51 protein-coding genes (1 of these 51 running past the window's edge) are annotated in these 57671 nt (G+C 44.0%); 24 read left to right on the forward strand and 27 right to left on the reverse strand.

What is annotated here, in order from left to right; genetic code table 11:
• Window positions 1–227: 227 nt before the first annotated feature.
• Window positions 228–1088, forward strand: a complete 861-nt coding sequence (locus PseudUWO310_RS08800) for an acyl-CoA desaturase (protein WP_190315957.1) — start codon at window positions 228–230, stop codon at window positions 1086–1088.
• 39 nt (window positions 1089–1127) lie between these two features.
• Here the strand turns inward: PseudUWO310_RS08800 and PseudUWO310_RS08805 are convergent, their stop codons facing one another.
• Window positions 1128–2291, reverse strand: a complete 1164-nt coding sequence (locus tag PseudUWO310_RS08805) for a 1-deoxy-D-xylulose-5-phosphate reductoisomerase (RefSeq protein ID WP_142600304.1) — start codon at window positions 2289–2291, stop codon at window positions 1128–1130.
• A gap of 434 nt (window positions 2292–2725) precedes the next feature.
• Here PseudUWO310_RS08805 and psaC point away from each other — a divergent pair, with 434 nt between their 5' ends.
• Complete coding sequence (gene psaC / locus PseudUWO310_RS08810) at window positions 2726–2971, forward strand: photosystem I iron-sulfur center protein PsaC (protein ID WP_009628656.1); 246 nt, start codon at window positions 2726–2728, stop codon at window positions 2969–2971.
• 434 nt (window positions 2972–3405) lie between these two features.
• The gene (locus tag PseudUWO310_RS08815) at window positions 3406–4419 is read left to right on the forward strand and encodes a M14 family metallopeptidase (RefSeq protein ID WP_142600305.1); all 1014 of its coding nucleotides are present in this window, start codon (window positions 3406–3408) and stop codon (window positions 4417–4419) included.
• An 89-nt stretch (window positions 4420–4508) separates the two neighbouring features.
• On the opposite strand, the gene PseudUWO310_RS08820 is transcribed toward PseudUWO310_RS08815, so the two are convergent.
• Window positions 4509–5357, reverse strand: a complete 849-nt coding sequence (locus PseudUWO310_RS08820; protein WP_142600306.1) for an inositol monophosphatase family protein — start codon at window positions 5355–5357, stop codon at window positions 4509–4511.
• Window positions 5358–5762: 405 nt separating this feature from the next.
• On the opposite strand from PseudUWO310_RS08820, the gene PseudUWO310_RS08825 reads away from it, so the two are divergent.
• The 6 genes from PseudUWO310_RS08825 (at window position 5763) to PseudUWO310_RS22825 (ending at window position 9964) form a co-directional block, all read left to right on the forward strand.
• Window positions 5763–6734, forward strand: a complete 972-nt coding sequence (locus PseudUWO310_RS08825; RefSeq protein ID WP_142600307.1) for a M23 family metallopeptidase — start codon at window positions 5763–5765, stop codon at window positions 6732–6734.
• Window positions 6735–7290: 556 nt separating this feature from the next.
• Complete coding sequence (locus PseudUWO310_RS08830; protein ID WP_009628661.1) at window positions 7291–7605, forward strand: TMEM14 family protein; 315 nt, start codon at window positions 7291–7293, stop codon at window positions 7603–7605.
• Window positions 7606–7855: 250 nt separating this feature from the next.
• Window positions 7856–8341, forward strand: a complete 486-nt coding sequence (gene apcA, locus PseudUWO310_RS08835; RefSeq protein ID WP_009628662.1) for an allophycocyanin subunit alpha — start codon at window positions 7856–7858, stop codon at window positions 8339–8341.
• A 111-nt stretch (window positions 8342–8452) separates the two neighbouring features.
• Window positions 8453–8941 carry an allophycocyanin subunit beta gene (gene apcB / locus PseudUWO310_RS08840; RefSeq protein ID WP_009628663.1) on the forward strand — a complete coding sequence of 163 codons (489 nt, stop codon included), beginning with the start codon at window positions 8453–8455 and terminating at the stop codon, window positions 8939–8941.
• A gap of 193 nt (window positions 8942–9134) precedes the next feature.
• Window positions 9135–9338, forward strand: coding sequence for a phycobilisome linker polypeptide (locus PseudUWO310_RS08845; RefSeq protein WP_009628664.1), 204 nt, complete (start codon window positions 9135–9137; stop codon window positions 9336–9338).
• Window positions 9339–9790: 452 nt separating this feature from the next.
• Entirely contained in the window at window positions 9791–9964 is a 174-nt protein-coding gene (locus PseudUWO310_RS22825; RefSeq protein ID WP_009628665.1) for a hypothetical protein, read from the forward strand.
• 51 nt (window positions 9965–10015) lie between these two features.
• Here the strand turns inward: PseudUWO310_RS22825 and PseudUWO310_RS08850 are convergent, their stop codons facing one another.
• The 7 genes from PseudUWO310_RS08850 to PseudUWO310_RS23585 all read right to left on the reverse strand — a co-directional run bounded on the left by PseudUWO310_RS08850 (window position 10016) and on the right by PseudUWO310_RS23585 (window position 15411).
• Window positions 10016–10702 (reverse strand): HAD family hydrolase, encoded by a 687-nt coding sequence (locus PseudUWO310_RS08850; RefSeq protein WP_142600308.1) that lies wholly within the window; start codon window positions 10700–10702, stop codon window positions 10016–10018.
• Between the two features lie 338 nt (window positions 10703–11040).
• Window positions 11041–11325, reverse strand: a complete 285-nt coding sequence (locus PseudUWO310_RS08855; protein WP_142600309.1) for a hypothetical protein — start codon at window positions 11323–11325, stop codon at window positions 11041–11043.
• A complete protein-coding gene (locus PseudUWO310_RS08860; RefSeq protein WP_009628668.1) occupies window positions 11318–11650 on the reverse strand; it encodes a helix-turn-helix domain-containing protein in 333 nt (110 codons plus the stop codon). The genes PseudUWO310_RS08855 and PseudUWO310_RS08860 overlap by 8 nt, the downstream gene beginning before the upstream one ends.
• A 455-nt stretch (window positions 11651–12105) precedes the next feature.
• Window positions 12106–12732 (reverse strand): DUF2232 domain-containing protein, encoded by a 627-nt coding sequence (locus PseudUWO310_RS08865; protein ID WP_142600310.1) that lies wholly within the window; start codon window positions 12730–12732, stop codon window positions 12106–12108.
• 359 nt (window positions 12733–13091) lie between these two features.
• On the reverse strand, window positions 13092–13943 hold the full coding sequence (lgt, locus tag PseudUWO310_RS08870; protein WP_142600311.1) for a prolipoprotein diacylglyceryl transferase: 852 nt from the start codon (window positions 13941–13943) through the stop codon (window positions 13092–13094).
• 12 nt (window positions 13944–13955) lie between these two features.
• Window positions 13956–15137: an aspartate aminotransferase gene (locus PseudUWO310_RS08875; protein ID WP_142600312.1), complete on the reverse strand. Its 1182-nt coding sequence runs from the start codon at window positions 15135–15137 to the stop codon at window positions 13956–13958.
• Between the two features lie 139 nt (window positions 15138–15276).
• The gene (locus PseudUWO310_RS23585) at window positions 15277–15411 is read right to left on the reverse strand and encodes a hypothetical protein (protein ID WP_263363407.1); all 135 of its coding nucleotides are present in this window, start codon (window positions 15409–15411) and stop codon (window positions 15277–15279) included.
• A gap of 521 nt (window positions 15412–15932) precedes the next feature.
• Here PseudUWO310_RS23585 and PseudUWO310_RS08880 point away from each other — a divergent pair.
• Window positions 15933–17549 (forward strand): NAD(P)H-quinone oxidoreductase subunit 4, encoded by a 1617-nt coding sequence (locus PseudUWO310_RS08880; RefSeq protein WP_142600313.1) that lies wholly within the window; start codon window positions 15933–15935, stop codon window positions 17547–17549.
• Window positions 17550–17608: 59 nt separating this feature from the next.
• Here PseudUWO310_RS08880 and PseudUWO310_RS08885 read toward each other — a convergent pair whose 3' ends face one another.
• The 5 genes from PseudUWO310_RS08885 to PseudUWO310_RS08910 form a co-directional block, all read right to left on the reverse strand.
• Window positions 17609–18592 carry an FkbM family methyltransferase gene (locus PseudUWO310_RS08885; protein ID WP_142600314.1) on the reverse strand — a complete coding sequence of 328 codons (984 nt, stop codon included), beginning with the start codon at window positions 18590–18592 and terminating at the stop codon, window positions 17609–17611.
• Window positions 18593–18676: 84 nt separating this feature from the next.
• Window positions 18677–19363, reverse strand: coding sequence for a DevA family ABC transporter ATP-binding protein (locus PseudUWO310_RS08890; protein WP_142600315.1), 687 nt, complete (start codon window positions 19361–19363; stop codon window positions 18677–18679).
• A 108-nt stretch (window positions 19364–19471) separates the two neighbouring features.
• Window positions 19472–20674 (reverse strand): ABC transporter permease DevC, encoded by a 1203-nt coding sequence (devC, locus tag PseudUWO310_RS08900; protein ID WP_142600316.1) that lies wholly within the window; start codon window positions 20672–20674, stop codon window positions 19472–19474.
• A 118-nt stretch (window positions 20675–20792) separates the two neighbouring features.
• Complete coding sequence (locus tag PseudUWO310_RS08905; RefSeq protein ID WP_142600317.1) at window positions 20793–21962, reverse strand: ABC exporter membrane fusion protein; 1170 nt, start codon at window positions 21960–21962, stop codon at window positions 20793–20795.
• 6 nt (window positions 21963–21968) lie between these two features.
• Window positions 21969–22793, reverse strand: a complete 825-nt coding sequence (locus PseudUWO310_RS08910) for an SDR family NAD(P)-dependent oxidoreductase (protein WP_142600318.1) — start codon at window positions 22791–22793, stop codon at window positions 21969–21971.
• Between the two features lie 96 nt (window positions 22794–22889).
• Here PseudUWO310_RS08910 and PseudUWO310_RS08915 point away from each other — a divergent pair, with 96 nt between their 5' ends.
• The 5 genes from PseudUWO310_RS08915 to PseudUWO310_RS08935 all read left to right on the forward strand — a co-directional run bounded on the left by PseudUWO310_RS08915 (window position 22890) and on the right by PseudUWO310_RS08935 (window position 28321).
• On the forward strand, window positions 22890–23435 hold the full coding sequence (locus PseudUWO310_RS08915) for a PadR family transcriptional regulator (RefSeq protein ID WP_142600319.1): 546 nt from the start codon (window positions 22890–22892) through the stop codon (window positions 23433–23435).
• A gap of 179 nt (window positions 23436–23614) precedes the next feature.
• On the forward strand, window positions 23615–25345 hold the full coding sequence (locus PseudUWO310_RS08920; protein WP_142600320.1) for an ABC transporter ATP-binding protein: 1731 nt from the start codon (window positions 23615–23617) through the stop codon (window positions 25343–25345).
• A gap of 26 nt (window positions 25346–25371) precedes the next feature.
• A complete protein-coding gene (locus PseudUWO310_RS08925) occupies window positions 25372–26034 on the forward strand; it encodes a restriction endonuclease (protein ID WP_142600321.1) in 663 nt (220 codons plus the stop codon).
• Window positions 26031–27476: an SAM-dependent methyltransferase gene (locus tag PseudUWO310_RS08930; RefSeq protein WP_190315958.1), complete on the forward strand. Its 1446-nt coding sequence runs from the start codon at window positions 26031–26033 to the stop codon at window positions 27474–27476. The genes PseudUWO310_RS08925 and PseudUWO310_RS08930 overlap by 4 nt, the downstream gene beginning before the upstream one ends.
• The gene (locus PseudUWO310_RS08935; protein WP_142600322.1) at window positions 27473–28321 is read left to right on the forward strand and encodes an energy-coupling factor transporter transmembrane component T family protein; all 849 of its coding nucleotides are present in this window, start codon (window positions 27473–27475) and stop codon (window positions 28319–28321) included. Before PseudUWO310_RS08930 ends, PseudUWO310_RS08935 begins: the two co-directional genes overlap by 4 nt.
• 75 nt (window positions 28322–28396) lie before the next feature.
• Here PseudUWO310_RS08935 and PseudUWO310_RS08940 read toward each other — a convergent pair whose 3' ends face one another.
• From PseudUWO310_RS08940 to PseudUWO310_RS08955, 4 genes are all read right to left on the reverse strand, one after another.
• Window positions 28397–28804, reverse strand: coding sequence for a hypothetical protein (locus tag PseudUWO310_RS08940; protein ID WP_142600323.1), 408 nt, complete (start codon window positions 28802–28804; stop codon window positions 28397–28399).
• A 49-nt stretch (window positions 28805–28853) separates the two neighbouring features.
• Entirely contained in the window at window positions 28854–29216 is a 363-nt protein-coding gene (locus tag PseudUWO310_RS08945) for a cupin domain-containing protein (protein ID WP_142600324.1), read from the reverse strand.
• A gap of 466 nt (window positions 29217–29682) precedes the next feature.
• Complete coding sequence (gene hisF, locus PseudUWO310_RS08950) at window positions 29683–30453, reverse strand: imidazole glycerol phosphate synthase subunit HisF (RefSeq protein WP_142600325.1); 771 nt, start codon at window positions 30451–30453, stop codon at window positions 29683–29685.
• A gap of 385 nt (window positions 30454–30838) precedes the next feature.
• Window positions 30839–36565: a hypothetical protein gene (locus tag PseudUWO310_RS08955; RefSeq protein WP_142600326.1), complete on the reverse strand. Its 5727-nt coding sequence runs from the start codon at window positions 36563–36565 to the stop codon at window positions 30839–30841.
• A 214-nt stretch (window positions 36566–36779) separates the two neighbouring features.
• Between PseudUWO310_RS08955 and PseudUWO310_RS08960 the strand changes: the two genes are divergently transcribed.
• Window positions 36780–37196, forward strand: a complete 417-nt coding sequence (locus tag PseudUWO310_RS08960; protein WP_223805586.1) for a hypothetical protein — start codon at window positions 36780–36782, stop codon at window positions 37194–37196.
• Window positions 37197–37524: 328 nt separating this feature from the next.
• Here PseudUWO310_RS08960 and PseudUWO310_RS08965 read toward each other — a convergent pair whose 3' ends face one another.
• Window positions 37525–39138 (reverse strand): iron uptake porin, encoded by a 1614-nt coding sequence (locus PseudUWO310_RS08965; protein WP_142600354.1) that lies wholly within the window; start codon window positions 39136–39138, stop codon window positions 37525–37527.
• Between the two features lie 359 nt (window positions 39139–39497).
• On the opposite strand from PseudUWO310_RS08965, the gene PseudUWO310_RS08970 reads away from it, so the two are divergent.
• The gene (locus tag PseudUWO310_RS08970) at window positions 39498–40178 is read left to right on the forward strand and encodes a HEAT repeat domain-containing protein (RefSeq protein WP_190315959.1); all 681 of its coding nucleotides are present in this window, start codon (window positions 39498–39500) and stop codon (window positions 40176–40178) included.
• Window positions 40179–40258: 80 nt separating this feature from the next.
• Window positions 40259–41305 carry a glucokinase gene (locus tag PseudUWO310_RS08975; protein WP_142600327.1) on the forward strand — a complete coding sequence of 349 codons (1047 nt, stop codon included), beginning with the start codon at window positions 40259–40261 and terminating at the stop codon, window positions 41303–41305.
• Here the strand turns inward: PseudUWO310_RS08975 and pdxH are convergent.
• From pdxH to PseudUWO310_RS23260, 6 genes are all read right to left on the reverse strand, one after another.
• Entirely contained in the window at window positions 41287–41925 is a 639-nt protein-coding gene (gene pdxH / locus PseudUWO310_RS08980; protein WP_142600328.1) for a pyridoxamine 5'-phosphate oxidase, read from the reverse strand. The genes PseudUWO310_RS08975 and pdxH overlap by 19 nt on opposite strands.
• 21 nt (window positions 41926–41946) lie before the next feature.
• Window positions 41947–42372, reverse strand: coding sequence for a cupin domain-containing protein (locus PseudUWO310_RS08985; RefSeq protein ID WP_142600329.1), 426 nt, complete (start codon window positions 42370–42372; stop codon window positions 41947–41949).
• A gap of 275 nt (window positions 42373–42647) precedes the next feature.
• Entirely contained in the window at window positions 42648–42926 is a 279-nt protein-coding gene (locus PseudUWO310_RS08990) for a type II toxin-antitoxin system RelE family toxin (RefSeq protein WP_142600330.1), read from the reverse strand.
• Window positions 42923–43138, reverse strand: coding sequence for a hypothetical protein (locus PseudUWO310_RS08995; protein WP_223805587.1), 216 nt, complete (start codon window positions 43136–43138; stop codon window positions 42923–42925). The genes PseudUWO310_RS08990 and PseudUWO310_RS08995 overlap by 4 nt, the downstream gene beginning before the upstream one ends.
• Before the next feature lie 157 nt (window positions 43139–43295).
• Entirely contained in the window at window positions 43296–43673 is a 378-nt protein-coding gene (locus tag PseudUWO310_RS09000; protein WP_142600331.1) for an endonuclease domain-containing protein, read from the reverse strand.
• Between the two features lie 180 nt (window positions 43674–43853).
• The gene (locus PseudUWO310_RS23260; RefSeq protein ID WP_223805588.1) at window positions 43854–44162 is read right to left on the reverse strand and encodes a hypothetical protein; all 309 of its coding nucleotides are present in this window, start codon (window positions 44160–44162) and stop codon (window positions 43854–43856) included.
• A 213-nt stretch (window positions 44163–44375) separates the two neighbouring features.
• Here PseudUWO310_RS23260 and thrS point away from each other — a divergent pair, with 213 nt between their 5' ends.
• Together thrS and PseudUWO310_RS09015 are read left to right on the forward strand one after the other, a co-directional pair.
• Window positions 44376–46196 carry a threonine--tRNA ligase gene (gene thrS, locus PseudUWO310_RS09010; RefSeq protein WP_142600332.1) on the forward strand — a complete coding sequence of 607 codons (1821 nt, stop codon included), beginning with the start codon at window positions 44376–44378 and terminating at the stop codon, window positions 46194–46196.
• Between the two features lie 343 nt (window positions 46197–46539).
• Window positions 46540–48330 (forward strand): proline--tRNA ligase, encoded by a 1791-nt coding sequence (locus PseudUWO310_RS09015; RefSeq protein WP_142600333.1) that lies wholly within the window; start codon window positions 46540–46542, stop codon window positions 48328–48330.
• Between the two features lie 278 nt (window positions 48331–48608).
• Here PseudUWO310_RS09015 and PseudUWO310_RS09020 read toward each other — a convergent pair whose 3' ends face one another.
• Window positions 48609–49826 (reverse strand): response regulator, encoded by a 1218-nt coding sequence (locus tag PseudUWO310_RS09020; protein WP_142600334.1) that lies wholly within the window; start codon window positions 49824–49826, stop codon window positions 48609–48611.
• A gap of 1429 nt (window positions 49827–51255) precedes the next feature.
• Between PseudUWO310_RS09020 and PseudUWO310_RS09030 the strand changes: the two genes are divergently transcribed.
• From PseudUWO310_RS09030 to PseudUWO310_RS09045, 4 genes are all read left to right on the forward strand, one after another.
• Window positions 51256–52971, forward strand: a complete 1716-nt coding sequence (locus PseudUWO310_RS09030) for a DUF3352 domain-containing protein (RefSeq protein WP_223805589.1) — start codon at window positions 51256–51258, stop codon at window positions 52969–52971.
• A gap of 296 nt (window positions 52972–53267) precedes the next feature.
• A complete protein-coding gene (locus PseudUWO310_RS09035; RefSeq protein ID WP_009628902.1) occupies window positions 53268–53981 on the forward strand; it encodes a DUF3386 domain-containing protein in 714 nt (237 codons plus the stop codon).
• 449 nt (window positions 53982–54430) lie between these two features.
• Window positions 54431–55261, forward strand: a complete 831-nt coding sequence (locus PseudUWO310_RS09040; protein ID WP_190315960.1) for a hypothetical protein — start codon at window positions 54431–54433, stop codon at window positions 55259–55261.
• Between the two features lie 221 nt (window positions 55262–55482).
• The gene (locus PseudUWO310_RS09045) at window positions 55483–55773 is read left to right on the forward strand and encodes a hypothetical protein (RefSeq protein WP_142600337.1); all 291 of its coding nucleotides are present in this window, start codon (window positions 55483–55485) and stop codon (window positions 55771–55773) included.
• 299 nt (window positions 55774–56072) lie between these two features.
• Here PseudUWO310_RS09045 and PseudUWO310_RS09050 read toward each other — a convergent pair whose 3' ends face one another.
• On the reverse strand, window positions 56073–57671 hold the 3' portion of the coding sequence (locus PseudUWO310_RS09050; protein WP_223805590.1) for an AAA family ATPase. Its footprint extends 288 nt past the window's final position; the window shows 1599 of its 1887 coding nt (coding positions 289–1887); the start codon falls outside the window, past its right edge; the stop codon is at window positions 56073–56075.

The following is a 57671-nucleotide window of genomic DNA, read 5'->3' on the forward strand; positions in this document are numbered from 1 at the left end:
CCTAAAGCCTGCGGCGCACGCTGCGCGTGCGCCGCAGGCTTTAGGTCTGGATTTTAATTACGCTGAGGTACTTAGTTCATTACCAATTTGTTAAAGGAATACTTGAGAAGTCATAGCTTCTGAATTAGTTCTACCGCGATCGCCATATCTCTTTAACAGTGTGCGATTCAAATTAAAACTAACCTTAGCAAGAATCTTAGAACTATTTAAAATTATTCTTTACAAATATGACCAGATTATTTTCAGACGTTATACCCACACCTTCTAATCCCAATTCCGAACCCTTAAAACTTAGCTGGACATCAATAGCTTTCTTTGCCACCTTCCATATTTTAGCGCTATTGGCTCCTTGGTATTTCTCATGGTCTGCCTTAGGAGTTACGATTCTGTTGCATTGGTTTTTGGGAAGTATTGGGATCTGCTTGGGCTATCACCGTTTATTAAGCCATCGCAGTTTTCATGTCCCCAAATGGTTAGAATATGCGATCGCCTTAGTCGGTGCAGCCGCCCTACAGGGGGGACCAATATTTTGGATTGCGGGGCATCGCCTTCACCACGCCCATACAGAGGATATGGAGCTTGATCCTTACTCTGCTCGCCGAGGATTCTGGTGGAGCCATATGCTATGGATACTTTATCCAAAACCCGACTTTTTTAGCTTAGATAAATATGGCAGATATGCCCCCGATCTCGTGCGCGATCCCTTCTATGTCTGGTTAGATAAATACTTTCTATTACTGCAAATCCCTTTAGGGCTTGGCTTATATCTCCTCGGTGGTTGGTCTTACATTATCTGGGGCATGTGTCTGCGATCGGTTTTACTATGGCACAGCACTTGGTTTATTAACTCCGTTACCCACATGTGGGGCTACCGCACCTTTGAGACTAATGATAATTCGCGCAATCTCTGGTGGGCCGCGATCGTTACCTATGGCGAAGGATGGCACAACAATCACCATGCCTATCCCCATGTAGCAAAGGCGGGCTGGCGTTGGTGGGAAGTTGATGTGACTTGGTGGGCGATTCAAATGCTGAAGAGCCTAGGCTTGGCAACTAAAGTAGTTATGCCACCCGCATTGAAACATTAAAATAAAAAAATGGTGAGATGCAAAGCATCTCACCATTTTTTATGCGATCGCCAACACCTGTTCGATCACGGTTTTTCTTGCCCATTTATCGGCTTCGAGAATATCTTCCAGTTCGGGTTTAGATATGCAATTATGGCGATCGCATACATATTTGATCAAATCTGCAATCTGCACATAGCGAATTCGCTCTTGTAAAAACAGTTCCACTACTTGCTCGTTGGCAGCATTCAACACCGCAGGCATGGTTCCCCCAGCCCGACCTGCGGCGTAGGCTAGTTCCATACAGGGATACTTCTGATGATCGGGGGCGCGGAAGGTCAAAGTGCCACATTTAACCAGATCGAGGCGTTCCCATTGGGTAGGAAGGCGATCGGGATAGGAGAGGGAATAGAGCAGAGGTAAACGCATATCAGGAATCCCCAGTTGCGCTAACACTGAGGTATCTTCTAATTCAATGAGGGAGTGAATAATGCTTTGGGGATGGATCACAATCTCAATCCGATCATAATCCACGCCAAAGAGATAATGAGCTTCAATTACTTCCAAACCTTTATTCATTAAGGTGGCTGAGTCGATCGTAATTTTTTTACCCATTGCCCAGTTAGGATGCTTTAAGGCATCAGCGACAGTAACGGAGGCTAGCTCCTCGGTGGGGCGATCGCGAAAGGCTCCACCTGAAGCCGTGAGAATAATCCGTCGCAATCCCCCTTCTGGCACTCCCTGCAAGCATTGAAAAATTGCCGAATGTTCGGAATCCGCAGGCAATAATTTCACCCCATGTTTTTGCACCAAAGGCACGACCACTTCGCCGCCTGCGATCAAAGTTTCTTTATTGGCTAATGCAATATTTTTACCTGCTTTAATGGCGGCAATTGTTGGCAATAGCCCTGCACAGCCGACAATCCCCGTTACCACTGCCTCCGAATCACCATAGGCGGCAACTGTTTCTACGCCCTCGGCTCCTGCTAGCAAGATTGGTTTTGTGGAAAGATCAGCGATCGCCTCTTTTAATTCGGCAAGTTTCGTTTCGTTAGCGATCGCCACAATTTCGGGCTGAAACTGGCGAATTTGCCTTGCGAAAAGATCAATATTTCCCCCTGCTGTCATTCCCACCACCTGAAATTTTTCAGGATACTCGGCAACAATATCTAACGTTTGCGTACCAATCGAGCCAGTGGAGCCAAGCAGGGTAATGCGTTTCATAGGAAATTTTTTATTAATATTTATTATCTAATCATTAAAGTCTTGCATAGTTTTTTGAGCGATCGCGATCGAAGTCAAAATTTGATATAGCCATAACCAAGGATATGCATGGCGGCGCTTCGTGCCACTATGCTCTGTTTGCTTTTTGAGACAAAAATAAACCCCAGAAGAGTATTGCGCCGCAACACTCTTCTGGGGTTTCTGTCTTAACTTATTTGGCTATAGCCATAATTTATGAATTTATGCCCCACAGGTATGATCTCAAGTATGAGCTTTCCTCAAAAACTGGATTGCAGCCGCAAATATTAATTTGTTTTAAGTTATCTCACAATCTAAGCAACGAATGTAAACCTCTACGATAAACTTGGTTTTAAACATCCCGTGCCTATTTTTCTTTTAGATAGGTACATATAATTGATTGGAGCAATAGCAATATGTCGCATGCAGTCAAAATTTATGACACCTGTATCGGCTGCACACAATGCGTGCGAGCCTGTCCTTGTGATGTTTTGGAAATGGTTCCTTGGGATGGATGCAAAGCGGCTCAAATCGCTTCTTCTCCCCGTACCGAGGACTGCATTGGTTGCAAACGTTGCGAAACTGCTTGCCCCACTGACTTCCTAAGCGTCCGTGTCTATCTTGGTGCTGAAACCAGCCGCAGCATGGGTCTTACCTACTAATTTTGATAATTTTTATGATTATTTTTTAGTAAGTTAGATTCTTGTTTATTTTTCATTAAGTGCAATTATTCTTTATCCTGCATTTAGATTTAGGCGTGCCGATTGGTACGCCTAAATTGTTTTTTATCCCAAAAAGCCCGCTAAGTACTTGTGCAAAATAAATTACCAAACCCGTAAAGTTGCGCTATAAATTACCAACCAACGGGGCACAACTTTACGGGTTTTGGTTTGTAATTAATTATGCCTAGCTACTTATACCAATTCACGAAAGTGTGACAACACTTTCATGAATTAACAACCAAACCCAGTAGGGTTTTGAGATTCCCAAAATGGCGTTGCCATTTTGGGAATTGGTATTATGCGTGTCTTTTGATTCAGTAAAGGCACGCATAGCGTGCCTTTACTATGAGTAATCGCTTTTTTTGATTTTTTCTATGCTTGATATTTTCGATCGCCTACCAGATGGCTTATTAGATCTTGAATCCAACCAACTTTGGCAATTACTCAATCGTCCCACCCTGATCCACATCGAAGGCGATCGCCAACCCGCGTTATTTGTTTCGATTTTGTTACATGGCAATGAAACAACCAGTTGGTTAGCGATGCGCGATTTGCTTCGTAAATATCAACACCAAAAACTACCGCGATCGCTTTCCTTATTTATCGGCAATATTGAGGGGGCAAGGTATCGCCTGAGGCATTTAGACAACCAACCTGACTACAATCGCATTTGGCAAATTGAGGAAGGCTCGGAGGCATTACCAGAGCAAATCATGGCGCAAAAAGTAATTAGGGAAATGCGATCGCGGGGAGTATTTGCAAGTATCGACATTCATAACAATACAGGCAGAAATCCCCACTATGGATGTATTCCTAGCCTAGACAAGCATTCCCTACATCTAGCGCGACTGTTCGATAAAACTGTGGTGCATTACACCAGCCCCAAAACATTGCAGTCCTGTGCTTTTAGTGAATTTTGTCCCGCGATCGTTTTGGAATGCGGACAGCCCGATCTCCCAGAGGGAACTAGCCATGCGCTAGCCTATGTGGAAACCTGCCTCCATCTTGGTAGTTTCGATCGCTTGCCCGATGATGCGATCGCCGATATCGGTCTGTTTCACACCGTAGCGATCGTCAAAATTCCCCATGAGATTAATTTTAGTTTTACAGGCGAGCCTGACGATGACATCACTTTTCCCAATGAGATGGATTGTTTGAATTTCTGTGAATTACCCATTGGGAAAAGCTTCGGCAAAGCGAAAACCGCAAGAGCCTATCTCTCGGCTGTAAGCGAAAATGGAGAAGAAAAAAGCGATCGCTATTTCCAAATTCAAAATGGAGAGATCTTGCTGCAAACGCCTGTAATGCCATCAATGATCACCCTTAACCGCAATATTATTCGCCAAGATTGCCTCTGCTACTTAATGGAACGGTTACCACTTCCCTAAGGGTTACGGCGCATAATTAAACCCCAAAATATGAGTGGTGGCGCTTCGCGCCACCACTCATATTTTGGGGTTTAATTATGCCTAACTACTTAGCGCCCAAAGGGAAACTTAAATGGTAAAGGCTTGATGAGGGCTAGTTCTGCAATCATCTGTTCATGCAAATGACCATTAGTTGCCAGCAATCTCCCTGATTTGGGAAGGTGCTCGCTGCCATCATAGGCGGTGACCATCCCACCCGCCTCGCGCACGATAACTACCCCCGCCGCTAAATCCCATAGCGATAAGCCTCGCTCCCAATAACCATCCAATCGTCCACAGGCGACATAGGCTAAATCCATCGCTGCTGAACCTCCTCGTCGCACGCCTTGAGTGATATGCGTGAAATGGCAAAACTCAGCGTAGTTATTATCCTCAACAAGGGTGCGATCGTAAGCAAATCCCGTTACGAGTAAACTACGGCTGAGTTCTACGGTTTTAGAAACATGAATTGGCAGCCGATTACGGGTCGCTCCTAAACCCGTCGCCGCTCGAAAAATTTCATCGCGAAAGGGATCATAAATTGCACCTACGGAAGGAATTCCATCCACAAGTAAGGCGATCGATACCGATGAGAAGGGATATTGATGAGCATAATTGGTCGTACCATCCAAAGGATCGATCGCCCATAAATAACGGCTCTCAGTATTGCCCAATACACCCGATTCTTCAGCCAAAATTCCATGATCGGGAAAATGGCGCTGCAAAATTGAGAGAACCATTGCTTCCGATTCTTTATCAGCGATCGTTACCAAATCTCCTGGACGTTTTTCCTCAATATTTTCTTGAAGATTTCCCCAGTAGGATTTGAGAATTGCACCTCCTGCACAAGCCGCTTCGGTAGCGATATCTAAGAAAGTTTGCAGTTGCTCTTTACTAACTGAAGCTAGCGAATTTGTCATGATCTTAGGGTAAGAATTTGGATAGAAATTGAGTTAGCAAGTAACTAGAAACCTAGAAGAGCATACCGCCCGCTACGTGGGCGGTATGCTCTCTGGTTTTGGGTTTTAATTCTGCCTAGCTACTTAATACCAGAAATCACTCGATCAGGGTCGGGTGGCAAGTTTTTTGAGGAGAAACTCGTGATTCACAAACCTCCAGTCTCATCCGATTTCACCAGAGATCTCACTCTGGATCTCACCAGATTGGTGGTGTTCATCAAGTGACGATCGCTGCGAGAATAGCAAGGCATTTTATTTATGAAGATTCATGTTGTAATTCTTCATCTTTTGTTACCTTTTGATCAAATCACACATTTAGCCTACTACTGTCCACCCTAACCTCTTCACATTCTCAAGTAATACTCCATGAAGCCCTCTTGGAAATTTTCCCTGTTCTCAGCAACGCTCGCCAGTATGATCGCTAGTACGATCGCCACTTTACTCCCCCCTTCAGCGATCGCCACTTCCACTTCCCCCAACACCCCAGTCGATCAGACCAATGCCAAAGAAGCGGAAGAGCTTTGCGGTAAGCCAACCCTAGATGACCTCACCCAACACAAAGTCAAGCAGGGTGAAACCCTAGAGGCGATCGCCAAGAAATATGAACTCAAAGTCGCAACTTTAATGGGGCTAAATCCTGAAGTCCGCAGTGGCGAAGTCAGCGCAGGTCAAATCCTATCAATTCCCCCTCTAGATGGTTTGACCTATCGCTTTAAGAACGATGAAAACTACACAACTGTCGCCAAAAAATATAATATTCGCGCCGACGTGCTCTTCGAGCGCAATGGCTGCCAACGCAAACCCCAAGTAGTATTCGTGCCTGGAGCATTATGGAAACCCGATCCCGTGCCCTTCAATGCGGCGATCGCTTCTAGAGGATCTGGCAACCCCGATGTCATCTTTCAAACAGGTGGTTATCCCCTGCCCTACGGCGTACCTGTCACATCTCCCTATGGCTGGCGCATGAACCCCGTCACGGCTCTTTGGTCATTTCACAGCGGCATTGACCTCGGCGCACCCTATGGCACTCCTGTACTCGCCGCCAAGGCAGGACGGGTAGACTATGCAGGCTGGGGGGATGGTTATGGCAATCTAGTCGAACTCGATCATGGCTCCACAGGTACACGTTATGCCCACCTCGCCGCTATTTACGTTAGCCAAGGTCAAAATGTTGCTCAAGGTCAGCAACTTGGTATTGTCGGCTCCACAGGGCGATCGACAGGTCCCCACTTGCACTTTGAGATTATGGTTCCCTCAGGCGATGGTTGGGTAGCTCTCGACCCAGCACCATATCTCAATCGCATCGCCTCAGCTATAACCAACTTACCCTTACTATAGCTACAGTCACTTGAATGAGGACAAATCAAGCCCCAAGAATTGAGTGGCGGCGCGAAGCGCCGCCACTCAATTCTTGGGGATTATGTCCTAATACACTTAGTGACAGCTATATAAGCCAAGCAAAGCAGTTTAGGGACTTGCGATTTAATGAAGTACCAAATATAAAACCAGAATCGGTGGCGCGGCTCCGCCGCGCCACCGATTCTGGTAAATCTGGATTGGTATCTTATTTTCTCGCAAGTCCCTTAGTAATTTTTTATCCGTGTCACAAAAGAGGTGACCTCTTTTGTCGAATCAAAACCCCAAAGATGAGTGGCGGCGCAAAGCGCCGCCACTCATCTTTGGGGTTTTATGTCCTAAGAAAACCTTACGTTGCCATATAAGCGCATATTCACAGGCGCATATTCACAGGCGCATTTGTAAATATGTGTAACTAAACCTTTGCCTTAGCGATCGCCCAGAAATACAGTTCGCTAGCATAGGCTGTGACGGGCGATACTCCATGTCGCCATTAAAAATTTCTTACCCAATCTTCAAAAACCTCATACACACGACTATGACCTTTTCCCCCAGTGCCATTGCTTTGCTCGTATACGGAATTATCGCCATCGTGGGTGGCATCATCGGCTTTGCCAAGAGCAAAAGCCAAGCATCGATCATCTCAGGCAGCATTAGTGGTGTGGGACTGTTAATTGCAGGAACAGCCGTCGCCAAAAACTTAGAGTGGGGCAAAATTGCTGGTATGGCGATCGCCGCTCTTTTGGTGATCGTATTTATCGTGCGTCTGATCAAAACAAAAAAATTTATGCCCGCAGGCTTAATGATCCTCGGAGGAGCCGCAACCCTTTGCGCAGCAATACTTCCAAGCTAATCGATCTAGGTTTTCAACTCTAGTGATAACATAAGAAATGTTAAGAAGTGTGATGAAGAAAAGCTTGTAGACAACGCAATGCTTCAAAATGTTTTGGTAATCATTGCTTTGACAAAGAAACCTTCCATGTCAGACAAGCCCCAAACTTTTGTAAGCGTCCTTAGGGCATTACTAAAGCAAAGGAATTTCTGCATGGTACGGCATCACATCAATCGTTTTTATTCACATTTTTGATTGGAGAAAAAATTAAATGAGCGTAGTCACGAAGTCCATCGTGAATGCAGATGCTGAAGCACGTTACCTCAGCCCTGGTGAACTAGATCGCATTAAGGGCTTTGTAAGCTCTGGCGAACGTCGTCTTCGCATTGCCCAAACCTTGACCGAATCCCGCGAGCGCATCGTTAAGCAAGCTGGCGATCAACTATTCCAAAAGCGTCCTGATGTTGTTTCTCCTGGTGGAAATGCATACGGCGAACAAATGACCGCTACTTGCTTGCGCGACTTGGACTACTACCTCCGCTTGGTAACCTACGGAGTTGTATCTGGTGATGTCACCCCTATCGAAGAAATCGGTCTAGTTGGCGTTAAGGAAATGTACAATTCCTTGGGCACTCCTATTCCTGGTGTTGCTGAAGGCGTACGTGGTTTGAAGAACGCAGCATCCGCTTTGTTGTCTGGTGAAGATGCAGCCGAAGCTGGCTACTACTTTGACTATGTCATCGGTGCAATGCAGTAGATCGGTTCTAGATTTGTTTTAATATTTTTAAAGCACTTCTTTTTAAAGAACTTCGGATTTCTAAATTTCTAAATTCAAAAAACTAATTGCAAACCTAAAAAATATATTAAAATGGCACAAGACGCAATTACCTCAGTTATTAATTCCGCCGACGTTCAAGGTAAGTACCTTGATGCAGCTTCTCTAGAAAAGCTAAAGGGCTATTTTGCAACTGGCGAACTTCGCGTTCGTGCATCCGCAGCGATCGCCGCTAACTCTGCAACCATCGTTAAAGAAGCAGTTGCTAAGTCTCTCTTGTACTCTGATGTCACCCGTCCCGGTGGCAACATGTACACCACCCGTCGTTATGCCGCATGTATCCGCGACCTCGACTACTACCTCCGCTATGCAACCTACGCAATGCTTGCTGGTGATGCTTCGATTCTTGACGAGCGCGTACTCAATGGCTTGAAAGAAACCTACAACTCCCTCGGAGTACCTGTAGTTTCTACAATCCAAGCTATTCAAGCGATCAAAGAAGTTGCTGCTAGCATCGTTGGTTCTGAAGCTGGTAAGGAATTGGGTGTATATCTCGATTACATCAGCTCTGGCTTGAGCTAATTGCCGATATAGTTTTAGACTTTGTTTTTTGCCGAACGTAAAAAATAAAGTACTGTATTTTACAGAGCTGTATTTACAAGGCGGCGGCGGTAGGTAGCTAAAGCTCCTATCTCGCCGCCAATGTTTATATCTGTCTAAAAAAATTTCTTTGTAATTCATCTTTAAATAACTGGCTCTGAAGGAGATTGCCGCTATGCGGAGTTTTAAAATCACTGCTTGTGTACCTAGTCAAACTCGCATTCGTACACAACGAGAGTTGCAAAATACCTATTTCACCAAGCTAGTGTCCTATGACAACTGGTTTGCTGAGCAGCAACGCATTATGAAAATGGGTGGCAAGATTATCAAAGTTGAACTAGCTACTGGCAAGCAAGGCACCAATACTGGCTTGCTTTAATTTTCTTTTTTGTCCCAAACCTAAAAAGCCACTGAATTATAAACATTCAGTGGCTTTTTAGGTTTTCAAACCCTTATACCAATTAAAACCAATTCCCAAAATGGCGTTGCCATTTTGGGAATTGGTATAAAACCCAAAATAGTGTTGCCGCGCTCCGCGCGGCAACACTATTTTGGGTTTTATGTCCTGATACAGTTGACGACCACTATAAAATCGAGATCGCTACAGACTGGCTTATCGCCGTCATAAGGAATACTTTTAAATTTTTTGGTAAAAATATTTCTTTGGGTATATCTAAGAAAAATGTTTGTCATGATACAGTTTTCTCAATAACTTTAAAGTATTGTTACGTTATGTTGACACAGTGACCAATATCTACTTGTCAAGCAACTTCAATGCATCGGTTAAGGTCATAGTTTAGTGTCATTGATTGATTCGTAAAAGAGGTACATATGAGTGACTTACCTATCGAAAAGCAATTTACCCATATGATGTTTTGCCAACAAATCCAAAACATCGATCTAGATGCAGCGAAGCAACTCCTTACAGAGTTACATATGCTTTATTTGGGTCAGCAAGCCGTTATGGTAAAAATTGCGAAGCAAGAATTTTTAGGGGGAATATAACCTACAAATCACAAATGAGATAAGAGTTAGCGCAATGTGCTAATTCTTATCTCACCTTTCGAGGATATTGGTTATCGCGGCGGACAAATTAGAAACAATCTGATTTGGTTTGTACTTTATGATTTGCGTATGATTGCGAATACCACTTAAAACGGCGATCGCAGGTATATTATGGGTTTGAGCAGCTATAATATCTGCCTCTGTATCACCGATCATCCATTGCTCTTGTACTGGTGGCAATTGGGTCTGAGCAAGTTTCATTAACTTGGGTTTATCTTGAGTATCAACCGTTTTTACATAGTCGTCATCAAGGCAAAAAATACGATCGCTATGGAAAAAACGCCTTAAATTATATCGATCTAGTACGGGTTCCAATTCGCGACGACGACGCATAGTCATAACCGCCAGCTCAATTCCTGCTGCTTGAGCTTTTTCCAAGGCAGGAACTGCATTTTCAAGGAGTTGATCGTAGGCGAAATACGGATCTGTATGGACAGTAGCTCGCCGCAGATGGGCAAAAGCGATCGCTTGTTTTTCCTCAACAAAGCCCGTGAGACTGGCGATCTCCTTTTCTGGCACTTGAGATCGCTTTAATTCCCAGAACTCCAACTTGGAAAGGATTTTAAGCTCTTGGGTGGGACGAGATATTTTCTCTGAGCAATATAGATAAACTTGGTAATAGCGATCGGACACATCCATAATCGGTCCATCAAAATCTGTAAATATGCGTCTTTTCATATTTTTAAAAGCTATTGCACCTAACGATAAAAAACAGTAATACCAAATCACAAAGTGGCTACGCCATTTTGTGATTTTAAAACCCTTACTGGGTTTGGTTTTCAATTTCCAAAAGTGTAGCCACACTTTTGCGAATTATAGCTATAGTCAGTAATATTAGGACAACAATCAAACCCGATAGAGAGTTGCGGCGCTTTGCGCCGCAACTCTCTATCGGGTTTGATGTCCTGACTTAAGTGGATATAGCTAAGCGCCGCATATGTCTTTCGGTTTGGCTAATGTCATATCAGCTTAGCGCGTTGAAATATGGTCATAAGGAGCGGAGATTGCGATCGTCTTCAGACTAATGAAATATTGGGTTCGGAAATCCAAGCCCCATAGACATTTAAGATCCTATTTATTAAAAGCTGAGACTGAGCAGAAATTGCTTGAGGATAAGTAAGCCACATGCCACCTATTTGACTTCCTAAATAGCTGAATTCCTTGCTATCTTGCCAAAATAGTTCGGCTTTCACATCCTCAATCTGCTCGATATGGGATGCTAGCTCTCGATACATCGCCAGAGCAATATCAGGGTTATAAATAATCTTGCAACGTATAATCGCTAATTCCCCGCTAGGCACTTTCTAATTCCTGTCCCAAATCCTTTGCATCTAAAACATTAATGACTGGCGGCGTGCCAATTATGCAGCAGTTAACTTCATCAATACAGACTTTTCCCCATTGTAGAGCCCATCTTACCAGTGAGACCCTATTGTCAGTCTTGGTTTTGGTCAATATATTACTAATGTGATTATCTACAGTACGTTTGCTAATCGCTAGCTTTAGGGCGATATCTTGATTAGTTAAACCTGCGGCAACTAATTCAATCACTTGTAGCTCTCGCTCTGACAAGACAATTGATGAATTGGTGATTACAGTTTGATTTGATTCGGCGGGGTTGGTCATGATAACGAGGTTAATTTGCGCCAATATTTCTGAATTATACTCATTCTGGCGGTTAACTAATGAGTATAATTTCTTATTCGGGATTGTGTCAATTAATTAAGTTTACTCAGAAACTTAAAACGAGGATTATATGGTAGGGATTAATGTCGCGCCACACCACCCATCCCTACCTATTTAGCACTATAGCTACAGTCACTTGAATGAGGACAAATCAAAACCCAAGAATTAATTGGCGGCGCTTCGCGCCGCCAATTAATTCTTGGGTTTTATGTCCTAGTACACTTGGCGACAGCTATAATACCAATTTCCAAAAGTGTTGTCACACTTTCACGAATTGGTATAAAACCTGCGGCGCACGCTACGCGTGCGCCGCAGGTTTTAGGGTTTTATATTTAATTAAGCCCACTTACTTACCAAAACGAGATTCAAGAAGAACGACATTTTTAAGCTAATTTTTAGGCTAATAAAGATTCTAGCCACTTGGGGGGATGGGGAATGGGATTACCAATCCGATCTAGTACGATCCAAGCGACTAAATGGACGAGTAATTGGTAGGCTAAATTGCTAATAAGTATTGAGGCGATCGCAAAGGCTTGGATCATCGCGAAGTCTGGCTGTTCGAGGGATCCAAACAGTTGCATCAACCAATTGAGAAATCCAGAGATCTGCACGATCGAATAGGTCCAAACATTTTCGCCCAATAAAACCGATAGAAATACAAATTGAAAAGCCGTACCAACGGAGCCAATTATGGTGGCGATGCTAAGGGAACCAGACCAAGGAAAATCGCGTTTCCAAAGATAGCCGAGGGTAACTCCAACTAAACCATGGGGCACGATGTATTGAATACTACGGGTTGGTCCCATCAGGATCGCTAGTAGTAGGGATGTGACCACCATCGCCATCCAAGCAGCACGACTATTCCAGCGCAAATAAGCTAAAGCCGTGGGCAATGGGAAAAGCATTCGCAACAGAGGTCCAAGGGGAAAGTAATAGTTGACTAAAAACAACATGGCAGTGGTACTGGCAAGAAATGCAGTTTCCACCATTTCACGAGGATCTGTATGCGGCAGTTTTTTCATTTATAAAGCAATTTGCGAAAAATTATTTTTAGAAAAGCTTACAAATCCTCTTACTCCCTTCCCAGCTATACCAATTCACGAAAATGTGACAACAAGTGAATTAAAAACCAAACCTAGTAAGGGTTTGAAAAGCTAAAAATGGCTACGCCATTTTCGGTATTAAGGATTAGCCGTTGCGCCGCAACATCTAATCCTTATTTTTTGATGAGGCTGGAAAGGGGGTAAGAGGATAGATTCGAGAGGAATAGGGTTAGCTATGCGGGGGATACTCGCCTTTGGTTTTAGATTGCATTGCGCCTAGCTACTTAAAAATTTTCATAGGAGCTTGTTTCTAGCGATCGCGATAGTAAATCTAAAACCTAGAGGCTTTCCGTGGGAATTTCTTTGGGTGTCGTATCGGGAAATCGGCGACGCAATCCATAGAGCCAAACTAAGCCTAAAGTCCCCAGCGCGATCGATACGAGACTGACAATCTGGGCGGTACGAAGCTGACCTACCATTAAACTGTCGGTGCGCAAGCCTTCAATCCAAAACCGACCGACACTATAGGCGATCGCATACATCATCGTAATTGTGCCAGTTCTCAGTTTAGGGAACCGCAAGAAGGCAAATATTAAGATCGCAAATACACCGATATTCCAAAGGGATTCGTATAAAAAAGTGGGATGGAAGTAAGCTTCATTCATCAATTCGGGGGGGCGGCGATTCACTGGAATAAATAATTTCCAAGGTAAATCTGTGGGGCTGCCAAAAGCTTCAGAATTAAAAAAGTTCCCCCATCGACCGATCGCTTGTCCTAAAATCACCGCAGGCATGATGATATCTGCCATCAGCCATGTGGAAATTTGTTGGCGTTTGCAAAATATAGTTGCCGCGATCGCCCCGCCAATAATTGCCCCATGAATCGCAATCCCACCTTCCCAGATAGCAAATACTTTGTACCAAGGTTGCACTTGGAAACGCTGCCATTCAAACAGGACGTAGTAAAAGCGGGCGCAGGGAATTGCGCCGACGACAAGCCAGATCGCTAAATCGCCGACTATTTCTGGATCGACATTGCGCTTTTTGGCAAGGGTTTGGGCTAGTAAAGTGCCCAAGATAATTGCGGAGGCAATTAGCAACCCGTACCAACGGATAGAAAGCGAGCCAATTTCAAAGGCGATCGGTCCTGGAGAGGTAAATTCAAAAGCAAACGGCAACAAATTAAACATCCCTTTTCCTTTTTACTTGTAACGTATTCCTGCTTGCTTAAGTCGATTTAGCGCTTCGCCTAAGCGATCGCAGTCGGCAATCAAACTAATTCTGACATAGCCTTCACCACCTTGCCCAAAGGCACTGCCAGGAGTAAAGACGACACCCGTACTTTCTAATACCTTTAAGGCAAAGTCCGCAGAGGTCATCCCCACTGGCACTGGAATCCACAGATACATCGTGGCATAGGTTTTAGGGATCTCCCAACCCAGTTCGCCCAATCCTGCGATTAAGAAATCGCGACGTTCCTTGTAGCGATCGCAGACTTCTTCGAGGTACTTGTCAGGCAGTTGTAAGGCAGTCTCCGCCGCGACTTGAATCGCCGAAAAAATCCCATAATCGAGGTTAGTTTTCAGAGTCCGCAACCCCTGAATAATATGGCGATTGCCCACCACAAAGCCGACGCGCCAGCCCGCCATATTGTAGGTTTTGGAGAGGGTATGAAACTCTACACCCACTTCTTTACCGCCTTCGATTTCCAGCAAACTCGTTGGTTGATACCCATCAAAAGCAAGTTCGGCATAGCAGAGATCATGCACCAAAAGAATTTCGTATTTCTTGGCAAAGGCGACGACTTCTTCAAAAAATTCGCGGGGCGCGATCGCCCCTGTAGGGTTGGCAGGATAGTTAAAGTACATCACTTTAGCCCGTTGAGCGATTTCTTCGGGAATTGCCGATAGATCGATCAACCAGTCTTGTTCGGGCTTGAGGATCATTTCATAGATCTCCCCACCCGCTAATAAAGGACCGCGAAAATGAGCAGGATAGGCGGGACTGGGGACGAGAACGAGATCTCCTGGATCGATATAGGCGATCGCCAAATGTCCTAAACCCTCTTTAGAACCAATGAGGGGCAGGGCTTCTCCTTCTGAATCCAACTGCACGTTGTAGCGACGCTTATACCAATCGGTAATCGCTCGACGAAAACTAGCCGTCCCTTCAAAGGGAGGATAGCCATGATTTTTAGGGTTTTGGAGCGCCGAAATAGCGGCTTCAACCACTGGCGCTGGGGTTGGTCCGTCGGGATTGCCCATCCCCAAATCGATCAAATCTAAACCTTGCTCTTTCGCTCGTAGCTTCAACTCATCTAAGCGGGCAAAAACATATGGAGGGAGTTTTTCAAGTCGCTGAGCGGGTTTGAGCCAAGTCTTCATTTGTGTTTTGAGAGCGTATAAGGTGAGTGGAGATAAACTATGGTGGCAAAGCCACTACAGCTTAATTAGAATTTTTATAGAAACTCGATCTTAATAGAAATTGCCAGCGCGATCGCACTTGCTACGAGAAAGTAAACAGTTAAATAACGTCAGTTTGAGTTAAGTTGGCAAATTTTAAAAGCCCAAAAGTAAAAGCCTTGCTACGCAAGGCTTTTACTTTTGGGTTTTGAGCAAGGGTTTGGATGGCAAACCCTTGCTCAAAAACCGTTTCCAATTATCCCGAACTCCCGTTATACCAATTCCCAAAAGTGTAACTACACTTTTGGGAATTAAAACCCAAGCCCAGTAAGGGTTTTATAATCACAAAATGGCGTAGCCATTTTGTGATTTGGTATTGTATAGCTGCCGCCAACTGGATCAGGACATAAAACCCTAAAGAGAGTTGCCGCGCTCCGCGCGGCAACTCTCTTTAGGGTTTTGATTTTGTCCTAACAAAACTGGCGGCAGCTATAGCAATTCATGAAAGCTGCAAGCTCAGGCTACCTAAATGAATAAGACTCGAGCCTGCACCTCTTAAGAAATATCCCTAAACGATAGTCATAAGTTAATGGTATTCGCAAATACAATGACAATTTATAGATGAATCACCATGCAAAACCTAGAAAATAAGCTGGGATATAGCTTTGAGTCTATTATGATGATTTGAAGATTTATTAACTTTTATATCAAAAGACTTAATACAAGTTAACAATTTCTTCATACAATGGACTTAACGAGTAAGTAATTATCCTCATCATGTCTGTTGCAGAATTTCCTTGGCTTACAACAATCCTGCTGTTTCCCCTCATGGCCGCCTTCGCAATCCCTTTCATTCCTGACAAGTACGAGGATGCGAAGAATGTGCGATCGTATGCCATGGCAGTAGGATTTATCGAACTTTCGCTCATGATTTACGCATTCTGGAGTCAATACAATCTGCATGATGCAGCTTTCCAGATGTCTGAAACCTACACATGGATTCCCCAGATAGGTTTGAATTGGGCTTTAGCCGTTGATGGGCTATCAATGCCCTTAATAGTCTTAACAGGATTAGTAACGACCTTAGCAATTTTCGCTAGTTGGTCTGTAACCAAAAAATCTCGCCTATTTTATTTCTTGATGCTCTGTTTATACAGCGCTCAGATTGGGGTATTTGCCGCTCAGGATCTATTGCTATTCTTCTTTATGTGGGAATTGGAACTGATTCCCGTATATCTACTGATTTCAATTTGGGGTGGGTCAAAACGTCTTTATGCTGCCACTAAGTTCATTCTCTACACTGCCCTAGGTTCGATTTTTATTCTTGTCGCTGGGTTAGCCATGGCATTTTATGGCGATAACATCACCTTTAACATGGCCGAGTTGGGGATGAAACAATATCCGATCGCCTTTGAGCTGCTTGCCTATGCAGGTTTTTTGATTGCCTTCGGGGTGAAACTACCAATTTTCCCATTGCATACATGGTTACCCGATGCCCATGGGGAAGCTTCGGCTCCAGTATCGATGGTGTTAGCGGGAGTCCTCTTAAAAATGGGAGGATATGCCTTAATTCGTTTCAATATTGAAATGTTGCCCAATGCCCATGTTTATTTTGCGCCTTTGCTTGCAATCTTAGGGGCTGTGGGTATTGTATATGGCGCAATGGCTGCCTTTGCCCAACAAAATCTCAAACGCCGCTTAGCCTATTCTTCGATTTCGCATATGGGCTTTATTCTTTTGGGATTAGCTTCATTTAACGATCTCGGCGTAAGTGGTGCATTGCTACAAATGATCTCCCACGGTTTAATTGCTGCGGCTCTATTCTTCCTTGCGGGTGTAACCTACGATCGCACCCATACCTTGATGATGGATGAAATGGGGGGGATTGCGAAGATCATGCCCAAAGCCTTTGCCCTGATGACAGCTTCCGCCTTAGCATCTTTAGCCCTGCCAGGAATGAGCGGCTTTGTTAGCGAGCTCAATATTTTTCTCGGCATTAGTACCAGTGATGTCTATTCCTCTAGCTTTAAAATCGTGACGATCGGTTTAGCGGCAGTTGGCGTAATCATCACACCAATCTATCTGCTTTCAACTTTGCGTCAGGTTTTCTATGGAGAAACCAATCCTACTTTATCCCTTGAGAAATATGTTAGCGATGCCAAGCCCCGTGAAGTATTCATTGCCGCTTGTTTGATTGTGCCCATTGTGGCGATCGGGATGTATCCGAAGCTAGCAACCCAAACCTACGATGTGAAAACGGTTGCTGTGACCGAACAAGTCCGCGAAGCCTTCAGCCTCGTGGCTCAGTCCAATCCTAATCTATATTCATCTGCGGCGATCGCACCTCAATTAAGCAATCCCAGCCATCGCCCCATTTTAGGGATTATGGAATAGCCTTGCACCAAATTCTGCACAGATAAAAAAAGAGCGCTATGCGCTCTTTTTTTTACGGGCTATGCCATCATCATGACAACATTTCGTTGAATATTGGTGTTTAAGTCTTCTAGGGGGAACAGGCGATCGCTATCGTTTATTTCGGCATAGCGGTTATAGCCTAAATCTTGCAATAATTGCTTGAGCTTGTCACCCGAAGCACCTGCCGCTTTCAAGCTGGTGGGGTGAACTTCAATAATTAAAGTAGGCTTTAAGGTGGTGATCATTTGGCTAGCTCCAGCCAGAAAAGCACATTCGCTCCCTTCCACATCTAGTTTTAGCAAAACTTTGCCTGTAAAACCTTGCCAATTCACAAAATCATCAAAGCGTTTTAGAGGAACTTTAATCACATTATGCTGATGGGTTGCCGAATGTTCTGGGAAAATACCTGCCGAGCCCGATGTACCAATTGGTACTAGTAGTTCTATCTCTCCGTCCGTATTGCCCACGGCGATCTGGTGAACCTGAAATTTGCCCAGAGCATTTGCGGTCAATGATTTCCCTAATGCTTTAGCTAGTCGGGGCTGTGGTTCTATAGCTAATACAAAACCCGTCGTGCCAACTAACTTACTAGCCACGATCGCAAAACTGCCATGATTTGCCCCAACATCGAGGAAGGTATCGCCTTCAGTAATTAGCTTCGGTAAAATTCGCGTATCCGTTTCTTGACTGGCTAACTCGTTGACGACCTGAAAGAGTCGCATATCAGTAGGATTGAGAAAAACTTGATAGCCCGATAGGGTTAATTCTAGATAGCGATCGGGAGATGTTTGCGAAAAAATATTTGATAAAAATCTAAATAACGATCTCCCACCCTTGAGATAGTTTTTGCCCGTGAGATGGAAATACAAATTACAATACAGAGCAAAAATTTGGTAGAGAAACGGTAGCTGCTTGCTTAGGGTCGGATTGAGTAGCCATCCTAAAACCGAGCGATCGTAGAGCCAATCATCGGGCAGGGCTGTCTTGCTTTCTGGTTTCACGATGGGAGAATTGGCGCTCATAAAAAATATGTGGATGACTCAGATAAATTTCCTATGAGTTTACGCCAAATTGGGGTAAAGATATTGCGATCGCCCGACAGCAAATTACGCCGCCCGATGCATTAAGACTCCATCCTCCATATAAATAATGCGATCGGCGAGATCGAGAATACGATTGTCGTGGGTCACAAGGAGAATCGTACAGCCTTGCTGTTTGGCTAGTTTCTCCATAATCTCCACCACATCGCGCCCCGATTTTTTATCTAGCGCCGCCGTTGGCTCATCGGCAAGAATTATTTTCGGCTGTCCCACCAAGGCACGAGCGATCGCCACTCGCTGCTTTTGTCCTCCCGACAGGTCGCTAGGATAGTAATCCAATCGGTGAGACAAACCCACCGAATCTAAAACATCTCGAATCCGTCGATCTGCTTCTGCCGCCGTCACATCATGCAGTTCTAGCGCCATTTCCACATTTTGATAAACCGTGAGGAAGTTCAAGAGATTATGGGCTTGGAAAATATAGCCAATATTGCGCCGAATCAGCGTCATTTGGTCGGGCATAGAATCAAGCAATTCTTGACCTAAAATCTTCAGACTACCCTCTTGCGGCGATCGCAAACCACCCATGAGCGTTAGCAAAGTCGTTTTCCCCGAACCCGATGGTCCCGTCATAATCACAATCTCCCCTCGATCGATTTGCAGATTGATATCAAATAAAACCTGCTTACGGAGAGCATCCAGCCCATAGTAGTGATTTAGTTGCGTTACGGAAATAGCAAATTGCGAAGACATTGTTTTTGAATTACGAATTATCAATTACGAATTACGAAATATCAGCCACCAATTACCAATTACCAATCACCAATCACCAATCACCAATCACCAATCACCAATCACCAATCAAAAAATATCCGCAGGATCCGCAGTTTGAATCTTTCTCACAGCAATGGCGGCGGAAACGGAACACATGATAGCGGTCAGCACGAATACAAACGTAATCCGTCCTGCATCCATTGCCATTGGTAAGAGAGTGGCGATATGGGTGATTTCGTAAATGCCCCATGCCATGGCTGTGGCGGGAATGAAACCGAGGACAGCGAGAATGAGCGATTCTTGGAAGACGACAATTAATAAATAGCGATCGCGAAATCCCATCGCCTTGAGGGTGGCATATTCGGGTAAATGGTCGGTGACATCGCTATAGAGAATTTGATAGACGATCACGGCTCCGACGATAAAGGCGATTACGACACCGAGATCGAAGGTATAGCCCACAGGTGTACTGGCATTCCAAAAGGCTACTTCGGCTTTAGCGAAATCCTGTCTCGTCATGACTTTGACATCGTTGGGAAGAAGCGATCGCAATTCGGCTAAGACTTTATTAACATCAGCATCGGGCTTGAGCTTGACTACACCAATATCGATTAGTCCGCCTTGGCGCGATCGCACCATGCGCAAAAAGTTAATATCGCTGGTGATGAGATGGGCATTAATGCCAAAGGTGGGGCTGAGTTGAAATAGTCCCCGCACTTGAAATTGGCGTTCGTCAATTTCCGTAACGATGGATTCGCCTGCCTTAAAGTTTTTAGCGATCGCCCCAAATTCGTTTCGCGATCCAGAATTAAAGAGAACGGTGTCGGGTTCGCGCAGTTTTTGGCGATTCTCGGCAACTCCTTTAATATTTAAAACCTGATGTTCGGGATTAATGCCAATGGCGTAAATATCCCATATCTCTTTGTTGTAAGGATTGCGCCATTGAATGAAGTTGAGATAAATCGGACTGACAGACTGTACGCCCGATAAGCCTGCGGCTTGGTAAAGGCGGCGATCGGTAAAGCGATCGAGGGAAATTAGCGATCGGTAGCGACTGCTCAAAATGACGATTTCGCCATTGATGCTGTGATGGAGTTCTACGGCACTGCTAAATAATGCACCGCGAAATCCCATTTGCAAAAACATCAGCACATCCGCAAAACTAATTCCCGCGATCGCGACCAGCAAACGTACTCGCTCTTTCCGCAATTGCAACCAAGAAAGAAAAAGCGGTTTCTTCTTTTTGGATTTTGCCGTGACATTTATAGGCTTATCTATGATTTTGGTCATAACTCTCTAGGTTAGGAAATCCTTCTCAATAAAGATGCTAATGATCCCCCTCAATCCCCCTTAAAAAGGGGGAAGAAGAAAATTCTCCCCCCTTTTTAAAGAGGGATGGGGGGGATCTTCATTCCCGAACATCGATCGCTGCTTGAATACTGAGATTGGTTAATCCTGCAACCAAACGGCTAGAAGATTCATCCAGCAATATTTTTACCTCTACAACTCGCGCATCAAACTGCGCCGCAGGGTCGGTATTTAAGACATCTTTTTTACTAATCTGCAATCCGACTTCCTTCACTTTGCCGCGCAATGTTTCGGAGAAGGCATTATTTTTGCTGATTACATTGGCGGATTGACCGATCTTGACTCGGTTGATATCTAGTTCGTAAACCTCGGCAACCGCAACCATCCGTTGAGTTTGTCCCAAACTAATAATTCCGTTATTTCCCACTAATTCCCCAGCACGGGTATGGATTTTGAGAACCTGTCCATCTTGGGGCGATCGCACTACTGCTAAATCCAAATCTGCTTTTGCCCTTGCTACACCTGCCTCCGATTGAGCAACCTGTGATCGCGCTAATTCCACATCCACGGGACGAACTTCGGCGATCTGGTCGAGGGTGGCGCGGGACTCGGCGATTTGGGACTGACGCGATCGCACGATCCGCGATAACTGCGCCTTTGCTTCATTCAGTTGTTGGCGTACTGTATCGCTAGTTAATTGTTTGCTATCGCGCAGGGAAGCAGAAATCGCGCCTTCCGTTTGCAGATATTGATATCGTCGATCCTCTAGTTCGGCGTTACGAAGTTCGGCTTCTAACCTTGCGATCGCTGCTTCTTGAGCAGCAGTTTCCGTTTGTAACTCTACTTGGATGCGATCGACGACTCTTTGCTGAGCTACTATCTGCCCTGATTTGGCTCCCGCTTCCACTTGCCGCAATTGCGCTTCGGCGACCGTAACCCGTTCCTGTGCTTCCCGCAAAGCCGCCGCACGCGGAGCATAGTTATCGAGATAGGCAATCACATCGCCTTTGCGAATCTGCTGCCCGTGCTGCACGTTGAGCCGTTCAATTCGCGCACTTTCGCCAGATGTCGGTGCAAATACTTTAATCACTTCACCATCGGGTTCCAATCTGCCCAATGCTGAAACTGTTTCTAATTTGGGAGTGGTTTCGGAAATAATAGGTTGAATGGACTTTGGGGCGAGATTAATATAGGCGATGCTGCCAATGCCCAAAGAAGCGATCGCGATCGCCGTAAGAGGCAAATATTGAACAGGAAATCTAATGCTCATGGGGTTTTAACCTTTTTGGTGTTTGGTCATATCGCGCATTACGCCCCCCATAATTTGCACCCTCGCCCAACGAGGCAAAAAGGCGAGGGAATAGGTCAGCAGTTTAGAGATAAACCCTGGAAGGATGGTGGGCTTTTTACCTAAAGCGTTTAGGGTTGCCTGAGCCACATCTTCAGGATTTAACGCCATGCCCAATTTCATGCCTGCACGGGATGCAAAACCGCTATTAGTAGGGCCAGGGGCAGAGGCAATTACATCAATTCCCATCGGGGCAAGTTCCACATATAGGGCTTCAGCTAAGGTCTGGACATATGCCTTGGTCGCGGCATAGTGCGCCGCAAAGGGTGCTCCTTGAAAGCCGACAATCGAACTCATCAGCACGATGCCACCATTGCCGCGTTTAGCGAACCTTCTCCCAAAATGCCAAGTTAGTTCTAATAGCGATCGGCAATTAACATTCAGCATTTCCATTTCTGTTTCTATTGGTAACTCAATAAATGCTCCCGCAGTCCCGAATCCTGCCGCCGCCACGAGTAGCCCAATATCGAGATCTTGAGTTACTTCCACAATGATTTTGGTTCCCGAAGCGATCGCTAAGTCAACGGCAAGAACCTTGACCTCGATCGCATAGCGATCGCGCCAATCAACCGCCATTTGCTCCAATACCTGTTTACTCCGCGCAACTAGAACCAGATTTAGCCCTGATTCCGCGAGTCGCAGCGCCATCTCGCGCCCGATTCCCGAAGAAGCACCCGTCACCACCGCCCAAGATCCGTACCGCCTATACAAGTAGCTAGCCTTAAGCTGCTGACGAGAATTAATATTCTGCATTTTTAACTCCGTTTTTTGTATTCAAGTTTTTGAATACAAAAAACAATGTATACTTAACCAATAAAATTCGTCAAGTAGTTTGCGGTTTAATTTGTAATGGCGCTCAAACATACCATCCTTGCTTTTCTCTCGCGGCAGTCCCTCAGTGGCTATGAAGTCGCTAAAGAATTTGCCGAAGGTTTTGGCAGTTGTTTCTGGAAAGCAAGCCAGCAGCAAATTTATGCCGAACTAGCCAAGCTAGAAAAGCAGGGCAGTGTCACCTATGAGGCGATTCCACAGGCAGGCAGGCTGGATAAAAAAATCTATTCCATTACCGATCAAGGGCTAAAAGAACTCACGGATTGGCTAGTTCAACCCACCGAGCCAACTGCCATGCGCGAAGATTTAGGCGTAATGGGATTAGCCGCCCATTTAGTTCCCCATCAAGTGACCCTGCGGGAAATCGAAAGGCGGCGACAACTCCATGCAAACATGGCCCTTCATGTCAAAAAAATGGATGAGCATTTTGCCAAAAATCTGGAATCCTTGGAGCTAAAGGATTTATACATGCATCTAATTATTCGGCGAGCCATTCGCTATCAAGAAGACTGGGTTGGCTGGTGCGATGAAGTACTCGAGGCGATCGCCAAATCGGTTAAGTAGTTCGGCATAATTAAAAACCAAAACCAGAAAGCATACCGCCCGCTATGCGGGCAGTATGCTCTTCTGGGTTTTAAGTTTACTTATACCTAGCTACTTAACAAACTAAGTAACAAAGTAGAATAATAGCCGAGCATCATGAGGCTAGCCATCAACTAGCAAGCACAAATATATGGAATATTATGGAAGCGATCGCCATTCTCGATAAAGTTTCGTATATCTATCCCAATACCAAGGAGAGGGTCTTAAAGGATATTTCTTTAACGATTAGAAAGGGGGAATTTTTAGGGATCGTGGGCGCAACTGGGGCGGGGAAAACGACTCTATGTCTTGCTCTTACGGGGATCGTTCCCCAATTTTATGGAGGTCGCTTTTTTGGGAAGATCGCGATCGCAGGTTTAGATAGCCTCGAACATCCTGTCAGCGAGTTAGCGCGGCATGTGGGGATCGTCTTTGAAGATCCTGAAGTGCAAATCACCGCCACCTCGGTCGAAAACGAAATCGCCTTTGCCCTCGAAAATCTCTGTGTTCCCCGTGCCGAGATCCTACAGCGGATTCCCCATGTTCTCGCATCGGTTCGCCTCGCAGGATTTGAAAAAAAGAATCCTCAAGAACTCTCAGGTGGTCAAAAACAACGTCTAGCGATCGCGGCGGCGCTAGCATTAAAACCCGCTCTACTCATCCTTGACGAACCCACTTCCCAACTCGATCCCATTGGTGCGCAGGAAGTTTTTGCTACCGTTAAGGCATTAAAAGACGAACTGGGTATGGCGATCGTCATGGTCTCCCATGCTGCCGAAGAAATGGCAGAATTTTGCGATCGCCTTGCTTTGCTCTCAGAGGGGCAATTAGTAGCCATCGGGACTCCCGCCGAAATCTATGCGCAGGTCGATCTACTCGAACAAAATCAACTACGTCCACCTGAAGTAGCACAGGCCTTTAGCCAAATTCAGCAAAAGGGAATTGCGATCCCCAATATTCCTGTTACCTTGTCATCGGGAATTAATGCGATCGCAGGATTGCGATCGCACCTTCAGCCCATTGTGCCCCCGATATTTACGCCCCCATTTCTCAAAAGTAACAGCCCCATTCTCTCAGTCCGAAATCTATACCATACCTATGCTGACGGAACGGAAGCCATCAAAAATGTTTCCCTCGATATCCAGCAAGGTGAATATGTATTGATCGTCGGGCAGAATGGAGCGGGCAAAAGTACCTTAGTAAAGCATTTTCTCAATCTACTGCAACCGACATCGGGCAAGGTGTTAGTCGGCGATCGCCCCACGCAAGCTTTATCGGTGAGTGATCTCGCGCAGTCCATCGGCTATCTCGCCCAAAATCCTGACAATCAAATTTTTAATACTTCCGTTGAGAAAGAAGTTGCTTTCGCCTTGCCTTTTCTTGGGTATACCAGCGAGCGCATCCAGCAAGAAACCGAACGCAGTCTCAAGGCAATGCAACTATGGGAACAGCGTCATGCCCATCCATTGTCTTTACCCAAGGGAGAGCGGGGAAGGATCGTCATTGCCGCTTTATTGGCGATGAATCCTGAGATTATTATTTTCGACGAACCAACCACAGGACAAGACTATCAGGGAGCTGCATCGATCCTAGAGGTCAGTCGGCAATTGCACCAAATGGGCAAAACTGTAATTGTCATCACCCACCATTTATACCTCATGCCTGAATATGCCGATCGCGCGATCGTAATGGGCAAAGGAACGCTGCTACTGGATGCCCCATTGCGCCAAGCCTTCCATCAAACGGATCTATTAAAGTCCACCTATCTCACGCCACCGCAATCTGTCGTGCTATCACAAAAACTTAGTGAAATTAGCGATCGGGAATATTCTCTAATTACCCCAACCGAATTTGCCAAGTGTTTTGCTTCTATACAAAACACTTTGGGATAAGATAAGAATTAACTTGCAATTTTGTCATGACAATTTTAACTATAGAATCTCTTTGTTCTGAAGCTAATATTTTCTCCGCAATTGAATCTGCTCATCCAGAACCTCTACTCTATGGGGTAACTGATGGTAAGGCTGTTGGAACATACTTAGAGCATAAGTTCAGACTCTATCTGAAAGATCGGTATGATTTTGCTGAAGGAAATTCAGCTATTGGAATTGATCTTCCAAGCTTACTGATAGATATCAAGGTCACAAGCATTAGACAACCACAATCATCTTGTCCATTTAAGTCAGCACGACAAAAGATTTTTGGATTAGGCTATGGATTAATTATTTTTGTCTATGATAAGACTGACGACAGCATAAATAGAACTGGGAACCTGAATATTCGGCATACAATTTATGTCTGTTCGGAAAGAACGGCTGATTTCCAAATGACTCGTGGAATTCACAATATCCTTAAAAATGAAGGTAATAAGGATGATCTGATAGCTTTTATGATTGATCGGAATTTACCTGTTGATGAAATTGAGTTATCAAATATTGCTGACGAGATAATCGCAAATCCTCCTATTCAAGGCTTTTTGACTATTTCTAATGCTCTCCAGTGGCGACTTCAGTACGGAAGAGTAATTGAACTAGCTGGGCAAGAAGAAGGATTAGTCGCAGTTTATAGGAATAACCCATGATTAAAAATATTGACAAAAAAGCGAAAATAGAATTTGGAGATTTTCAAACACCAATTGAGCTAGCAGAAAAAGTTTGCCAGCAGTTGATCCAACTTAATGTTAGTCCTGATGTAATTGTTGAACCAACTTGTGGAGTTGGGAGTTTTATTGATGCCGCTTCATTACGTTTCCCCTTGGCTAATAAAATTATTGGTATTGAAATAAACGCACAATACTTGCAGGAAGTTAGAAATAAGAATCAATACTCACAAGATCAAAGGATTGAACTAATACATAAAGATTTTTTTGAGGTTGATTGGCGATCCTACATAAAACAACTAAGTGGAGAAATTTTAGTGCTTGGGAACTTTCCTTGGGTAACCAATGCACAGCAAGGAATTATTAGTAGTGATAATTTACCGCAAAAAAACAACTTTCAAAAACATAACGGACTAGATGCAATTACTGGAAAAAGTAATTTTGATGTTTCTGAATGGATGTTAATACAGATTGTCCAATGTCTACAAGGTCACAATGCTTGTTTAGCAATGCTCTGTAAAACCTCAGTTTCAAGGAAAATCCTAAACTATATTTATTCTCAAAATCTTAACCTTACTTACTGTGCGAGCTATAAAATTGATGCCCAAAAATATTTTGGCGCAACAGTTGATGCTTGTCTATTATTTTGTCAGTTTGATCAAAGCTCAAAAAACTATTTCTGTGATGTATTTAATGATCTAGACCAATCAGAATACAAGAGAATAGAATATAGAAATAACATCCTAATTAGAGATGTTATTTCCTTTGAGAAATTTAGTAGTTTATACGATAAAAACCCTAAAAATAAATGGAGATCTGGCATTAAGCATGACTGTTCAAAAATAATGGAATTCCGTAAGATTGATGGTGCTTTTGTTAATGGACTGGGAGAATCTATTGATATAGAAGAAATTTATCTTTTCCCTTTAATTAAAGGTTCTGATATTGCTCAAAATAGAGTAGAAACTACTGATCGGTATGTTTTAGTAACTCAAAAATTTGTTGGTGAGTCAACTGAATATATTAAATTAGCAGCTCCCAAAACATGGGGATATCTAGAATCTCATTCCATGTACTTATCTAATAGAAAAAGTAAAATCTATCAAAAAAATCCTAAATTTTCAATTTTTGGTGTTGGCAAATATACGTTTGCATCATGGAAAATAGCAATTTGTGGACTCTATAAAAAGCTAGAATTTAGACTGATTAGTAATCTTGATAATAAACCTACAGTTTTTGATGATACTGTTTATTTTCTTAGTTTTAGTGAGGAAAAAGTTGCCATTGCTACCTTTAAATTATTAACCTCGGATCAAGTGATCTCCTTTTACTCATCTCAAATTTTTTGGGATGAAAAACGACCTATTAAATCAAGTATCTTAAATAGTTTGAATTTATCAGCATTACTAGAGGCAAATAAATGAAATTTCAAACAGTTAAGTATGACTCTTTATTTACGCGCTTAGATTTTCGATCTAAATCAGTTGCGATGTTATCTATTACCGTTCTTGCTTTTTTATGGGAAAGCCCGATCGCTGGTGGCATTTTGATGCTGAGCATGATAATTTCCTGCTTGTTTGCTGGAGTCAAGCTTAATTATTTAGGGGGAGTTTTTAAATTGATGATTCCTTTTTATATTTTCTTGATTTTGAGCATGGGCTTTTTTAATGTGGAACAGGTTAAGTTACTGGCGCATAAAACTGAATTAACGACTTTAGTAAGTCTACCTAATGCATGGTGGTTAATTGGCGGGGCAAAAATGAGTTGGGAAGGAACTCTCTATGGCTTGAATATCGTTTTTAAAACCTTGACGATGATTTTGGTAATTCCACTGGCAATTTTTACTACCGATGTCAATCAAATGACAGTAGGCATGGTAAGAGCAAAAATCCCTTACAAAATAGTATTTATATTCTCGTCAACCTTACGATTTGTCCCGCTTTTACTCGCAGAATCCCAGTCAATTATTGAATCACAACGATTACGGGGTTTAAACTTTGAGAAAATGGGATGGCTGCAAAAAGGGCAAGTGTATGCCAAGATTGCGATTCCTTTAATTTTAAATTCTCTCTCAAAGTCCCAAAAATTAGAGATCGTGCTGCAATCCAAAGCTTTTTCAGGGAGTTCTCAACGCACCTATCTCCATGAGTCTGCCTTAAAAACTGCCGATCGCCTACTGATGATTGCTTCCAGCTTGTTATTCGTCATAGCGATCGCCTTATATTTTGGCTTAGGTATTGGTAAATTTGCATGGTTACTCTATCCCTAGGGACAGAGAATTTGCGTCAATAAGAGAATGGTGGTGCTTCGCACCACCATTCTCTTATTGGCAACAGCTACTTAGTCATTTACTAACGTTTCTTGAGATGGATTTTTGATTGAATGATTTGATTGCCCAAATAATCATGCCAAAGGCTATACAGCAGGACAGAGCAACTAAGTTTTCTTGGATATGGGGAGAAATGAATACGATAAAGCCCTTATCTTTAATTAAAGCGGAGAAACTAGACACACAAAATGGCATGAGATATAACCTGAAAGTCTGCCAAGTATCTCGTTGCGTCGCTCCATTAGAAGAAATGCTGAGCATCAACCCCGTTCCTATTACCGCACTGATTCCAATGGAATTACTCCAGATCTTCGGGGAAGGATCAAAATAGAAAGAGACAATGACAACGTACCAGATTAGGTAGCACCAAAGTACTGACTTATCTAATTGGATTTCCGAAAAGTATTGAATCAGTTCTTTCATGGCTTTTCATTTATTTAAATTGAGATCAGGCTCTTGCGGAATTCATTACTTATTTGGCGATCGCAACTAACTGATAGCCTGCGGCAGCAGGCGCTACCACCGAAATAAAAATCAATGGCTCATCGCTGTTGTTAAAGACTCCATGCACACAATTAGGATAGGCAACTACCACATCCCCCGCGAGAATAGTCTTAGTATTACCAGATGTATCCAGATAATATTCACCCTTTCCCTGCAAAATCGTCCATGTATCCTGTCCGTTGGGGTGAATATGGGGAGAGATCTCTTGATTTGGCTGAATATACCAAGCGACGATCGCAGCCTCAGGAGATTCTGTGATAACCGAACGAATCGGTTCGCGATCGGTGGGTTGAAAAAATTCAGAACTCTGGAAAATTCTTTGGTGGCTCATTCTTGATTTCGAGGTCACTGATTGCTGAAAGCATTTGAATTATGGCATTGGGCTTGTGAGCAAACTGTTTCAGCAATCACTAAGTATAGCTGCCGCCAGTTTTGTTAGGACAAAATCAAAACCCCAAAGAGAGTTGCCGCGTGGAGCGCGGCAACTCTCTTTGGGGTTTTATATCCTGATACAGTTGGCGGCAGCTATATAGCTACAGTCACTTGACTTAGGAAAATCAAACCCCAAGAATTGACTGGCGGCGCTTCGCGCCGCCAGTCAATTCTTGGGGTTTATGTCTTAACTTGAAAACCCTTAAGTAGTTCGGCATAATTAAAAACAAAAACCAGAGGGCATACCGCCCGCTGCGCGGGCGGTATGCTCTTCTAGGTTTTAAGTTTACTTATGCCTAGCTACTTACTAGGTTTAGTTATACCAATTCACAAAAGTGTTGTCACACTTTTGTGAATTGGTATAACTAGATCGATCGCACAGGAACGTGATGTGCGCTTAAATAATCCTTGATTTCCGCGATCGTCAACTCTCCATAATGCAGTAACGAAGCTAATAAGGCGGCTTCAGCCCTACCTTCGGTAACTGCTTGCAGGATATGTTCGCAGTTGCCAGCTCCGCCCGAAGCGATCACAGGCACTTCCACTAAATCGGCAACTTGACGGGTAAGTTCCAGATCGTATCCCGCCTTTGTCCCATCCGCATCCATACTCGTTAGCAAAATTTCCCCCGCCCCGCGCTTCACAACTTCCTGCGCCCACCAAAGGGCATCAATTCCCGTATTCTCTCTTCCGCCACGCACATATACATCCCAGCCCATATTTTGAGGATCGTTCCTGCGTCTAGCATCGATCGCCACAACGATACATTGATTGCCAAAGCGATCGCTGCTGCGGTTAATCAAATCAGGATCACTGACTGCCGCCGAATTCATGCTCACTTTATCCGCGCCTGCCCTTAAAAGTTCGCGAATATTATCGAGATTGCGGACACCACCACCCACGGTTAGGGGAATAAATACTTGCTCTGCGGTGCGATAGACCACATCTAAAATAATATTGCGATCTTCGTGAGTAGCCGTAATATCTAAAAACACCAGTTCGTCAGCCCCTGCAAGGTTGTAAGCCTGTGCTAACTCTACGGGATCGCCAGCATCCTTCAGATCGACAAAATTTACACCTTTGACGACGCGACCCGCTTTAACATCCAGACAAGGCAAAATGCGTTTTGCTAGCATAGACTTTTCAAATTTTCCCAAAAAATCACAACAATCAGCCCCAGAACGAACATTTTACAGCGCTTTATGTTGTAATACCAATTCAAAAAATGGCGTTGCCATTTTTTGAATTGGTATTCTAGCTATATTCACTTAAGTCAGGATAACAAACCCAATAGAGAGTTGCAGCGCGAAGCGCTGCAACTCTTTATTGGGTTTGATTTTTGTCCTAACATTACTGACTATAGTTGTATAGCTACAGTCACTTGAATTAGGACAAATCAAAACCCAAGAATTAATTGGCGGCGCGAAGCGCCGCCAATTAATTCTTGGGTTTTATGTCCTAGTACACTTAGCGACAGCTATATAAGGATGGGCGGCGCAAAGCGCTGCCCATCCCCATTTTTCACTTTGCGATCGCCATAGTCTTGATTTCAGGAAAAACTAGAGGCTCATTTAAGGTCTGACTCATATTGCCAATAATGGCTTGTAAATAGACCCGTAACTGCTGAAATTTGACCACATTGGGTTGATAAGTGCCATCGGTTTCCAGTTCAAACAAACGTCCCGCAAATAATTCACTGCTGAGCGTGGGATCTTCCAAAATCACTGCATTTTCCGACTCTTGCCAAGGGAACAAACCTTCGGGTAGATCACCCTGCAAAATACTTAAAATGCGATCGCGGCAGACTTTGATATTAATTCCGCGTATTTGTAGCTGCTGAAGTAGCTGGGTGGGATTAACTGATTGCGTGAGGTTAAGGCGGCAGATTTCCTGTAACAGGAAGTAATCGGAATATTGCTGACGCGCAATGTCTTGGAGGTGGGGATAAAGGGGTGAAACCGCTAAACCATTTGCCACCATAGAAGTCGCTAGGGGGTCAATACTGGCATTAGGTAGTTTTTGCGCCAGCCACCGTGATAGCAAAGGAATATTCATCGTACTTCCTAATAGCAACACTTGACGGACATCTTCTCCCAAAATTCCCGCATTACTGAGAATTGCATTCAGTTCTCGATTGAGTCGTTGAATAAATGGTTGCAAAATTAAATTTTCCAATTCACGACGCAAGACAACTATCGGTTGCCCCATTAGCTCCTCGTTCCATTCATCAACACCAACATCGCCACCAAATGTTGACTTGATGCGATCGGCTAGTTCTAGCATTTTGCGACCAATATCCGAGCTCAAAAGATATTGCTGAAGGAGAACCCGTTGCGATATAGCCGAAGCACCAACCTCTGGCAAACTCAAGCGATCGAAATTACAGAGATGGCGATTAGGATTGGTAATTAACAACCAATGGGGATAGAACAACTGCACGACAATATCTTGACTAATACTAATTCCTGCATAGTCAAGACTGCGAACATGTAACTTCGAGCGATCCTTAGCATCAGTAAGCCCTTTAGCCAGACAGAGACTGGTCGTAATTGCCCCTGCATCGATCAGTAGCGTTACTTCCTCAGATATCTTCCGATCGTGGACTAGAGACAAAACTGGCGCGATCGCCTGTTCTACCGCCATCACCTGTTCCGCATGATTGACTAATTTTGCTTTCAAAATGGCTTCACGGACATTGAGAATATAAGTATCTGACCAGTTAGTAGGATAGCCAAAGACCACACTGCTTAGCTTTAATAAAATCAACCCCACATCAGGCAGTTTGGGATGATTGGCACGGGTTTGGATCTGCTCCAGTAGATTTTTAAGTGCGGCGACAAACCACCGCAAGCTGTTCTGATTCGATATAGACCATTGAATGATTGGTTGCCAAGCACTCACGCCGCGATAGGGCAAACCTAATTTGAGAAACTGTTTGAAATGCCCGATCGCAACTTCCCCATTTTCTAAGCCAGTAAGATGCGATCGCTTAGTCAGAACCCGCAGTTCCTTAGCGATCGGATCGTCTAAACTGCGATCGTCTGCCCACACCAGTTGGCATAGCATCTCCTCAGCATCATCTAAGTACAGGGGATATAAACGACCAGTACTCGCATTGAGCAAACTCGCCCTTATGGCGGTACTACCAAAATCCACACCTAAAATCCAAGTATCATCAAGACTATAGACCTCCTTCTCAGGTGGCGTAGGAATTAATGCTTTACTTTTTGATTCCAATACCAAAGAATCAATATCGAAAACATTTTCGCTCGTATCCGTAATGGGTGCTACCGATGACAAACCCAGTTGTTCGCGACGTTCATCAATTAACGGTTGAGCAAAGTTAAAGGAATTTAAATCCTTTAATAAATTATCCCATTCGCTATCGGCGACGGGAGTATGGGCATCATGCTGAGAATCGGCGAACTCATTCAGCAAGAAGTCGTCCTCAGCTTCCTCAAATTCATTCTCCAAATTCATAAAATCGGAGAGATCTTCAGCAGCCCCTACATTTGCAGGTTCAGGTGAGAGTTTTTTCTCATTAGTATCGGCAGTATCGGCAAGGTTATTCAGCTTTTCGTTTTCTAAAGAAGCGAAAAACTCATCGGCAGACAATTCAAAAGGTTCCGATGCAATATTATCTTTTGCAATATTATCTTTGGGAATATTTTCAGTTTTGCTGCTACCTGAGGGCTTAGATAGGAGGTTAGACTCGATCTGATCGAGCGCAGCAGTCCAATCATCCTCTTCCGCCTCAGCCTGAGAAGAGTTCATAGGCGGCTCTTCTAGTACTGTTAAAATCTCCTCAGCTACCGCAAATTTAGTCATATCGGACGTAGGCTCTTCTAGTACCGTTAAGATCTCCTCAGGCACAGCAAATTTAGTCATATCTGTATCGTCCAGCGAGACTATTGAGTCTTCCTGTACAAAACCTTGCAAAATTGTATCCAACTCTTCTTCGACATCCCTTGACACAAAAGGACTAATCGGCTCTTGGATGGTTGCTGCCCCAGCATCAAGCTTGCTATAGCCCTCCCTTGGGATTACCTGCATGGTGGTATCGTTTTCCTCAGGCTCATTTGCAGCATCGAAACCAAATAGAAGGGTATCAAGCTCGCTTTCATGATCTAGGTTGAGATCATTGCTGCGATCGTTACTGAGATCTATGCCGAGATCGTTACTGAGACTGTTACTGAGATCGTTGCCGAGATCTAGATTGAGATCAGTGTTGAGATCGTTGGCGTAGTTATTGCTATAGGCATTGTTATTAGTTGCAAAATTCGTGTTTTCGGATGCCGATTGCACAAATAATTCATCAAGCTCGTCACTAATGGTAAAGGGCTTAGATTGGTTGTATTTAGCGGCATTTTCGGCAATTACTTCCGCAAAAATTGCATCCATATCATCCTCGACCTTAGATACAGACTGAGGCGCAGTTGATGGGGACTCATCTCCAGCAGTTGTCTCAAAAAGTGAGTCAGGATTATCAAAGATCTCAGGAATATCATTCGATGCCGTCATCAATGGTGATGCAAATGGCGATGAAAATGGCGATGAAAATGGAGATAACTGCAAATCAGCAATATCTACAACAATTTCCGACTGTTCGTCGGTGCGATCGGCAAAGGAATTCGCAAAGCTATCAATAAATAAAGTATTTGGATTTTCGATAATTAAAGGTACTTCCAAAGACTCCTTTGATGTATTTTCTAGTTGAGATGGAATAGGCTCACTCGAATCATTAGCAGCAACCTCAATGATAGTGGGATAGGATTGAGATTCCGCAGCTTCCCAATTCGTCAAGGAATAAGGTGTATTACGAATAAACTGATCGAGGTTAGCCGCAATTAATGGATCCACTCCCCCCGCATTAAGTTGAGCCAGATCGGAACTTAGTTCATTGACCAATGAGTCTTCCCATTCACCAAATTCCGAAGTATCGTTACCTTTATTGGTAAGCAAAATCAGCGATTCGTCAGAATCATCGGCGTGATCGTTGCTAGAATTACTAAAGAACTGTTCGATTTTCGCGTCGATGTGACTGTCCGCACTATCTTTTTTGATAGCATCTAAATTGATTTCCGAAGCAATTGAATTAATTGGGGAATCATTAAAAATTTCTATTTCAGCCAGTGAATCATTAAGATCGTTCGATTTGGTCTGAACTGGCAATTTTGCCATGTCAATAGCTTCATTACCCAACCAAGATAATAAATCCTCATCCGCAGACACATCGACGAGGTTAGTTAATACAGGGCGTTTATTAGTTTCCTCTAACCATTGCAGCAGTTCGGGATTGTCAATTAATTCGCCAGAATCGCTAATTACATCCTTATCATTCGCGTCATTCGCGGAAAAATTTAAAGCTAGTAATTCAAAATCATGATCTTCACCTTCTTTTGCTATGGTCGATCGCGGTATGTCGAAGGTCTCTACAAGTTGGGTAGCCGCTTCCACATCAAAATCAGGATTCAACTCACGGGCGGCGATCGCACTTTGAGGATCGAGAATAATGCTTGTGCCAAAACCAGCGAGATCGATTAAGGGATCGGTGGCTAGCTCCGTAGCGGTCTGCTCGTCAGAAACTGGTTGAACTGGTTGCTCAAATAACGTATCCGAGGAAGCCCCTAAGATGCTCTCCAGTTCAAAAACTTCCGCGCCCAGCATCGTCTCTGAAGTATCTACAACCCGATCTTCAGACGTAGAAATTGGAGATTGGGTAGTTTCCGCAGGCAAGTCTAAATCTAGCTCTGGCGTTAATGAGTCAAGAGCGCTGTCCCCATCGCCAGAGGTTGCCATGTCCAGTAAGGCAATTTCAGAGTTTGAGGCGGCAAAGGGCTCACTGAATTTTTCACCAAGTTCATTAAATTCACTAAATTCATTAAGTTCACTAAGTTCATTAAATTTTGCGGCGGAAGGCTCGGCGATCGTTTCGCCAAACTTATCTCCCGCTAATAAAGCATCGATCAAATTTTCATCAGCAGGTTCGGAAAAAGTTTCAAGGTATCGGGCGGGAATATCATCGGGCAGTTCGGGCAATATCACTTCTTCATGAAGTTCTGGATCGGAGCCCTGTGGCACAAGCTCAGACTGTTGCTCAATCCGCTCAACTAACGCATTAATTAAAGCTTCCCCTTTCTGTTCGAGGGTTTCCATATGCCCAAGTTTGGCGGAGATCGATGTTTGATAGCCTTGGATTTCCTGTTCTAAGGAACGAAAAGTAGTATTAAACATTTCATCAAGATGCATCAGGAAGCGATCAGTTTGCTCCTGCACCCTGTTGACAAATTCTGTGGGTGGGGTTTCTGAGACGGGATTAACTGGAGCCGCCGCAGACAGATTGGCTAAATTATTTTGAAGGCTTTGGGAAAGGGTCTGATTCACACTCTCTGCAACAGTTGTTGCCATTGTTTGCTGCATTGTTTGCTGCATTGTTTGCTGTAGAGAATCAGAAATCTGATCCCGCACGTAATTATCAACCGATCGCAGCGACCGATCCAATGCTTCTTGCTGCGTAGCCTGAAATTCTTGAAACTGTCTCATCCAAGTTACGCGATCGGCTTCTAACTGCGAAATTTCAGCATTAAGTTTTTGCTTTTGTTGGTTTAAGGTTATTAATTCTTGACTTATTTGCGATCGCTGTTGAGATTCGACAATTTTATTTAAGTTAGCGGATATTTCACCCACCATCAGCGCTCTTTCTACCGCAAGTGTTTGGCTAACTGCTTGTTGGACTGACTCTTTGACAACTTGTTGCAATGTCTGCTGAATTGCTTGCTGAAGCGAAGCAATCAGGCGATCGTTGACAAATGAATTGGACTCAGGTGTACCATTCGTCATTATGCTATTCTCCTTTGTCAAGTTAGATTCAGTGCCAAATAGGTTGCTAACTACTGGGCTAACTAATAGGGGTGACGATGTCTCTAGTTTATCTGTTTTAAATTTTCCTGTGCCATCTTCTTGGATATTTATACCATCAAGCCCGTACGCCTCCCCATTCCCGTCACGGTTAGTTAACTCACTTGACTGTGTTTGCCCCTGTAGGCGCGTTACTAAAGCCTGATATTGCTGCTCCAAATTACCCAGTAGCGAGTCATCGGTTAAACCCTCAAGATGCGATCGCAACTGTTTTAGCTGCTCTCTCTGATGGATCGTATCTGGGGATGCTTTTTTAGACACCGAACGCACTGGTCGGCTAAGCAATGTATTGATTTCATCAATCAAACTATTAATCAGTACTTTTGACATAACACCCCCTACAAGACCTCCATAATGACAGCTTAGGGTAATTTAAATAACTACCAAAATTTGTTGACAAAATTGATAGGCAAATAGGCTCCTAAATGAGCTACACTCTAAAGCCAAATTTGTTAGCAGACAATAGCACACATCTTTCCCAGTTTTTTGCTAATATCTTGGCGATTTTTCTATAATTTTTTGTGAGTTTCTGGCGAAGATGACTATGAAAAACAAATCGCATGTTTCTCCGACTTGTTCTATGGCTCCGCCATTACTTAGATTCACTAACTACTTACTGCTATCAGCGATCGCAACTTTATCAACAATGGCGATCGCTGGTGCTGGGTTTGCAGAGCGTCGCGAGGTAGATATTCGCCTACTAGTGAATCAAGATGAGGGTTTTACTGTGATGACCCGTAAAGCCGAAATACTAGCGCGATCGGCAGCTCAACGGACATTTGACCGCGAAGTTTTGGTTTCTGATGTATCGGTGAAGGTTACCGCGCAAAATCTCAATCAAGATCAAGCGGCAATTATTCTCCAAATGATCGTGTCCCGCCGCGATTGGACAAGTCGTCCCGATCCGAAAATATGGTCAACCTACTTTCCCATGGCAAAAGCACTTTTGGGTATTCAGTAACATTAACGTGAGTCCGCGATAATTTGAAATGGGCTTGGAGAAAGGGTTTGCTACGCAAACCCTTTCTCCAAGCCCAAAAGTAAAAGCCTTGCTACGCAAGGCTTTTACTTTTGGGCTTTTTAAATTTGCCAGCTTAACCCGAACTGACGTTATCTATAGCAACGTAAGGTTTGCTTAGGAAATATAGCTACAGTCACTTGACTTAGGACAAAATCAACCCTCAAGAAAAGAATGGTGGCGCAAAGCGCCGCCATTCTTTTCTTCATTTTTGTACAGCTATAAAAAAGGGGACGTTATACGTCCCCTTTTTTATTTATTCAAACCGATACTAGAACGAGAATACAGTTCTCAAAGTACCGACAAAAATGGTAGCGCCAGATGTGTTGTTAGGATTGAAGATGAATTGAACATCAGGAGTGATGCGAATATTGTTGGTTACAGGGAAGTTGTAGAAAGCTTCCAAGTTGGTTTGACTTGCGTTGCCAACATTGCTGTCAATGAAAGGCTGACCAACAGCGATCGCTGCCATTGCACCTTCCTTAAACAAGTCAGGGAATGCAAGCCCAGCCATCCAAGTTTGAGGGCTGAGGTTACCTGCGGTGGTGGTGTTTGTACCAGTGAACAGAGTACGAGTGTAAGCTGCGGTAGTAGCACCAATACCACGGTTATCAATAGTACCAAAGCCATAACGACCGAATATAGCGATACCCTTAGTGAACTTCCACTCTAGGTTTACACCAGCAGCATTGACGTTAGCATTGTTGACAGCACCATTGGTATACTGCAACTTGATGGCGAAGGGCTTGTCACCATTAGCATTCTTAGGAGCAAATTCAAGTTCGCCAGTTAATTGATAGGCATCACCGAATAGACCACCATTGGTAACACCATTGGTAGCAGCTTGGGCTCCGTTACCAGCTAAGTAAAGGGCGCGGGCGGTGAAAGAACTCTTACCGATGTTCCAGTCGATCGCTGCACCAGCACCACCTGTTTGACCGTTCACCAATACCATTAGAGGGTTATTGATGAAGAAAGTGGATGCAAAGTCTGCGGATTCATCATTAGCAAAGCTATTGGTATCGATGTGATCGTAAGCATGCATCACAGGACCGAGGGAGATGCGAGCATCACCAAGGTTAAAGTCGTAGCGCAATTTAGCAAGGGTAAAGGTAGAACCACCTGTCAAGCCCGTATAGTCTTGACCGTAGGTTTGGAAACCAATATTGCTGCTTACACCATTTGTACCAGTGGTCGAACCAGCACCGAATACACCAGGAATGCTTTGGGTTCCGTTACCAACTTCTAGTCTGGTTTTCAACAGGTCGCTACCTGTGAAGCTGGTGTTGAGGTCTAAGCGAACCCGACTAGAAACGAAGATATTGCTATTGCTAGGAGTACCCGAATTGCCACTGCCACCCTGTACAGAGAAAATGGCACTTCCCGAAAGTTTGGTAGTGGTGGAGAACTGTTGAGCTTCGAGCTTAGCAACCTTAGCGTCAAGAGCATCTACACGTCCACGAAGGGTAGCGAGTTCAGCTGCAAACTCTTCTTGAAGCTTTTGCAGGGTGGCGAGGTCAGCCTTGCTAACCTTGTCGGCAAGCCCTGCGGAAATGATTTCATTAATTTTGTCTAAACAAGCATTCAAACCTGCGGCGAACTCATAACGGCTGGTGGCTTGCTTACCACGGAAAGTACGATCAGGATAACCAGCGATACAACCGTAACGCTCTACCAAGGACTGCAATGCAGTGAAAGCCCAGTCGGTAGGCTTAACGTCGCTAAGTTGAGATACCGAAGTTACATTTTGAGCAACTGGATCATTGTTGATAGCTTGGCTAACTTGAGAAACGCCAGTTTCAGCAAATGCGGGTGTTGCTGCAACAGCACCAATAACACCCAAAAGACCGAGGCTACCAGCTAAATTCAAAGATACTTTTTTCATCATTCCACTCCTCACGAGAGTAAATTTTAATTTGTGCAATATTTTAGTATGCAATCAACCGAGTTAATTCTCGACCCTTACGCCATCGATAAAACGCGGGCTTAACCTTAGCCGATAACTTAAGTATCTGTAAATATTTAGTAGAACCTAGTTGGAAAATACCTGTTTACTACCATAAATATTACTAAGCTAGATTACATACGATATTGATATTAATTTGTATAGAGCATAACACACGTAGTTTGCAAATTTGGTCATTCCATCGGGTTATCTTGAAAATACGCGATAAGTATTAATCCCGATCAAGCTAAAAACTATATAAGCGATCGCTATACTAAGGTTTTTAGCCTGAGCTTTTTATGTCCATACCCGATCAAATGCCAGATTTAAGTAACATTGCTCAACAACTAGACAGTGACAATTCCCGCGATCGCCTCCGCGCCTTAGTTTCTTTGAGGGATCTATCGCCCGATGAAGCAGTACCTTTAATCTTAAAGGTGATTGATGATGAAAACCTCCAAATCCGATCAATGGCAGTATTTGCCCTAGGGCTAAAGCATACGGAGGATTGTTTTCCAGTATTAGCCAGAATTCTAGAAACCGAAAATGATTATGGGATCCGTGCTGATGCCGCAGGGGCGATGGGATATTTACAGGACAATCGAGCTGTCGAACCTCTGCTTAGGACTTTTTATGAAGATACAGAGTGGTTGGTGCGGTTTAGCGCAGCCGTATCTCTGGGGAATTTAGGTGATATTCGCGCCTACGATGCTTTAATTCAAGCCTTAGACAGCGACGAAACAATGCTGCATCAAGCGGCGATCGCGGCTTTAGGTGAGGTAGGCGATCTGCGTTGTGTGGATCAAATTTTGCGATTTGCTCAGTCTGAGGATTGGTTGACCAGACAGAGATTAGCCGAGGCTTTGGGGCATTTAAAATGTGAAAAGAGTCTGTCAGCCTTAAACTACCTCGTCAAAGATCCCCATCCACAAGTTGCATCAGCCGCAAAATTTGCGATCGAGCGGATTAATCCCAATTAATATAGTGTCGGTGCAAAGCACCGACACTATATTAATGATGGCAAGATAAATTTGCGATCGGCAATCAAGGGTAATTAAATATGACAGTGATTTTAGCGGGTGATATTGGTGGGACTAAAACCCTTTTACGTCTAGCTCAAAAAGATGCCGATGGATTTTCGATCCTGTTTGAAAAGCGTTTTGCGGGCGCTAGCTATCCTAGTTTTGCAGATGTTTTAAGAGAATTTCTTGCTAACGCCCAAAATAATTTGGGTGATTTACCAAATTTATCATCGGCTTGCTTGGGGATTGCGGGTCCTGTGCGCGATCGCCGATCGCAGTTAACCAATCTCGGTTGGTCTTTTGATAGCGATCGCCTTGCCGAAGAATTTCATATTGCTAACGTGAGCTTGATTAATGATTTTGTGGCGGTTGGCTATGGTGTTTTAGGATTACAGCCCCATGATTTGCATACCTTGCAGGATGGGCAAACTGTCAACCAAGCCCCCATTGGTGTCATTGGGGCGGGGACGGGTTTGGGTGAAGCATTTTTGGCATGGAATGGCGATCGCTATGAGGTATATCCCACAGAGGGCGGACATACGGATTTTGCCCCCAGAAATGCCTTAGAAATTGAATTATTGCAATATCTACTCAAGCGCCACGATCGCGTATCAGTAGAGCGCGTCGCGTCAGGAACAGGAATTGTGGCGATTTATCAGTTTTTGCGCGATCGCGCCGCTGCCCCTCCTGAATCCGCAGCAATTGCCGAAAAAGTGCGGCTCTGGGAATCGGGAGATACAGATTCGGGCGCGGCATCGGCGATCGCTGATGCTGCATTAGCTAATTGTGGAGTTAATAGTGAGACTAATATTGATCATCTAGCCACGCAGACAATGCAAATGTTTGTAGAGGCTTATGCTGCCGAAGTTGGTAATTTAGCTTTGAAATTAATTCCGAATGGGGGCTTGTATATTGCGGGTGGCATTGCTCCCAAAATATTGCCTTTACTCCAAGACGGAACGTTTTTGCAGATTCTTAAAACCAAGGGAAGAGTCAGCCCTGTTTTAGAAGATATTCCCATTCATATCGTGCTTAATCCTGAAGTGGGGCTGATTGGAGCTATGCTTTATGGGGCTAGCCTCTGAATTTGCCATGATTGTTCTTCTTGTGGTGTATATAGAAAGCGATCGTGTAAGCGATTGGTACAACCTTGCCAGAACTCAAAACTATCGGGAACAACCCGATATCCGCCCCAAAAATCAGGCAAAGGTATCTCTCCATCTAAAAACTTTTGTTTAATCTGTTCAAATTGCATCAGCAAAAGTTGGCGAGAAGAAATTACGGAGCTTTGCTGAGAACTCCAAGCGCCTAATTGGCTACCTCTAGGACGAGAGGTAAAATATGCTAATGATTCGGCTGTAGTTACTTTTTCGGCTGTTCCTGTAATATGTACTTGCCTTTGGAGAGGCAACCAAGTAAACAGAATCGATACTTTAGGATTTATCTCAATTTGACGAGCTTTCCGACTTTCATAATTGGTAAAAAACACTAATCCATCGCTATCAAAATATTTCAGTAATACTGTCCGCATAAATGGCTGCCCCTGTGCGGAAACTGTCGATAGGGTCATGGCATTTGGTTCTAATAGCTCGGCATTACAAGCTTGCTGAAACCATTTTTCAAATTGTTTAAAGGGATCGTCATCCAGATCTTTGCGTCTTAGTTCCCCTTGTTTATAATCTTCTCTTAAGGCATGAATATCCATTTTTAACTACTCAAGTTTTAACTACTCAATATTGGGATTGTAAAGAACGACATTTTCTTGCTCGTTAGGATCGTTACGGGAAACGATCGCATGGGCTGGCTCGGTATCACTAAGATTATGGGGTTGATGGGGGACACCTGCGGGAATAAACAGGAAATCACCAGCTTCATTAATTACCGATTGACTCAGCCCTTGACCATAGCGAGTTTCTACGCGACCCTTGACCAAATAAATAGCAGTCTCATAATCACGATGAAAATGTGGCTCGGCTGCACCACCTGCGGGAATGATCACCAAATTCATCGAGATTCCCTTTGCTCCTGCTGTAGCACCAGAGATCCCCACAAAGTAGGGTAGCTTTTGCAATGTGGCGGTTTCGCGATCGGGACGTACTGTGATGATCTGGCTTGAGTAGTCGGGTAATTGCTCAGAATCAGAATTAACCATAGCAATTGATAAGGCGATCGATAAGTGTTTGTTAGTATTGGCTGCACTTGCAAGAAGTACTAGCTTCACCCTTAATCATATACTCATCAAAAAAGTTAGGATAGTAAGCCCTAAGTAAGTTTTTGGTAACTCTTGCAAATCAGTATGCGATCGCAAAGAGCATTTTACGCTCAATGATTTAAAGGTTTGCAAAATCATTCTTTTCAGCGATCAATTTTCTGCTAGATAAATGCTTCCCAAAAATTGTCGCTTTCACTGCCAGCTAGAGGTAAGTTTTATTTTCTCTTGTAAATATCTCCTCTAAAGTCGATCTCATAAATTAATAACTCTTCAACGGTTGCACAAAAAATAACTCTCAGTTTACCTACACGCATTCTTTGGTAGCCTTTCCATTCACCCTTGAGATTTTTAATGTCTAGTTCTTGAAAGGGAAGTGAACCACTTTCTTCAATGGAGAGTACAAGCGTTTTCAGCTTTTCCCGTATTCGCTCTTGGTCGGTTGAGGATAGAGCATTTAAGAATTTGATTGCATTTTTGCTGAATTTAACTTTCATGATTTGATCCAGTCGGTCATGTCAATAAATTCTTCGGGAGCATATTGTGATGGGGCGGCAAATTTTGCTTCGATTTCGTGGATCTCTTTGTCGCTGACAAGGGGGATTAGGGCAAGAAAAAGAGATAAGCGTTCTTCTCTCAAGACTTCGCGAACACTTTGCTTGATAATGTCTCTAAGCATTTGGGCTTCCATAGTTGTATCTCCTGTCATAAGTTTATGCCTAAAATTTGCAATTGTTGATTTATCCAAATTCTCAACACCTTTGAATCAAAGGTGTACACATAAGTTATTGGCTATATCTTGAGTTACTAAAGATCCCCCTCAATCCCCCTTAAAAAGGGGGAAGAAGAAAATTCTCCTCGCCTTTTTAAGGGGGGGTGGGGGGGATTATCCTCTCTAGCGCCTCACAAACACTTTCAAACTTATTTAAAACTTGCTGATTAGTAAATCGAATTATCTTGATCCCATAACCTTCTAATCGTTGAGTTCTCTCTTGATCATAGTCTTTGCCTTCATCGCTATAATGCCCCTCGCCATCGACTTCAATAACTAGTTTGAGGCTAGGACAATAGAAATCAGCAATGAAGTAATCAATCGGTCTTTGTCGATAAACTTTGAACTTGAATGTTCTTAAATATTGATGCCAAAGTTTTCTTTCGGCGGGTGTCATATTTTTCCGCAGTTCTTTAGCTCTAGGAATTAGAGCAGGATTATAGGGAAGATGAAAATCAGTTTCATATAGCATCGTTTTCTCCCCCTAAAACTCTTCTCACTTTTTTTAACGCTTCACTCTTCTCCCCCCTTTTTAAGGGGGGCTGGGGGGGATCTATAACCTGCAACGTAGCTACTAGATTAATTTCTACAAGCTTATATTCTTGATATATGGTTGTTTTGTGGAGGAGAGATGGAAGAAAATCTGCTTCGTTTAGCATGGTTGATCCCCCCCAGCCCCCCTTAAAAAGGGGGGAGAATTTTTAATTTCTAAGTTTTTTAGTTGCTGGTTTATCCAATTAATTGCTACTTCTTCATTTTGCTCTATCGCCTTTTCTACTCCAGTTTTAGCAATTTCAGGAGTTGACTTGATATCCTTCCCCCGCACCAAACACTTAATATAAGGCACATTCCCCTTAGTACTTGCCTTTAAAAAAATAGACTGCTCAAGCCAATCCACCTCATCAGGCTTAAACTGTGAAAGCTTATACTCAGAATCTTTCAGGATATCGGATAGGTTCATCAGGGGCAAAAGGTATCATCTATAAAAGTGTTGTCTGTCATAGAGTGTAGCCTAATTGCGAGAAATAAATAAGTATTAGGTTGGGGTGCGATCGCTAAATTCCCAAACTGAGATATAAAGCGATCGCAATATTCAGCAAAAAAAGTTAAGATGGTAGACTCTAAGTAAAATTTTTGTAACTCTTGTAATAAATTAAGGTCACGACATCAAGTTATGGATGCAGTTGCAGTAAAGCCCAGCGATATTAAACCTAGTGATATCCTGCGGCAAGCCGATACCGAAAAACTAGCGCGGATTCGCCACACCTGCTCCCATGTGATGGCAATGGCAGTTCAAAAGTTATATCCCGATGCTAAGGTGACTATCGGCCCTGCAACTGAGAATGGCTTTTATTACGACTTCGATCGCAAAGAGCATTTTACCCCCAGTGACTTAAAGGCGATCGCTAAGGAAATGAAGCGGATCATCAAGTGGAATCAACCCCTTGTGCGTCAGGAGTTGCCCCGTCCTGAGATGCTTACCGAAATCGAGAAACTCAACGAGCCTTACAAAATTGAATTATTAGCTGCCATTCCTGAAGGGCAAAATATCAGTCGCTATTTTATCGGCGATCCCGAAAAGTTTGAAAAACAACCTTGGTGGGATTTATGTGCTGGTCCTCACCTAGATGCTACTGGGGATATTAATCCTGATGCCTTTGCCCTCGAAAGCATTGCAGGAGCCTACTGGCGCGGCGATGAAAAAAATCCAATGCTGCAACGGATTTACGGCACGGCTTGGGAAACCCCCGAACAATTACAGGCGTATCATGCCATGCTCGAAGAAGCCAAACGCCGCGATCACCGCACCATTGGTAAAGATTTGCAACTATTCAGCATTCAAGAGGATGCAGGTGGTGGTTTGGTATTCTGGCATCCCAAGGGCGCAATCATCCGTAATATCATCGAAACCTTCTGGAAAGAAACTCACGTTCAGAATGGTTACGAGTCAGTCACTACGCCTCACATGGCAAACTTAGACCTGTGGAAGATCTCAGGGCATAACGACTTCTATCGCGAAAGTATGTTTCAGCCGATGGAAGTGGAACATCAGGTTTATCAGCTCAAGCCGATGAACTGTCCCTTCCATGTGTTGATTTACAAAGATACGCTCCATTCCTATAAGGAATTCCCCATTCGCTATGCCGAGTTGGGTACGGTATACCGTTACGAGCGCTCTGGCACAATGCATGGTTTGATGCGTGTACGCGGCTTTACCCAAGATGATGCTCACATCTTCTGTACGGAAGAACAAATTGAGCAGGAAATTCTCGGCGTTCTCAATCTTGCGGAATTGATTCTCTCGACCTTTGGTTTTGAGAATTATGAGATCAATCTTTCCACCCGTCCCGAAAAATATGTCGGTTCCGATGCGATCTGGGAAAAATCTACGGAAGCTCTTAAGCAAGCCCTCAATCATAAGGGTTGGAACTACGTGATTGATGAAGGTGGCGGCGCTTTCTATGGGCCAAAGATCGATATCAAGATCGAAGATGCGATCGGTCGTCGTTGGCAATGTTCCACCATTCAGTTAGATTTCAATCTGCCCGATCGCTTCAAGATGGAGTACGTCGGCGAAGATGGTGTGCGCCATCAACCGATCATGATTCACCGTGCCCTCTTCGGTTCCGTCGAGCGTTTCATTGGCGTATTGATTGAGAACTATGCGGGTGACTTCCCCCTCTGGTTAGCGCCAGTACAAGCAAAATTGATTGCTGTCTCTGATGGACAAATGGAATATGCCGAGCAAGTTGCTGCCCAAATGAGAGCCGCAGGTTTGCGCGTGCAGCTAGACCATAGTGGCGATCGCATGGCGAAGCAAATCCGCAAAGCCGAGATGGATAAAATCCCCGTGATGGCAGTCATCGGCGCGAAGGAAGTCGAATCTGGCACTCTCAGCATCCGTAGCCGTAAGCATGGTGAACTAGGCGCGATCGCCATTGACGAAGTGATTAGCAAAATGCAAGCTGCAATTAGCGATCGGACTTGGTTCTAACTTGTTTCTAAATTGTTTCTTACAGCAATTATCGATCAAAGGAACCACAAGGAAATTTTTGAAAGCGTTGCAAAGCAAAGCTTTCAAAAATTTCCTTGGTTTGGGTTTGAGCGCAATGCACTGTAAGTAAAACTGTAAGTAAAGCGGATATTATGCTAAGGATGGGCAGCGCAAAGTGCCGCCCATCCTTACCTAGTGACTGTAGCCATAATACTGAATTTTTAGGATATCGCCTCCGCCTTCAGCACCAATGCCCCAAGTCCTGATATGATCGTCAGGCAGAATCACCGTTAACAGATTAACGAATTTCTAGCGAACATCCCTACCGAACATCTCCAGCAATATGCGTCTATCTCAAATGCTCTGGGTCACTCTGCGTGAAGACCCTGCCGAAGCAGAACTCACAAGTCACAAATTATTATTGCGTGCGGGCTACATCAGGCGCGTAGGTTCGGGCTTGTATGTGTACTTGCCACTCATGTGGCGCGTTTTGCAAAAGATCTCGGCGATCGTGCGCGAAGAGATGAATGATACGGGAGCGCAAGAATGCCTGTTAACGCAACTACAACCAGCGGAACTGTGGCAGGAGTCAGGACGTTGGGATACCTACACCAAAGCCGAAGGGATCATGTTTGCCCTCACCGATCGCGCCAATCGTGAAGTTGGCTTAGGTCCCACCCATGAAGAAGTTATTACGGCGATCGCTAGGGATACGATCCGTTCCTATCGCCAACTCCCCCAGCATTTATATCAAATCCAAACCAAGTTTCGCGATGAGATCCGTCCTCGTTTTGGCTTGATGCGCGGTCGCGAGTTCATCATGAAGGATGGCTACTCTTTCCATGATAGCGAAGAGAGCCTCAAGGAAACCTATTACGCCATGGATCGCGCCTATCGGAAGATGTTCGATCGCTGCGGGCTCAAATTCCGCGCTGTCGAGGCAGACTCAGGAGCGATCGGCGGTTCGGGTTCGCAGGAATTCATGGTTCTTGCCGAAGCTGGGGAAGATGACATTCTCTTTACAGAAGATGGTAGCTACGCGGCCAATGTGGAGAAAGCTGTATCTTTACCCCCCGATGCAGTTCCTTCGCATTTCGACAAGTTTGAAAAAGTACATACTCCCAAAGCTGGCACAATCGAGGCTGTGGGTAAAATGCTGAAATGCGACCCCACCCAAGTAGTCAAACAAGTTCTCTATCAAGTCATCTATGACAATGGCACAACGGTTCTAGTCCTAGTCAGCATTCGCGGCGATCGCGATGTCAATGAGGTGAAGTTGCAGAATGAGCTAACCAAGTTAGCAGGTAACTACGGTGGTAAAGCCATTATCAACCTCCAAGTTGCCGATGCCGAATCTCAGCAAAAATGGGCGCATTCTAAACTCCCGCTCGGTTTCATTTCCCCAAGTCTGGATGATTCCTATATTGATAAGAGTTCGGGAGTTAACCCTAAATTGCTGCGCTTAGCCGATCGCACCACTGCCGATCTACAGAACTTTGTCACGGGAGCGGATGAATCCGACTATCACGTGGTCGGTGCAAATTGGGGCAAGGATTTCCCCTTGCCTGCCGTTGTCAATCTCGATAAGGCAAAAGCAGGCGATCGCGCTGTTCACGATCCTTCCCAAATCCTGCAAACCGCCAGAGGCATAGAAGTCGGGCATATCTTCCAATTGGGAACCAAATATTCCAAGGCGATGAAGGCAACTTACACCAACGAACAAGGCGAAGAATTGCCGCTCGTCATGGGTTGCTATGGGTTAGGCGTATCGCGTCTCGCTCAAGCGGCGGTCGAGCAGTCCTACGACAAAGATGGCATTATCTGGAACAAAGCGATCGCTCCCTATCATGCGATCGTCACCGTACCGAATATTGGCGATGTCAAGCAAATGGAAGTTGGCGAAAAGCTATACGATGCCCTCAAGTCTGCGGGTATAGAGGTCTTACTCGACGATCGCGACGAGCGGGCTGGCGTGAAGTTCAAGGATGCCGATCTCGTTGGTATTCCCTATCGAGTAGTCACGGGTAAAGCGATCGCCGATGGCAAAGTGGAAATTGTCAATCGAGCTACCAAGGTCGCAACTTTAGTTGAGATTGAAGCCGTAGTGACCTACTTACAAAGCGAACTAAGTTAACATCAGTTCGGGTTATTACAGCGCTTTGCGCTTAAATCCAAACCAAGAAAAATCTTGAAAGCGTTGCGAAGCAACGCTTTCAAGATTTTTCTTGTGGTTCGTTTGATCAATAATTGCTGTAGAAAAAACAGAGGCTATGCCGCACGCTGTACGACATAGCCTCTAATACCAATTCACGAAAGTGTGACAACACTTTTGTGAATTAAACACCAAACCCAGTAAGGTTTTGAGATTCCCAAAATGGCAACGCCATTTTGGGAATTGGTATAATTTAAATTTTATTCCTCAAGTTGCTTCATTTCTTGATTGGAAGTTAGCAGATACTTATTCACTTCTTCGCCAATTTTATCGTTACCCGCAGTTTTAGAGATAAATGAAGTAGCTCCCACCAGCTTCGCTCTAAAGCGATCGATTAACGAATCATTACTCGTCAAAATGAGAATTGGCGTATCCTTAAAATCTGGAATTCGCCGAATTTGAGCGCAGAGTTCATAGCCACCAACGATTGGCATAACTAAATCTAAAATAATCATCTCTGGTTTATATTCCACAAGTAAAGGCAATACGTTAATAGAATCGCGAATTCCTAGGAAGCCAAAACCGAAGCCTCTCACAATCTGTTCGATAGTCGCACATACTTGGTTGCTATCATCGACACAGGCGATCAGCGGTCTTGCCATCATTTCTATTCTTTTCGGTTTACTATGGCTCTTATCAGGCAATTGGGCAGGTTCGTTTACTTCATTGAGGGAAAGCGAAGCAATGGGCGATTGAATATCACTAACTTCCACTAGCCCGACCATACCACGGTGATAATACGCCATTAACGATTGCACGAGGGTTAGTAAATCCTTTTTCATCCATGTCGATAACTCCCGTAGCGATCGCCTGCCATCGAGAATGGTAATCAAGGTTTTATAGGTCAAATCCGAGGCTTCTTCCTTAAGTTGTCCAGGTCTTTTGATCCAAGGGGCAAGATTTGGGGAAAAATCGGCAACTCCCGCTTTACGCCATGTCAGCCACTCTTGTCGGGCATACTCGATCGCATGTTCGGCATGGATCAGGGAGATGACAGGAGTTAGCTCATCTTCAAAATCACAATAGTAGGTAATCTTATCGTTCGCCGCACATTGGATGATATCAAATAGTACTTCTTGAACAAAACCTTCAATAATTGGCGTGATTTGCTCACGGGTAATCACCATCCTTTTCATTAAGATGACTAGTACGTGATAATCCCAGAGTCTCAACTCTTCAACGGTGCGAAAGGAAATTTTATTAAAGTCTATCTGTAGCTTATACTGCCCCATCAGTCTACGCCAGCGGCGGTGACTATGAGCCCCACCCGTAGCCCACACTAACCTACCATGACAATAGTAGATACTCCATTTGTAATCTTTGACACTATGCAGTTCCAGCTTGCCCGTAAACTGCTTGCGACCATAGCCACGTAACTGTTCAACAAGGCTATAAACAGCTAGATTATCTGTATCCATGCGTCGTCTACACGTCCTATGAGATAGAGCTTTATTGTTTCAAAGACGGAAAAATTTACTTTTTGACTTTATTTTCAAGATATGCAAGATAGGCTGGCTATTAAAAGCTTACCTCTGACAAACTTATACTCATAAAGAATACAGCAATTCCCATTATCAAATCGTTTTTTGAGTTTTCGGCTAGCAATTCCTAGCATTTAATCAATTTTACTGATCGGTTTTACTGATCGGTTTACTGATCAGTTTGTTGATCGGTTTATACCAATTCACGAAAGTGTGACAATACTTTTGTGAATTCAACACCAAACCCCGTAAGGTTTTGAGATTCCCAAAATGGCAACGCCATTTTGAGAATTGGTATTACTGATTAGTGGGGATTATGGCGGCTGTTAATTTCGTAGGAAAAGCTCCTCAAGGAAGTTATACCAACTCCCAAAAGTGTAGCTACACTTTTGGGAGTTGAAAACCAAACCCAGTAAGGGTTTTAACATCACAAAATGGCTATGCCATTTTGTGATTTGGTATTACACCTAGATATCGCAAATATAAATAGTTTAGGAGGAAACCTATTTTATGGTTAATTTTCCCAACTATCCCCAACTATAAGTAGCTAGACGCAATTAGATATAAACCTGCGGCGCACTTACAGCGTGCGCCGCAGGTTTTATATCTGGCTATTATGCCCAGCTACTTAGATAAAATCAAATTTAGATAAAATCAAATATAGCTGTCGCCAAGGGTACTAGGACATAAACCCCAAGAATTGAGAGGCGGCGCGAAGCGCCGCCTCTCAATTCTTGGGGTTTGATTTGTCGTTAAGTCGAGTGACTGTAGATATAAGTAGCTGAGCATAAAAAATTTCCCTCCCAACCAACGTTAGCTTCGCCTCCGCTCAACTAATACCAATTTCCAAAATGGCAATGCCATTTTGGAAATCTCAAAACCTTACTGGATTTGTTTTTTAATTCACTGAAGTGTTGGCTCGCTTCAGTGAATTGGTAAGTAGTTCGGCATAATTAAAAACCAAAACCAGAGAGCATACCGCCCGCTACGCGGGCGGTATGCTCTTCTAGGTTTTAAGTTTACTTATGCCTAGCTACTTATAGCTACAGTCATACCAAATCACAAAATGGCGTAGCCATTTTGTGATTTTAAAACCCTTACTGGGTTTGGTTTTTAATTTCCAAAAGTGTAGCCACACTTTTGGAAATTGGTATCACTTGAATTAGGACAAATCAAGCCCCAAGAATTGACTGGCGGCGCTTCGCGCCGCCAGTCAATTCTTGGGGTTTATATCCTAGTACATTTGGCGATAGCTATAGAACTGAGTACTCAGCAGAGTACTCTGATGATTTGTACCCAATTCTGTAGTATCTTGATTGAGACTTGGCGCTCAACATCTTGCAATTTTTAGGTTTATTCCATACCCATGTCGAAGTCATCTAGAACCAGTAAATCTGCTAAATCCAAACAGTCTTCAATGCTGATGTATATTGGCATAGGGGCGGCGACGATCGCCGCAGGAGCAGGGGGCGCATATTTGTTTGCACAGCGATCGCAATCGATCAAGGGAATTTTGGGTGCGGCCGCCGCGATCCCCCAAGAAGCGCAGGTGGTGATGGCTTTTAATACCAAATCAGAGCCGTGGAATAAACTAGCGCAGTTTGGCACACCTGCATCGCAGAAACTAATTGGTGATGGTATTACCAAATCACCGCTAAATTCCTTACTGATCCAGAGTAAGACTGAATATAGCCGTGATGTGCAGCCTTGGTTAGAGGGATATATTATTACGGCACTCGTACCGAATACAGCACAGGCAAAAGCACCTGCGGCAACCCTCATAATTGCGCCAACCCGTGATTCTGGCAAGTCGGATCTTTTTTTGGAGAAATATCGCGGAGCCTTGTCGCAACAGGGAGCAAAATTTAGTCCCAAGCAATATAAGGATGTTACCTATTACGAATCACCAACACGCGATCCTAATAACAGCGTCGTAACGGCAAATATTGGCGGACAATATGTGGCGATCGCCACGAATGCTAACTTGATCCAAAAGGCGATCGATACCTATAAGGGCAATAGTCCTTCCCTTGCCAAGAAATCAATTTTTGCCAAGATCTATGGCAATTCGCAACAAACCAAAATTGCCGAGCCGCTGTTACAGGTTTATCTAGATGGTGAAGTCGCCTTAGAATTTATTGGCTCGCAAGCCAATCTCAATCTAAACGAGGCAGCTATCACGCAATCTCGGCGAGAGTTAGATGCGATGACCCTAACGGGGGGAACCCAAAAAGAAGGTTTACGTTTTGAGATTAATACCTATCTTAAAAACGACAATTCTAATCCCCTTGCCAACAACGAAGCCAAGGTTCTCAGTTTATTGCCTCAAGAAACATTTTTATTAGTTTCAGGGGTTAACCTCTACCAATCTTGGCAGTCTCTAGTGGCTCAAGCCAAAGGGAATGCTAGTTCGGCGCAGCTAATTGAGCAAATCCGCAAAGCTGTGAAAGATAGCACTAAACTCGATCTCGACCAAGATATTCTGAAATGGATGAATGGTGAATTTGCGATCGCGGCAATTCCAAACAATCAAGGTATCTTGGCTAATCCTGGATTTGGGTTTGTGGCGATCGCCCAAGCTGGGGATCTCAGCGCAGCGCAATCAACCCTTGATAAAATTGACAAGGTCGCCCAAAGTAATTCAGGGGGAATATTACCTAAGGGAGTCGATCTTAAACCCAAGCAGATCGGTGATAAATCCGTCGTCACTTGGGCGATCGGTAATACCACCGTTGCCACCAGAGGGAGCCTAGACAATAATTTTGTTTTCTGGTCAATGGGCGATCTCGCTGATACCTTTGTGCCAAAAGCATCGAACAATTTGCCTGACAGTAGCGCTTTCAAGATCCTTACCACCGATATTCCTAAATCCAACGGTGGCTATTTCTATCTGAATATGACTACGGCGCTCTCTCTTGCCGATCGCCTATTACCCCCTGAAGTGAAATCAAATCCTAGCTTCACCGAAATCCGTTCAGTACTGGATGCGATCAATGGAATTGCCGTAACTTCTACCAATGTCGATTCTAAAACTACCCGCTTAGATTTCCTATTTACGCTCAAGCCCACCCCTGGCAATTAAATTTCAAAATGTAAGTTCAAAATGTAAGTTCAAAATGTAAGAGAGAGTTGCGGCGCAACTCTCTCTTACATTTTGAAAAAAGGGTTTAGTTTTTAATTCATAAAAGTGTGATCACACTTTTATGAATTAAAAACCAAACCCAGTAAGGTTTTGAGATTCCCAAAATGGCGTTGCCATTTTGGGAATTGGTATTATGGGGTGTCGCAACCTTCATTTCACAAAAATATTATCTCTCCCCGCCTAGCAGAACGTAAAATAGAGAGATACCCTATACTTGACTCAATACTTTTAGAAAAATGGTTACAACAACCGATATTAAGCCCGATACTAGCGCCCGCGATCTATTTCAGGCTGCTTACGAAAACCGCTATACATGGGATCCTAATTTTCCTGGCATGACCGCCAATGTATCCGTAGCGATCGATGGCGTGGCGAGAACTGGTAAGGCGAAGATCGCTCAAGATTTGTCCGTCGAGGTGAGTATGGACGAGCCTCTATTAATCGAACGTACTACCCGTACTCCTAGCGGCGAAGAAAAGACCGTATCTGTTGATGAAGGTCAGGAATGGCTCTACAACCAATTGCGTGATGTGGTAACACACCGCAAACGCAAGAGCTTTGAAGATGCCCATGGGAAATCATCCTTTAGTCTTGGGGAAACCGACGAATCTGGATCTGTCGAAATTTTGGTGACAGGTGATTCGATGGGATCAAACTATAAAGTACGTGGTAACGAGATCTCGATGGTCAGCCGTGTCATGGGACGAATTGGTTTTACGATCAATCACCTCGGACATTTAGATACTGGTGAAGGCTATGTGTCTTCTCTATATACTGCGGTCTTCCGCAATCCCATGACCAATGAGATCGTACGTCAGGCTCGTTTTGAAGATACCTACGAGAAGTTGGGTAACTACTATGTAATGACTAAACAAGTCGTGCAATCCCACGAACAAGGGCAAACGAAAAACTACGAAATTATCTTTAGCGATATTCAGCTATTGGGCTAGTAAATTTACCTACAGTTTTGCGTAATCCAAAAGATGAGTGGCGGCGCTTCGCGCCGCCACTCATCTTTTGGATTTTGATTTGTCCTACAGCGCTTTGCGCTCAAACCCAAACCAAGGAGCTTTTTGAAAGCGTTGCTTCGCAACGCTTTCAAAAAGCTCCTTGTGGTTCGTTTGATCGATAATTGCTGTAAATCCCAAAAGAGGTTTGCCGCGCTTCGCGCGGCAAACCTCTTTTGGGATTTAACTTTGTCTTAACAAAACTGGCCGCAGCTATATTAGGCATAAACCCTAAGAGAGATGAGCGATGCAAAGCATCGCTCATCTCTCTTAGGGTTTGATTTTGTCTTAACATGACTAGTAACAGCAAATTATCGTTAAAAAAATCTGATGATAATTTTAATGATAATTTGCTGTGATAATGCTGTAACAGAGCTGTAACAACTAAGACGGTGGCAAAATATATGAGAGCCGATCTAGAAAGGTTATTAATTTCAGAAGCAGAATTGTTGGAATTGACAGGCTTTCCTTGCCAGCAAATTTTACAGCAACCTAAGTTAACGCCAAAACAGGTGCAGATCCAACGTACGATCGCTTTGGCAATTATGGTAATTAACTTCATTTCCTTTACAAGCGTTTTTTTACCCCCGTTACGGATTGCGGGAATTATTTTGCTGATCAGCTTAGTCTTGGGGATGTTGAGTCTAGCGATCGAGTTTGCGGAAGTGACGATGCTATTTTCTTTGGTTGGTTTTGGTGCAGCAATCTATTCCCTTTATGTTTTGACTGGAGCCCCCTTAGGCGTAGTGTTGTTATGTCTTGGCTTAGCTATTGTCAGTGGAATTTTGGCTTTATTACTGATGCGATTGATTGTGCAACAATGGCAAGAAAATAAAAATCGTCAGCGACAGAAGGGGATTCCCCTAACGGTTTTACGCTTATTTAAGGAAGTTGAAAAGTGTAATCAAACAATTCGACATATTGATGTCTTCGATCGCCTGCAAGATGCGGGTAATCCCATTAAATTAGAGTCTAGAGAATTGGCGATCGCCGCTTTACGGATGACTCGTAATGATATTGTGAGAGCGCTCAAAACCGAGCGGATTTTACGAGAACATCCTGAATTTCATCCTGATCGCTTTGACATTGATTTGAATGCTTTTACGGCGATCTCGATCAACGAACGGGCTAAGGAATATGGACAGATTTTTAATACGACCTTACAAATTGCGATCGATGTGCAAAAAGCCATGTCTGAGTTACAGGAATTTATTTCAAACTAAGGCTATTCCTACAGCAATTTTCGATCAAAAGAACCACAAGAAAATTCTTACAAGTGTTGTTTCGCAACACTTGTAAGAATTTTCTTGGTTTGGATTTGAGCGCAAAGCGCTGTAAGTAAGAGCGGCGTTTTACAACTCGCCAAACTAGAATAACTAATGGGTCGCGAATAGAACCATCGCTGTGGCTATGAGATAAACTGAAGTTAGAGTAGGAAAATATTATGAATGCTGAAAAAAAACAAATCGACACTTTAGATGAAAGTGAACTATTTCGATTAGGGGGGAAAAAATCAAACTTGGTAATCGTGCCTGCGGAAATTAAATACCAACATATTAAGATTGAAGACTTCGATAAGCCCGTCCCCGCGATCGCTTATAACGGTGGTATCTACAGCCTATTTCGCGCTAGCAATAATTGGTCAGAAGTAGAGAAATTGACTAGTCGCCTTTCTGCCGATTACATAATTACAGTTATTCCCAAAGGTTGGGCAATTTGGGTATTTGAGTATTAAGGACTAAGTAGCTAAGTAGCTAGGCATAAGTAAACTTAAAACCTAGAAGAGCGTACCGCCCGCTACGCGGGCGGTACGCTCTCTGGTTTTGGGTTTTAATTATGCCTAGCTACTTATACCAATTCACGAAAGTGTGACAACACTTTTGTGAATTAAACACCAAACCCAGTAAGGTTTTGAGATTCCCAAAATGGCGTTGCCATTTTGGGAATTGGTATTATTAACTAAACGTCAGTTCGGGTTAAAACTCAAAAGCCAAGTGACAGCGCTGTCACTTGGCTTTTGAGTTTTATGAGCAATTAATTGCGCTGGGATATTAATTCGGCAAAAGCCTGCTCAAAATCTTCATGCGTAATCTGTAAATCTGCTAACAAACTCACAGCACTGCGTTGATGACGACGTATCGCAAAGATCGCCGCCCGATTGCTAAGAAAGGCTAGATCAGCTCCATTCCAGTTCTCAGTCTTTTCTGCCCAAAATTGGAGATCGAGACTAGCGGCTAGGGGGCGATCACGATTATGCACTGCCAAAATGGAACTGCGGCTATCGGGATCGGGCAGGTCTACGAGCAGATGTAGTTCGATGCGTCCCGATCGCAGCAAGGCGGGATCGATGAAATCGCGCCGATTGGTTGCCGCAATCACCAATAACCCTTCCGTTGATTGCAAGCCATCGAGTTCTGTGAGTAACTGACCGATGACGCGATCGCTCACTCCACTATCGCCTTGATAGCTACCTCTAGCGGGTGCAAGGGTATCGATTTCATCAATAAAAATTACACAGGGAGAGGCTTGACGGGCTTGGGCAAATAACTGTCTGATCGCTTGCTCGGAAGCTCCTACCCATTTAGTCAATAGTTCCGAACCTGCAACGGCAATAAAATTTGCTTGCGCTTGGGTGGCGATCGCTTTGGCGAGCAAGGTTTTGCCCGTTCCAGGAGGACCATAGAGCAGTACCCCACGGGTCGCCTTAGCACGGGTATGGGCATATAGGGCGGGATCGACTAAAGCCCCTGCTACAGCTTCTTGCAGAGTTTGCTTTACCTTCGCGAGTCCGCCAATTTCCGACCATTGGACTTTAGGAACCTGAATTTGCAGCGATCGCAAGACCGCAGGTTTGATTTGTTTCAGCGCCACCTCAAAATCTTCGCGATCGACATCTAGACGATCGGGAATTTCCGTAAGACTAGCTACCTGCCGCCGCAAAGCATTAGTTGCAGCGGCTTGGCAGAGTCCCTTAATATCCGCGCCCACATAACCATGAGCACGATCCGCAATATCATCTAAATCAACATCCCCAGTCAAAGGCATCGATCGCGTATGAATGGAGAGAATCTCCCGACGCGCAGAGCGATCGGGTACAGGAAAAACGATCTCGCGATCGAATCTTCCCGAACGACGGAGAGCAGGATCGATCGCATCGGGGCGATTGGTTGCCGCTAACACAATTACCCCCTTGGTTTCGGCAAACCCATCCATTAAGCCCAACAACTGAGCCACTAAGCGCTTTTCCACCTCTCCTTCCACATTTGCTCGATTGGGAACGAGGGCATCGATTTCATCAATGAAAATTAAACAGGGAGAAAACTTGACGGCTTTTTCAAAAATTTGGCGCAAGCGAGTTTCTGCTTCACCATAGTATTTACTAAGGATTTCAGGCGCGACGATCGCCATGTAATTTACGCCCAAGGTATGGGCTAGCGATCGCGCGGTTAGGGTTTTGCCCGTGCCTGAGGAGCCAACTAATAAAACGCCCTTGGGCGCGTCTAATCCCAACTTAGCCAAAATATCAGGACGTTTGAGAGGAATTTCGACCAGATCCCGAAGCTGCGCTAAAATATCGCCTAAACCACCGACTAATTCAGCGATCGCTTGCGGCTTTTCGTTGGTGGGGCTATC

Origin of the sequence: Pseudanabaena sp. UWO310, assembly GCF_006861605.1 — a bacterium.
Lineage (GTDB): Bacteria > Cyanobacteriota > Cyanobacteriia > Pseudanabaenales > Pseudanabaenaceae > Pseudanabaena.

Bases quoted from the DNA above. Each gene is read 5' to 3' on its own strand.
- PseudUWO310_RS09045 (WP_142600337.1), top strand. From the start codon at position 55,483: ATGAATGCTGAAAAAAAACAAATCGACACTTTAGATGAAAGTGAACTA.
- PseudUWO310_RS22825 (WP_009628665.1), top strand. From the start codon at position 9,791: ATGAGTGACTTACCTATCGAAAAGCAATTTACCCATATGATGTTTTGC.
- PseudUWO310_RS08885 (WP_142600314.1), bottom strand. From the start codon at position 18,592: ATGAGCGCCAATTCTCCCATCGTGAAACCAGAAAGCAAGACAGCCCTG.
- PseudUWO310_RS08860 (WP_009628668.1), bottom strand. From the start codon at position 11,650: ATGACCAACCCCGCCGAATCAAATCAAACTGTAATCACCAATTCATCA.
- PseudUWO310_RS23260 (WP_223805588.1), bottom strand. From the start codon at position 44,162: ATGAACCTATCCGATATCCTGAAAGATTCTGAGTATAAGCTTTCACAG.
- PseudUWO310_RS08865 (WP_142600310.1), bottom strand. From the start codon at position 12,732: ATGAAAAAACTGCCGCATACAGATCCTCGTGAAATGGTGGAAACTGCA.
- PseudUWO310_RS08820 (WP_142600306.1), bottom strand. From the start codon at position 5,357: ATGACAAATTCGCTAGCTTCAGTTAGTAAAGAGCAACTGCAAACTTTC.
- PseudUWO310_RS08890 (WP_142600315.1), bottom strand. From the start codon at position 19,363: ATGTCTTCGCAATTTGCTATTTCCGTAACGCAACTAAATCACTACTAT.
- PseudUWO310_RS08915 (WP_142600319.1), top strand. From the start codon at position 22,890: ATGGCGCTCAAACATACCATCCTTGCTTTTCTCTCGCGGCAGTCCCTC.
- PseudUWO310_RS08910 (WP_142600318.1), bottom strand. From the start codon at position 22,793: ATGCAGAATATTAATTCTCGTCAGCAGCTTAAGGCTAGCTACTTGTAT.
- PseudUWO310_RS08940 (WP_142600323.1), bottom strand. From the start codon at position 28,804: ATGAAAGAACTGATTCAATACTTTTCGGAAATCCAATTAGATAAGTCA.
- lgt (WP_142600311.1), bottom strand. From the start codon at position 13,943: ATGTTTAATTTGTTGCCGTTTGCTTTTGAATTTACCTCTCCAGGACCG.
- PseudUWO310_RS08955 (WP_142600326.1), bottom strand. From the start codon at position 36,565: ATGTCAAAAGTACTGATTAATAGTTTGATTGATGAAATCAATACATTG.
- PseudUWO310_RS09015 (WP_142600333.1), top strand. From the start codon at position 46,540: ATGCGTCTATCTCAAATGCTCTGGGTCACTCTGCGTGAAGACCCTGCC.
- PseudUWO310_RS08975 (WP_142600327.1), top strand. From the start codon at position 40,259: ATGACAGTGATTTTAGCGGGTGATATTGGTGGGACTAAAACCCTTTTA.
- PseudUWO310_RS09035 (WP_009628902.1), top strand. From the start codon at position 53,268: ATGGTTACAACAACCGATATTAAGCCCGATACTAGCGCCCGCGATCTA.
- PseudUWO310_RS08805 (WP_142600304.1), bottom strand. From the start codon at position 2,291: ATGAAACGCATTACCCTGCTTGGCTCCACTGGCTCGATTGGTACGCAA.
- thrS (WP_142600332.1), top strand. From the start codon at position 44,376: ATGGATGCAGTTGCAGTAAAGCCCAGCGATATTAAACCTAGTGATATC.
- PseudUWO310_RS08930 (WP_190315958.1), top strand. From the start codon at position 26,031: ATGATTAAAAATATTGACAAAAAAGCGAAAATAGAATTTGGAGATTTT.
- PseudUWO310_RS08815 (WP_142600305.1), top strand. From the start codon at position 3,406: ATGCTTGATATTTTCGATCGCCTACCAGATGGCTTATTAGATCTTGAA.
- PseudUWO310_RS08945 (WP_142600324.1), bottom strand. From the start codon at position 29,216: ATGAGCCACCAAAGAATTTTCCAGAGTTCTGAATTTTTTCAACCCACC.
- PseudUWO310_RS08800 (WP_190315957.1), top strand. From the start codon at position 228: ATGACCAGATTATTTTCAGACGTTATACCCACACCTTCTAATCCCAAT.
- devC (WP_142600316.1), bottom strand. From the start codon at position 20,674: ATGACCAAAATCATAGATAAGCCTATAAATGTCACGGCAAAATCCAAA.
- PseudUWO310_RS08850 (WP_142600308.1), bottom strand. From the start codon at position 10,702: ATGAAAAGACGCATATTTACAGATTTTGATGGACCGATTATGGATGTG.
- PseudUWO310_RS08905 (WP_142600317.1), bottom strand. From the start codon at position 21,962: ATGAGCATTAGATTTCCTGTTCAATATTTGCCTCTTACGGCGATCGCG.
- PseudUWO310_RS08825 (WP_142600307.1), top strand. From the start codon at position 5,763: ATGAAGCCCTCTTGGAAATTTTCCCTGTTCTCAGCAACGCTCGCCAGT.
- PseudUWO310_RS09000 (WP_142600331.1), bottom strand. From the start codon at position 43,673: ATGCTATATGAAACTGATTTTCATCTTCCCTATAATCCTGCTCTAATT.
- PseudUWO310_RS08845 (WP_009628664.1), top strand. From the start codon at position 9,135: ATGCGGAGTTTTAAAATCACTGCTTGTGTACCTAGTCAAACTCGCATT.
- PseudUWO310_RS08985 (WP_142600329.1), bottom strand. From the start codon at position 42,372: ATGGTTAATTCTGATTCTGAGCAATTACCCGACTACTCAAGCCAGATC.
- PseudUWO310_RS08960 (WP_223805586.1), top strand. From the start codon at position 36,780: ATGAAAAACAAATCGCATGTTTCTCCGACTTGTTCTATGGCTCCGCCA.
- PseudUWO310_RS08965 (WP_142600354.1), bottom strand. From the start codon at position 39,138: ATGAAAAAAGTATCTTTGAATTTAGCTGGTAGCCTCGGTCTTTTGGGT.
- PseudUWO310_RS09030 (WP_223805589.1), top strand. From the start codon at position 51,256: ATGTCGAAGTCATCTAGAACCAGTAAATCTGCTAAATCCAAACAGTCT.
- PseudUWO310_RS08880 (WP_142600313.1), top strand. From the start codon at position 15,933: ATGTCTGTTGCAGAATTTCCTTGGCTTACAACAATCCTGCTGTTTCCC.
- PseudUWO310_RS08935 (WP_142600322.1), top strand. From the start codon at position 27,473: ATGAAATTTCAAACAGTTAAGTATGACTCTTTATTTACGCGCTTAGAT.
- hisF (WP_142600325.1), bottom strand. From the start codon at position 30,453: ATGCTAGCAAAACGCATTTTGCCTTGTCTGGATGTTAAAGCGGGTCGC.
- PseudUWO310_RS09020 (WP_142600334.1), bottom strand. From the start codon at position 49,826: ATGGATACAGATAATCTAGCTGTTTATAGCCTTGTTGAACAGTTACGT.
- PseudUWO310_RS08920 (WP_142600320.1), top strand. From the start codon at position 23,615: ATGGAAGCGATCGCCATTCTCGATAAAGTTTCGTATATCTATCCCAAT.
- PseudUWO310_RS08875 (WP_142600312.1), bottom strand. From the start codon at position 15,137: ATGAAGACTTGGCTCAAACCCGCTCAGCGACTTGAAAAACTCCCTCCA.
- PseudUWO310_RS08995 (WP_223805587.1), bottom strand. From the start codon at position 43,138: ATGACAGGAGATACAACTATGGAAGCCCAAATGCTTAGAGACATTATC.
- PseudUWO310_RS08925 (WP_142600321.1), top strand. From the start codon at position 25,372: ATGACAATTTTAACTATAGAATCTCTTTGTTCTGAAGCTAATATTTTC.
- PseudUWO310_RS08990 (WP_142600330.1), bottom strand. From the start codon at position 42,926: ATGAAAGTTAAATTCAGCAAAAATGCAATCAAATTCTTAAATGCTCTA.
- apcB (WP_009628663.1), top strand. From the start codon at position 8,453: ATGGCACAAGACGCAATTACCTCAGTTATTAATTCCGCCGACGTTCAA.
- PseudUWO310_RS08970 (WP_190315959.1), top strand. From the start codon at position 39,498: ATGTCCATACCCGATCAAATGCCAGATTTAAGTAACATTGCTCAACAA.
- psaC (WP_009628656.1), top strand. From the start codon at position 2,726: ATGTCGCATGCAGTCAAAATTTATGACACCTGTATCGGCTGCACACAA.
- pdxH (WP_142600328.1), bottom strand. From the start codon at position 41,925: ATGGATATTCATGCCTTAAGAGAAGATTATAAACAAGGGGAACTAAGA.
- PseudUWO310_RS08830 (WP_009628661.1), top strand. From the start codon at position 7,291: ATGACCTTTTCCCCCAGTGCCATTGCTTTGCTCGTATACGGAATTATC.
- apcA (WP_009628662.1), top strand. From the start codon at position 7,856: ATGAGCGTAGTCACGAAGTCCATCGTGAATGCAGATGCTGAAGCACGT.